At 60.5% G+C, this 51947-nt stretch carries 46 protein-coding genes and 1 pseudogene (1 of these 47 running past the window's edge); 23 read left to right on the top strand and 24 right to left on the bottom strand.

The annotated features are described in order from the left end of the window. Positions 1-132: pseudogene (locus tag D8M21_RS05035) on the top strand (IS481 family transposase); the annotation flags it as partial. Between the two features lie 211 nt (positions 133-343). On the opposite strand, the gene D8M21_RS05030 reads toward D8M21_RS05035, so the two are convergent. The 9 genes from D8M21_RS05030 to D8M21_RS04990 form a co-directional block, all read right to left on the bottom strand. After that, positions 344-556 carry a hypothetical protein gene (locus D8M21_RS05030; protein ID WP_048678770.1) on the bottom strand — a complete coding sequence of 71 codons (213 nt, stop codon included), beginning with the start codon at positions 554-556 and terminating at the stop codon, positions 344-346. Beyond that, positions 553-906: a hypothetical protein gene (locus tag D8M21_RS05025; protein ID WP_048678768.1), complete on the bottom strand. Its 354-nt coding sequence runs from the start codon at positions 904-906 to the stop codon at positions 553-555. Before D8M21_RS05025 ends, D8M21_RS05030 begins: the two co-directional genes overlap by 4 nt. After that, positions 903-1091, bottom strand: coding sequence for a hypothetical protein (locus D8M21_RS05020; protein ID WP_126855683.1), 189 nt, complete (start codon positions 1089-1091; stop codon positions 903-905). Before D8M21_RS05020 ends, D8M21_RS05025 begins: the two co-directional genes overlap by 4 nt. After that, complete coding sequence (locus tag D8M21_RS05015; protein WP_161970370.1) at positions 1088-2485, bottom strand: AAA family ATPase; 1398 nt, start codon at positions 2483-2485, stop codon at positions 1088-1090. The genes D8M21_RS05020 and D8M21_RS05015 overlap by 4 nt, the downstream gene beginning before the upstream one ends. Positions 2486-2598: 113 nt before the next feature. Further along, positions 2599-2988, bottom strand: a complete 390-nt coding sequence (locus D8M21_RS05010) for a hypothetical protein (RefSeq protein WP_048678760.1) — start codon at positions 2986-2988, stop codon at positions 2599-2601. Further along, positions 2985-3494, bottom strand: coding sequence for a hypothetical protein (locus D8M21_RS05005; protein WP_048678758.1), 510 nt, complete (start codon positions 3492-3494; stop codon positions 2985-2987). The genes D8M21_RS05010 and D8M21_RS05005 overlap by 4 nt, the downstream gene beginning before the upstream one ends. Then, positions 3494-3805, bottom strand: coding sequence for a hypothetical protein (locus D8M21_RS05000; RefSeq protein ID WP_048678755.1), 312 nt, complete (start codon positions 3803-3805; stop codon positions 3494-3496). The genes D8M21_RS05005 and D8M21_RS05000 overlap by 1 nt, the downstream gene beginning before the upstream one ends. Before the next feature lie 5 nt (positions 3806-3810). Further along, the gene (locus D8M21_RS04995) at positions 3811-4104 is read right to left on the bottom strand and encodes a hypothetical protein (RefSeq protein WP_048678752.1); all 294 of its coding nucleotides are present in this window, start codon (positions 4102-4104) and stop codon (positions 3811-3813) included. Between the two features lie 87 nt (positions 4105-4191). Further along, the gene (locus D8M21_RS04990) at positions 4192-4398 is read right to left on the bottom strand and encodes a helix-turn-helix transcriptional regulator (RefSeq protein ID WP_048678750.1); all 207 of its coding nucleotides are present in this window, start codon (positions 4396-4398) and stop codon (positions 4192-4194) included. A 166-nt stretch (positions 4399-4564) separates the two neighbouring features. Here D8M21_RS04990 and D8M21_RS04985 point away from each other — a divergent pair, with 166 nt between their 5' ends. Beyond that, complete coding sequence (locus D8M21_RS04985; protein ID WP_126855681.1) at positions 4565-5191, top strand: helix-turn-helix transcriptional regulator; 627 nt, start codon at positions 4565-4567, stop codon at positions 5189-5191. Continuing rightward, positions 5169-6233, top strand: a complete 1065-nt coding sequence (locus tag D8M21_RS04980) for a tyrosine-type recombinase/integrase (protein ID WP_126855680.1) — start codon at positions 5169-5171, stop codon at positions 6231-6233. The genes D8M21_RS04985 and D8M21_RS04980 overlap by 23 nt, the downstream gene beginning before the upstream one ends. Positions 6234-6304: 71 nt before the next feature. Here the strand turns inward: D8M21_RS04980 and glnA are convergent, their stop codons facing one another. Continuing rightward, a complete protein-coding gene (gene glnA, locus D8M21_RS04975; protein WP_048678747.1) occupies positions 6305-7729 on the bottom strand; it encodes a type I glutamate--ammonia ligase in 1425 nt (474 codons plus the stop codon). 231 nt (positions 7730-7960) lie between these two features. On the opposite strand from glnA, the gene D8M21_RS04970 reads away from it, so the two are divergent. Then, positions 7961-8440, top strand: a complete 480-nt coding sequence (locus D8M21_RS04970) for an RDD family protein (protein WP_065424214.1) — start codon at positions 7961-7963, stop codon at positions 8438-8440. An 83-nt stretch (positions 8441-8523) separates the two neighbouring features. Here D8M21_RS04970 and D8M21_RS04965 read toward each other — a convergent pair whose 3' ends face one another. From D8M21_RS04965 to lipB, 3 genes are all read right to left on the bottom strand, one after another. Beyond that, a complete protein-coding gene (locus D8M21_RS04965) occupies positions 8524-9327 on the bottom strand; it encodes a DUF4191 domain-containing protein (RefSeq protein ID WP_082156626.1) in 804 nt (267 codons plus the stop codon). A gap of 95 nt (positions 9328-9422) precedes the next feature. After that, the gene (gene lipA / locus D8M21_RS04960) at positions 9423-10430 is read right to left on the bottom strand and encodes a lipoyl synthase (protein ID WP_048678556.1); all 1008 of its coding nucleotides are present in this window, start codon (positions 10428-10430) and stop codon (positions 9423-9425) included. 47 nt (positions 10431-10477) lie between these two features. Next, a complete protein-coding gene (gene lipB, locus D8M21_RS04955) occupies positions 10478-11158 on the bottom strand; it encodes a lipoyl(octanoyl) transferase LipB (protein ID WP_048678555.1) in 681 nt (226 codons plus the stop codon). 121 nt (positions 11159-11279) lie between these two features. Here lipB and D8M21_RS04950 point away from each other — a divergent pair, with 121 nt between their 5' ends. Further along, positions 11280-12971: a hypothetical protein gene (locus D8M21_RS04950; RefSeq protein WP_126855679.1), complete on the top strand. Its 1692-nt coding sequence runs from the start codon at positions 11280-11282 to the stop codon at positions 12969-12971. A gap of 3 nt (positions 12972-12974) precedes the next feature. Here the strand turns inward: D8M21_RS04950 and D8M21_RS04945 are convergent, their stop codons facing one another. The 4 genes from D8M21_RS04945 to D8M21_RS04930 form a co-directional block, all read right to left on the bottom strand. Next, complete coding sequence (locus D8M21_RS04945; protein WP_048678551.1) at positions 12975-13325, bottom strand: hypothetical protein; 351 nt, start codon at positions 13323-13325, stop codon at positions 12975-12977. A 144-nt stretch (positions 13326-13469) separates the two neighbouring features. After that, entirely contained in the window at positions 13470-15224 is a 1755-nt protein-coding gene (gene sucB / locus D8M21_RS04940; RefSeq protein ID WP_048678549.1) for a 2-oxoglutarate dehydrogenase, E2 component, dihydrolipoamide succinyltransferase, read from the bottom strand. Between the two features lie 69 nt (positions 15225-15293). After that, positions 15294-16667 carry a dihydrolipoyl dehydrogenase gene (gene lpdA / locus D8M21_RS04935; RefSeq protein ID WP_048678548.1) on the bottom strand — a complete coding sequence of 458 codons (1374 nt, stop codon included), beginning with the start codon at positions 16665-16667 and terminating at the stop codon, positions 15294-15296. Between the two features lie 178 nt (positions 16668-16845). Beyond that, positions 16846-18369, bottom strand: a complete 1524-nt coding sequence (locus D8M21_RS04930; protein WP_048678547.1) for a leucyl aminopeptidase — start codon at positions 18367-18369, stop codon at positions 16846-16848. 271 nt (positions 18370-18640) lie between these two features. Here D8M21_RS04930 and D8M21_RS04925 point away from each other — a divergent pair, with 271 nt between their 5' ends. The 3 genes from D8M21_RS04925 to D8M21_RS04915 all read left to right on the top strand — a co-directional run bounded on the left by D8M21_RS04925 (position 18641) and on the right by D8M21_RS04915 (position 22716). Next, a complete protein-coding gene (locus tag D8M21_RS04925; protein ID WP_048678545.1) occupies positions 18641-19567 on the top strand; it encodes a proteasome assembly chaperone family protein in 927 nt (308 codons plus the stop codon). Positions 19568-19704: 137 nt separating this feature from the next. Next, complete coding sequence (locus D8M21_RS04920; RefSeq protein WP_082156625.1) at positions 19705-21075, top strand: DUF4192 family protein; 1371 nt, start codon at positions 19705-19707, stop codon at positions 21073-21075. A 249-nt stretch (positions 21076-21324) separates the two neighbouring features. Next, on the top strand, positions 21325-22716 hold the full coding sequence (locus D8M21_RS04915) for an RNA polymerase sigma factor (protein ID WP_082156624.1): 1392 nt from the start codon (positions 21325-21327) through the stop codon (positions 22714-22716). Positions 22717-22849: 133 nt separating this feature from the next. Here the strand turns inward: D8M21_RS04915 and D8M21_RS04910 are convergent, their stop codons facing one another. Further along, entirely contained in the window at positions 22850-23062 is a 213-nt protein-coding gene (locus D8M21_RS04910) for a DUF7455 domain-containing protein (protein WP_048678542.1), read from the bottom strand. Positions 23063-23314: 252 nt separating this feature from the next. Between D8M21_RS04910 and D8M21_RS04905 the strand changes: the two genes are divergently transcribed. The 4 genes from D8M21_RS04905 (at position 23315) to cydC (ending at position 32169) form a co-directional block, all read left to right on the top strand. Beyond that, positions 23315-25423 carry a DNA gyrase/topoisomerase IV subunit B gene (locus D8M21_RS04905; protein ID WP_048678540.1) on the top strand — a complete coding sequence of 703 codons (2109 nt, stop codon included), beginning with the start codon at positions 23315-23317 and terminating at the stop codon, positions 25421-25423. Positions 25424-25791: 368 nt separating this feature from the next. Beyond that, on the top strand, positions 25792-27366 hold the full coding sequence (locus D8M21_RS04900) for a cytochrome ubiquinol oxidase subunit I (protein WP_048678538.1): 1575 nt from the start codon (positions 25792-25794) through the stop codon (positions 27364-27366). A 12-nt stretch (positions 27367-27378) separates the two neighbouring features. Then, the gene (gene cydB, locus D8M21_RS04895) at positions 27379-28443 is read left to right on the top strand and encodes a cytochrome d ubiquinol oxidase subunit II (RefSeq protein ID WP_126855678.1); all 1065 of its coding nucleotides are present in this window, start codon (positions 27379-27381) and stop codon (positions 28441-28443) included. Between the two features lie 9 nt (positions 28444-28452). Continuing rightward, positions 28453-32169, top strand: coding sequence for a thiol reductant ABC exporter subunit CydC (gene cydC / locus D8M21_RS04890; RefSeq protein WP_048678534.1), 3717 nt, complete (start codon positions 28453-28455; stop codon positions 32167-32169). Positions 32170-32191: 22 nt separating this feature from the next. Here cydC and D8M21_RS04885 read toward each other — a convergent pair whose 3' ends face one another. Further along, positions 32192-34741: a DNA gyrase/topoisomerase IV subunit A gene (locus D8M21_RS04885; RefSeq protein WP_048678532.1), complete on the bottom strand. Its 2550-nt coding sequence runs from the start codon at positions 34739-34741 to the stop codon at positions 32192-32194. 86 nt (positions 34742-34827) lie between these two features. On the opposite strand from D8M21_RS04885, the gene D8M21_RS04880 reads away from it, so the two are divergent. From D8M21_RS04880 to D8M21_RS04870, 3 genes are all read left to right on the top strand, one after another. Then, a complete protein-coding gene (locus D8M21_RS04880) occupies positions 34828-37545 on the top strand; it encodes a bifunctional acetate--CoA ligase family protein/GNAT family N-acetyltransferase (RefSeq protein WP_126855677.1) in 2718 nt (905 codons plus the stop codon). A gap of 118 nt (positions 37546-37663) precedes the next feature. Beyond that, positions 37664-38263, top strand: a complete 600-nt coding sequence (locus D8M21_RS04875; protein ID WP_053089931.1) for a DUF5998 family protein — start codon at positions 37664-37666, stop codon at positions 38261-38263. Positions 38264-38295: 32 nt separating this feature from the next. After that, positions 38296-39519, top strand: coding sequence for an alkaline phosphatase family protein (locus D8M21_RS04870; protein ID WP_238651036.1), 1224 nt, complete (start codon positions 38296-38298; stop codon positions 39517-39519). 47 nt (positions 39520-39566) lie between these two features. Here D8M21_RS04870 and D8M21_RS11345 read toward each other — a convergent pair whose 3' ends face one another. Together D8M21_RS11345 and sepH are read right to left on the bottom strand one after the other, a co-directional pair. Then, on the bottom strand, positions 39567-40835 hold the full coding sequence (locus D8M21_RS11345) for a hypothetical protein (RefSeq protein ID WP_048678527.1): 1269 nt from the start codon (positions 40833-40835) through the stop codon (positions 39567-39569). Positions 40836-40978: 143 nt separating this feature from the next. After that, complete coding sequence (gene sepH / locus D8M21_RS04860; protein ID WP_048678526.1) at positions 40979-42100, bottom strand: septation protein SepH; 1122 nt, start codon at positions 42098-42100, stop codon at positions 40979-40981. Positions 42101-42411: 311 nt separating this feature from the next. Between sepH and D8M21_RS04855 the strand changes: the two genes are divergently transcribed. Continuing rightward, positions 42412-42711 carry a DUF4193 domain-containing protein gene (locus tag D8M21_RS04855; RefSeq protein WP_048678524.1) on the top strand — a complete coding sequence of 100 codons (300 nt, stop codon included), beginning with the start codon at positions 42412-42414 and terminating at the stop codon, positions 42709-42711. Positions 42712-42799: 88 nt separating this feature from the next. On the opposite strand, the gene D8M21_RS04850 is transcribed toward D8M21_RS04855, so the two are convergent. After that, positions 42800-43360: a DUF3093 domain-containing protein gene (locus D8M21_RS04850; RefSeq protein WP_065424203.1), complete on the bottom strand. Its 561-nt coding sequence runs from the start codon at positions 43358-43360 to the stop codon at positions 42800-42802. Positions 43361-43532: 172 nt separating this feature from the next. On the opposite strand from D8M21_RS04850, the gene dut reads away from it, so the two are divergent. The 4 genes from dut to D8M21_RS04830 are packed head-to-tail and all read left to right on the top strand — an operon-like array spanning position 43533 to position 46012. Further along, on the top strand, positions 43533-43979 hold the full coding sequence (dut, locus tag D8M21_RS04845) for a dUTP diphosphatase (protein WP_048678522.1): 447 nt from the start codon (positions 43533-43535) through the stop codon (positions 43977-43979). A 12-nt stretch (positions 43980-43991) separates the two neighbouring features. Further along, positions 43992-44834, top strand: a complete 843-nt coding sequence (locus tag D8M21_RS04840; protein WP_053089930.1) for a DUF3710 domain-containing protein — start codon at positions 43992-43994, stop codon at positions 44832-44834. Then, on the top strand, positions 44827-45264 hold the full coding sequence (locus D8M21_RS04835) for a hypothetical protein (RefSeq protein WP_053089929.1): 438 nt from the start codon (positions 44827-44829) through the stop codon (positions 45262-45264). Before D8M21_RS04840 ends, D8M21_RS04835 begins: the two co-directional genes overlap by 8 nt. Positions 45265-45286: 22 nt before the next feature. Beyond that, positions 45287-46012: a DUF3159 domain-containing protein gene (locus D8M21_RS04830; protein ID WP_048678520.1), complete on the top strand. Its 726-nt coding sequence runs from the start codon at positions 45287-45289 to the stop codon at positions 46010-46012. A gap of 30 nt (positions 46013-46042) precedes the next feature. Here the strand turns inward: D8M21_RS04830 and D8M21_RS04825 are convergent, their stop codons facing one another. Beyond that, the gene (locus tag D8M21_RS04825) at positions 46043-46777 is read right to left on the bottom strand and encodes a potassium channel family protein (RefSeq protein WP_048678519.1); all 735 of its coding nucleotides are present in this window, start codon (positions 46775-46777) and stop codon (positions 46043-46045) included. 1 nt (position 46778) lies between these two features. Then, entirely contained in the window at positions 46779-47579 is an 801-nt protein-coding gene (locus D8M21_RS04820) for a potassium channel family protein (RefSeq protein ID WP_082156634.1), read from the bottom strand. On the opposite strand from D8M21_RS04820, the gene D8M21_RS04815 reads away from it, so the two are divergent. The 3 genes from D8M21_RS04815 to acnA form a co-directional block, all read left to right on the top strand. Continuing rightward, on the top strand, positions 47560-49665 hold the full coding sequence (locus D8M21_RS04815) for an APC family permease (protein ID WP_082156623.1): 2106 nt from the start codon (positions 47560-47562) through the stop codon (positions 49663-49665). The genes D8M21_RS04820 and D8M21_RS04815 overlap by 20 nt on opposite strands. After that, complete coding sequence (locus tag D8M21_RS04810) at positions 49662-51140, top strand: class I SAM-dependent RNA methyltransferase (RefSeq protein WP_126855676.1); 1479 nt, start codon at positions 49662-49664, stop codon at positions 51138-51140. Before D8M21_RS04815 ends, D8M21_RS04810 begins: the two co-directional genes overlap by 4 nt. A gap of 227 nt (positions 51141-51367) precedes the next feature. Beyond that, a protein-coding gene (acnA, locus tag D8M21_RS04805) for an aconitate hydratase AcnA (RefSeq protein ID WP_048678517.1) crosses the window boundary here: on the top strand, positions 51368-51947 show its beginning. The gene runs 2225 nt beyond the window's last position; 580 of the gene's 2805 nt are visible here — the first part of the coding sequence; the start codon lies at positions 51368-51370; its stop codon lies beyond the right edge, outside the window.

The raw sequence follows: 51947 nt of genomic DNA, 5'->3' as shown, positions 1-51947 counted from the left end.
GGATCAGAAGCCGAGCGTCGCATGGCGCTACCAGGCTGGCTGCACTTCTACAATCATCACAGGCACCACTCCGCAATCGGGGCCCCACCCATCAGCAGAATCCAAAACAACCTGCCTGGACAGCACAGCTAGGGCGGCTTCGGTCTCTCGGAGTTTCAGCCGGTATTTCTTAGCCTCAGCGGCCGCCTTGTTGCCGGTCTCTTCCCGTTCGGACTGTTCGTCTTGGACGGTGCCCGCCGGCTCCTGGGGGTTGTCTGTTGGCGGGGTCATCTGCTGGTCTTCGGTTGGTTGTTCGATGGTCTGCTCGGTCGTGTTTTTGCTCATGAGTTTTTCTCCTGTGGGGTTATTCGGTAATGGTGGGGTCGTCGAGTTCAGCTTGGGTCCAGCCCAATGCTTCGGGGGTAGTGAGGAACACGGCTTCCTGTGTTGCGCCGGGAAGGATTGTGTAGACCTGTCCGTCGCTGCTGTGGATCGGTACGTCACGTTCTTTCGCTGTGACCGGCTGGTCGGCGAGGGAGAGTATTTTCAGGGCAGTTTCTTTATTGGGCCGGTTCATTTGGTGCCTTCCGTAGTGGGGGTGTCCATGTGGGCTAGGAGAGCGTTGCGCTCTTTGGTCAGTGAGGTGACTTCGGTGAGTAGTTGCCGGATGATGCGGCCACAATCGGAGCCGGGTACGTGCCCGTCATCGACGCAAGCACATCGTGTAGGTGAAGTATTGGTGACGGGGTTTTGTGGTGTGCGGTTTTCGTTGCGTTCGCCTTGGTCGACGATTTCATCTGCCACGCTAAATACCTTTCGTTGGGGTATAAATGCTTTGAATTGTGAATTATTGAATATTCCGACTCCGGTCTGGACGGAGCCGTCTTTATTCCGCCATTTGTAGGGGCGGACTCTGATTTGACTCATGCCGAGTTCCTTTCGTGAGTTTCGAGTAGGTCGATCATTTTGTCGGCGACGGTGGTGATTTTCTCGTAGGGAATGAATGATTTGATTTGTTTGCCGCGTGTGATGACGACACCGGGGATTGGGTGGTCACTGGTCCTGTCCCAGACGTAGGGGCGGACTCTGAGTTGAAAGTCGATCTGGCTCACGCCGCATCTCCGTTCTGGTCTTGGTCCCATTGCTGTTTCATGGTGGCGTAGCGTTGGGAGATTTTTTCGTGGTGGGCGCACTGGTCCGAACCGTCCGTGACGGGGGCTTCACACTCGATCCGGCGGCAGATTTTTGTTTCATAGGTCCCGGCCTTATCCCATAGGTCCCCATAGGTCCCTGCCTCTGGGCGCGCGGGATCTATGACCGTCTGGCCGGGATGTATGGAATTATCCGGGGATTTCTCATAGGTCCCGCCATAGGTCCCTGTGCTCGTAGGGCCGGGATCTATGGGATCTATGGTGTTTTCGTCGGGATCTATGGAGGTTTCCTCTTCGATCTGCCAAAACGGGATCGAACCTTTTCCGAATCCGTTACGCCCTGAGGTCACCCTCGGTTTACGGATCTTCGAGCGGCGATTCTGTAAGGTCTTGAACTCATACCCTGCCGAGGCCGCCGAACTTTTGATTTCCTTGACTGACATAGACCCGCCAGCCTCGGTCAAGACCTCGATCAGCCACCGGTCCAGTTCGTTCCGGTCCTCCGCATCGTCCTCGCCGTATTCCCGGTTGATCAGTTCCCCGACCGTCAGTTCCGAGGCACCGAGGAAACGAACCTTCCCGACGTTCGTCAACCCGTCCTCGGTAGGCACATCAACCGACTCAAGGGCGAACTTCCACGAACCGCGCCCGGTGCCGTAATTGTTCTTGTCCTGAGTCAGAATCCGCTCGCCGGTCTCCGGGTCGGAAGCGAACGCAAGGTAGGAGCGGGTGAGGTCTCGCCACGCATGAGAACCGGACAGTTTCGCCCCCACGTTGCCCGCGCCCTTGCCGAAGTGGTTGATCAGAATAATCGCCAGATCATGCTCTTGAGCCAAGGCCATCAGCGGGCCGTAGGACCGGCGGACGTCTTGGACCTTGTTCATATCCCCGTCCATGAGGTTCGGGGCCGGGTCGATAATGATCATCCGCGCCCCGGTCTCGATCACGGCTTGACGTAACAGGGCGATGTCCAACGGAAACTGCAATTCCCGCTCATTGGTGAACGTCTCAGTGATCGTCGCGGCCTGGACTTGAGCGACCCTCTCGAGGTCGGCACCGGCGGCGGTGAGTCTGGGAACCATGACTGTAGGCCAGTCATCCTCAGGCCCGAAGATGATCACGGTCTCTTTGTGGCCATGCAGGTCGCCGGATAGTTCACCTTGGGTCAGTTGCGCGGCGAGGTCCAGGGCGAAGGTGGATTTACCTTCCCCGCCGATACCGGCCATGATCGTTCCCGTGCCCAAGGGGATTACACCTTGGCCTTCGTGTGCCCAGAGCCAGCGTTGCCGGTGCGGAGCGATCATGTGGGCGTAGGTGACCCGCAATTCGGTGCGGGCTTGGATGTCTTCTGCCATAGTGGCCTGTCCTTTCCAGCGGTGGTTGCTGGGATCGAAGAAAAAGGGTGTGTGGTGCCAGACCGACGACGGTTTAGAGGTGTCGCCGGTCTGGCATCTAATAGAGGTGTGGCCTAGGCGGCCTGCGCGATAATCTCCGGGACCCGGTAATACGTACCCGGTATCAAGGTCGGCCACGGCCCGGAGGTGTCCCACTCGGGATTGGCTTTCGGTGCCCATGTCCCGGTGAGAGTGGCCGGTCGAGGGCCGGCCAGTTTCCGCCGGTCCCACAACGGCTCTTCCCACGGGTAGGTGGGGGCCGCTCCGAGGTCTGTGGCGAAGGATTCCGCCCGGTGTCTCGCATCGGCCTCGAGGGCCTCGTGTAAGGCTTGTTTGCCTTCGGCTTGCCCTATGACGGTCCCGGTCAGATATGCACTGTTGATCTCCGTGACGGGGCTTGTAGCGCACGTGTTCGCGTGAACCAACACGGCCTCCGGGATGCTGGCGAGGTAGTTCGCGCTCATTGGTTCACCTGCTCCACATCGGCCCGGTGACTGGATGCGTCAGCGAAGAACTCGTTGATCTTGACCACGAACTCGGAGAGTTCCTCAAAGGTCATGGGATTGTTCTTCTGGTTCGTCTCGATGACGTAGCGCAACTCGTCGTAGTCGTGCGGGTCGTACATGGCCTCGCAGAACAACTCCGGTGTGCTCACCCGGTGGGCGTACCAGTAGCCCTCGTCCCCGTCGATCCCATCGCGCTGGTAGTAGCTGGGCAATACGGAGGGCCGGACCAGGTGCGCCGGGTGCTGGGCCTTGAATTCCTGGACTTTCGCGACAACCTGGTCGAATTCGTCGCTAGTCATGTCGTGGTAGCCCTCGATCTCGTAGACCACGTGCTCGGGGCCGGGTCGTTGATCGGGGTGCTCGGTGACAGCATCCATGCACACGTATTGGTTGCGGGGACCATGCCACACGCACGAGGGCGTGCCGTCGATGTCGGTGTCTTGGATCAGTTCGATGATGCGCATTACGCGGCCACCTCCGAGATATCGCCGTTGGACCCGAAGATGACATCTGCGCTCCAACGATCAGCAAAGACGGCGAGTTCGTCGGCGATTTCGATCATGTCGTGATGGTTCAGGTCGGGAAAAACAACGTCGGTGCTGTATTCGACTCGTAGTGGTAGTCCTTGGCCGGGGTCGAAGATGTGCACGGTGGCGATACCGTTGGGGCTTGACGGGCCGGTGTAAATATCGGTGGGCTTGCCCGTGGAGGGGTCCATCTGCCGGGTGAAAATCGCCGGGATGGCCGGGTTGCGGGGACTGGTACTGTTGTTCATATGAATTACTCCTTGCTGAGTGATTGAACTAGCGCCTTTTGCATCGACGATCTTGGCGGGTCTTGCGATGCGGAAGGCGCTTTTTTCATGCCCGGATCGGTCCGAGCCTTGGTAAGGGCTTGTTGGTAGAGAACTCGGTCGGTGGCCTCGTCTGCTACCGGGTCCGAGTGGAGGGGCTTTCCCTCCGCCTGGTGGAACTTGAACCATTTCGATAACTCCTTCGCTTGAGTTCTGGTCAGTGGATATCCGGCCTCGGCGGTGTCGATCATGATCTGGTCGATTAGCTCGGCGAGGCCCATTCGTCTGGTGATGTGCGTTGCGCTCTCCGTTCAATATGCGGTTATCAAACAACGTGCCGCCGCACGGCGGACTTAGGTTCGGAAGCTCTACGCGGCGGTCCCGTTCTGTTCCTCGAACTGCTTGTCGATCCACGCAAGGACATCTGCGCGACGAAAGACACGGCGGCCCATGATGAGCGCGGACGGCGGGGCGGTTCCGTTGTGGATCGCCCACCGGAACGCTCCGGGGGTCTTACCTGTCATGGCAGCGGCTTCCTCAACGTCGATGAGGATGCTGGGGCTGGTCTGGGTCATCGTTCCTCCTGGAATCTAGTAGTGGCGACCTGTGCAAAACCATACTAGCACATCCAGTTGTCGACAAATAGATTAGAGCACGTCTGGGTTTCGAGTTGAGCGGAAATCGGTTGCGCTACGTAGCCTCTTCGAGCTATTGCCCACTAGTTGCCGCTAGGCTGTAGGCATGGAAGAAGTGGACTCGACACAAATCGGCAAGAATCTCAAGATCATGCGCGGCGAGATGACGCAGGCGGACCTTGCGAAGGCGATGAGGAAGCGAGGCTACAAGTGGACGCAGGCCACTGTATGGACTGCGGAACAGGGGGACCGGAAGCTAAAACTGGACGAGGCGAAGTCCCTGGCGGACATCTTGGGCGGCAGTTTGACCGACTTCTTCCAAAGTTCAATCGTTTCAGAGAAGGCCCGATTTCTATCTGCGGCTATCCGTGCCTTAATACAGACGTGGTCCGAGACTGCGCAGAGCGTTGAAGCTCTTGAAGGCGTACGTTCAATTCTGAGTGCGAATGTGACGGACATTCGAGAGTCTGACCATGAGGTCGCTACTGCTCTTGAAGATGACCTCGCTCAAGCTGACCGAGCTTTGAAGCTTTACACCATCGACTCCTCCATATCTCGCGCCGAGCGTCAGAAAAAACGGCGACAAGAGCGAGCTGAGGCAGGGCTGACCGAATCTGACCTGAATCACGCGTGGGAGAAGATTGCCTCCCGTAATAAAGAGTTCCAGGAGGCAGAAATTGACGCACAGATGATTCTGGAAGATCGAGAAAATGCCGACTCCTCGGAGGGATAAGAACGGTCTCTATCGTGTCCGCTGGACCGACGCCCACGGGAAGCGACGGGAGACCACGGCCAAGACCTACCAAGGCGCGCTAGAGAAATACCAAGAGAAGATCGCCGCGAAAGTATCCGGCAAAGAAATAGAACCGCTCAAAGGGCGCGTGACGGTCGAAAAGTGGTGCGAACGATGGTTGGCATCATATGCGCTTAATTCTCCGGGCACCCGCAAAATGGGTATCACTCACGTCAAAGTTATCGTGAATACACTCGGGAGGAAGCCACTATCTAAAGTGGACCCCGATACGGTCAGACAATGGGTGGCCGAATTGCACCGCCAAGGATATTCGCACTCATATATTTACGCACTGCATAACCGTCTATCCCAGATACTCGGCGAAGCGGTCCATGATGGTTATCTGTCCCGTAACCCGTGCTCACGTCGCACTTCTCCGGGCGGTGCTAAAACCGTGCCGTATGTGATTACCACTGAGCAGGTTTGGGCGCTCTACGATGCGATGCCCGAACAGTGCCGTTCAGCGGTCCTCCTGGGCGCTTTCGCGGGCTTGAGGATAGCTGAGGCGGCCGGATTACGGCGGCAAGACGTAGACCTCGAGAGCGGCGTTATACGGCCTACGGTCCAATATGGGGGAGTGCCGTTGAAGACGGCGGACTCGAAGGCGTCTATTCCGATACCGCTAGAGCTTGCAGATTTACTCCGGAGGAATTTGGGGCCGGTGCCGGGGTGGACGATGGTTGTGCCTGGCCAGCTTGGGCGAGGTATTTCACCGGCAAGCATTGAGGTTCATTTCAGGCGGGCACGGGCGACCGTGGAGGGGCTGCCGACTGACAAGCTCAGGTTCCACGATCTACGCCACTACTATGCGTCCTTGTTGATCCAGCAGGGACTGGACGTGAAGCGGGTGCAACAGCGTCTTCGTCATTCGAGCGCGAAAATCACGCTGGATACGTATGGTCATCTATTCGAGGATGACGGGGAGGCGACCCGCTCGGCTATCGGTTCCGCGATGCGGCGACCTGCCCCTCACCGGGGGTAAATGGGTAGAAATCGGGGGTAGAACAAAACGCCCTACCCCCGAAATATCAGGCATATAAGCCTATTTTGTGGCTATACCCCGTAATAGAGCTGGAATTCCAAAGGATGCGGTACGAGAGCCAGAGGAGTCAGCTCATTCTCGCGCTTGTACGAAATCCAGGTTTCGATGAGGTCTTCGGTGAAGACGTCTCCGGCCAGCAAGAATTCATGGTCTTCTTCCAGGGCATCGAGGGCTTCACTCAAGGAGCCTGGAGCAGTCTTGATGTCCTTGGCCTCTTCCGGGGGAAGCTCGTACAGATCCTTATCGATCGGCTCCGGCGGTTCAATCCGATTGCGGATTCCGTCGAGGCCTGCCATGAGCTGCGCGGCGAAGGCCAGATAGGGGTTGCAGGAGGGATCCGGCGCACGGAATTCCAGGCGCTTGGCCTTCGGGTTGGAGCCCGTAATGGGGATGCGGATGCCGGCCGAGCGGTTGCCCTGCGAGTACACCATGTTGACCGGGGCCTCGAAGCCTTTGACCAGGCGCCGGTACGAGTTCACGGTCGGGTTGGTGAAGGCAAGAACCGCGGAGGAGTGCTGCAGGAGGCCGCCGATGTACCAGCGGGCAAGGTCAGACAGGTTGGCGTACCCGCGCTCGTCGAAGAACAGCGGTTCGCTGCCCTTCCACAGTGACTGGTGGCAATGCATGCCCGAGCCATTGTCACCGAAGACGGGCTTCGGCATGAAGGTCGCCGACTTGCCGAAGGCATCTGCAACGTTCTTGACGACGTACTTGAACTTCAGGAGGTCGTCGGCCGCCAAAGTCATGGTGTTGTACTTGTAGTTGATTTCGGCCTGTCCGGCGGCCCCCACCTCATGGTGTGAGCGTTCAACTTCCAAGCCGACCTTGTCCAGCGTGACGGAGATGGTGTCGCGCAGGTCAGCCTGCTTGTCTTGAGGGGATACCGGGAAATATCCGCCCTTCGTCAGGGTCTTATTGCCTTGGTTGCCGCCTTCTTCTTCACGGCCGGAATTCCACGGGGCTTCGTCGGAATCGACACGGTAAAAAGTGTGCTCGGGGGAGACCTGGTAGCGAACGTCCTCGAAAATGAAGAATTCAGCTTCGGACGCAAAATTGGCGACGTCGGCGATTCCCGTTGAGTTCAGGTAGGCCTCGGCGCGTTCGGCAACGCCACGCGGATCGCGGTGGTAAGGCTCGCCCGTGCGGGGGTTCACGATCGAGCAGGTCAAAACAAGGGTCTTTTCATCACGGAAAGGATCGACGAAGGCCGACTTGGGATCAGGGATCAGCTGCATGTCAGATTCGGCGATTCCCTGGAATCCACGAATGGAGGACCCATCGAAGAGCTGTCCGTTCACGAAGAAGTCATCATCCACGGACTTCGCCGGAAGGTTGAAGTGCTGCTGCACACCAGGCAGGTCGGTGAAGCGGATGTCGACGAAGACGACATCTTCATTCTGGATGTAATCCAGCACTTCTTGGGCATTTTCGAACATGGTCGGAGTTCTCCTTAGATTGCTCAACGCGATCACACCCGACAACCCTTCGAACGAGGCTGTCTGCGTGTTTTCTGTTGCTCAGGTTAAGCCTGGAACGTTGCCCTGCTGTATCTGCTATGTTTCCGGCACGTAACAGCGTGGCTCAATCCCAACGGCGCTCCGGCAACGGTGCGACCACCTGTCCCACCATAACCCGAGTCACTATGCCGTTTCGTTATCCTGGACTTTATGGCATCCACTCGAAATTCGGCCGACGGCGCTGGGTCACCCGATACCTCCCACCGCGCGACGTCCTCGGCGCGGCCCGACAGCGATTACCCTGGCAGTAGATTCGGCCGTCCGGAGACGGGGCGTGGCTCCCTCGCCAGAGTGCCACGAAGAATCGTGGCGTTGTTCATCGACTGGTTTCTCTGCCTCGGCATCACCCACCTCGTGGTGGGCGGAGGAGACTCATGGGCGCATTCGCTGATGGTATCTGGCGTCTTCTGGGTGTATCAGGGGCTTCTGGTTGGCGTCATGGGCCATTCCGTGGGGCATCTCATCTGCGGGATGCAGGTGCAAACCCTGGACGGGGAACCGGCTGGATTCGGTCGAGCCTTCATACGTGGCCTCTTGGTGACGCTCTTCATCCCGGTCTTGATCGTTGACGGCGACGGGCGTGGCCTTCACGACCGCGTTGTCGGAACGGTCCTGGTTCGCATTCGTTAGCCGGCCCAACGTCTTTCGTACACACAAAAGTGGCGGGGACCGATCGTCGTGATCGGTCCCCGCCACTTATTCAAGACACGGAATTAACGTCCGCGAAGTCCCTTACGGTCAGGGCGGGCCTTCATTGGATCCACTCCCTTTGGCATCGGCATGCCCTTATTGAGCGAAGCCAGGCGGTTATTGACCGCGTGCACTTCTTGCTGAGTCAGGTTCTTCGGGTACTTCTTCATCGTCTTGGTAATTTTCTTCAAGGGAACCTGGCCCTCACCGTTACCGGACTTGATGACGTGCACGGGAACGTTGGGGGCAACGCGGTTGAGCTTCTTCTTTTCCTGCGCCACCAATGAATTAACCCGACTTGCTGGGCCTTCCGTGACGAGCACGACGCCGGGCCGGCCCAAAGCGCGGAATGCGAGATCCTGGGTGCGCGGATTCACCGCGACGGGCTGTTCCTCAACAATCCAACCGCGGCGCAAGGTCGACAAGGCGGCACCGGCAGCTCCTGGCTGGCCCTCAATTTGCCCGAAGGCCGCTCGTTCGGCTCGCCTCGACAAAATGATGACGCAGGCTAGGGCAGCGACCGGAACACCGATGATGAGCCAGGTGATCCAGTTATTCAATAAGACGCCGACAAGCAGGAAGACCAGCAGAATCACGAGCGCGACGGTCAGGAGGATCCAACCAATGTTGGGATCCGACTTCCTGGTCATCGTGAAGAGCTGCTTCATCTGAGCAAAATATCCAGGCTTATCGCCCTTCTTCTTTCGCTTTTCGGCACGCTTTTCTTCACGCGTGAGCTTGCCGTTCTTGGCACTCTGTGACGACACGTTGATTTCCTCGTTGATTTTGGGTGTGGTGGCACGGGTTGCCCCGGGATTCGGGACCATTCTACGGGAGGAGAATTCCCGCGGGGAACACTACCCGGCCATGGCACGACGCCGTCGGCGGGGTTGCCGACGGCGTCGTGAAGAAAACAGGAGGCTTACAGGCCGGCTGCGACGAGAGACGACGCTTCCTGGCGGGCCGAACCGGTGTCTTCGATGTGGGCGAGATGCTCCGGAATGGGGCGGCCCATCTTCTCCATCGCTCGGGCCCAGAGGCGACCCGCACGGTAGGACGAACGAACCATTGGCCCGGCCATGACGCCCAGGAATCCGATTTCCTCGGCGGCCTTGGACAAAGCCACGAATTCTTCCGGTTTAACCCATCGATCAATGGGGTGGAAGAGCGGTGACGGCCGGAGGTATTGCGTCAGCGTAATGATGTCGGTTCCGGCGTCGTGAAGATCGCACAGAGCCTCATATACTTCCTCGTTGGTTTCGCCCATGCCGAGGATCAAATTGGACTTGGTGATCATCCCGCGATCTTTGCCATGTGAGATGGTGTCCAGGGAACGCTCGTAGGTGAAAGCCGGGCGGATCTTTTTGAAAATCCGAGGAACGGTTTCCACGTTATGGGCGTACACCTCGGGTTTTGCATCGACGATCATGTCCAAACGATCTGGCTTGCCTTGGAAATCGGGGATCAGGATTTCCACGCCAGTGTTGGGGTTCATCTCGTGGATCGCTTCGATGGTTTTCGCATAGTGCAACGCGGAACCATCGTCGAGATCGTCACGGGCGACCCCGGTCACCGTGGCGTAGCGGAGATCCATCTTCTGGATCGAGCGGGCGACCTTCACGGGCTCCAAGGGGTCCAGAGGAGCGGGGCGACCTGTGGCGATATCGCAAAAATCGCATCGACGCGTGCACGTGTCACCCGCGATGAGGAACGTTGCCTCGCGATCTTCCCAACATTCGTAGATATTGGGACAGCCTGCTTCTTCGCACACCGTGTGTAGACCTTCGCTTCGAGCCATGCTCTTGAGCTCTTGATACTCGGGACCCATCTTTGCGGTGTTTTTCAGCCACGATGGCTTTTTCTCGATGGGGACCTGAGCATTGCGCGATTCCACGCGCAGTAGGCGGCGTCCTTCAGGGGCGATAGTCATGGATTCTCCTTCATGGTCGTGAAACCGCAACGAGGGATCGGTGCGGATCAGACCTTTGACGGTCCGACACGAGGCGTAAACGACGCAGCAAGTCGGTCTGCATTGGCCAGAAGCTCTGTCTCGACTTGGTCAACAACATCGGACGGCGAAATGTTCCGCCCCAGTTGTTCGCTGATCGTCGTGACGGAGGCATCCGTGATGCCGCACGGAATGAAGTTTGCAAAAGAACTGAGATCATTGTTGCAGTTCAGTGCGAAGCCGTGCATGGTCGTTTTCTTGGCGACGCGGATACCGATGGCGGCAATCTTCCGATCTGGTTCGATCCCTTCACCACGGACCCAAACTCCCGATCGTCCCTCAACGCGTTCACCCTTGACGCCCAAGTCGCACACGACCTTCATGAGGATCTCTTCCAAGATCCGGACGTAGCGGACCACATCGAAGGGCTCGGGAAGCTTGACGATGGGGTAACCGATCAGCATGCCGGGGCCGTGCCACGTGAGCTTCCCACCGCGATCGATGGGAACGACGTCGGTGCCGTCCTGTGGATATTCGTGCTTTTCAGTTCTTTTGCCGGCCGTATAGACCGGGGGATGTTCCAACAGAAGAACGGTGTTATCCCGTTCCTCGTTGCTGACGCTGCTGTGGATCTCTTCCTGCAGTGCGAGGGCTTCACGATAGTCCACGTACTCGGGCGCGAGACCAACCCGATTCATGACCAAAGACATGGGTTAACCCTACCGCCGGGACATGAGGCAGCTAAATCTCCAGACACGAATGTCCCGCGAAATGGTTGAAACCTGTGGATAACGTGATGAGACTCATGCCAACGGGTGTACACCTATGCGCATGACTATTGCGACAACAGGACATCCAGCCCCGTTCGGACCAGCCCTGTCTGGTTTGGAACGGTATCGGTTGATACAAAAATTGGAGCAGGAGGAAGGTCGATCCTCGTGGTACGCGAAGTTACGGGACGCGGACCCCGAGGTGCAGGGCGGTGATGCCAATGATGCCGGCGGGCTCGGGGCCAGAGTCCGGCGTCGGGCCGAGAGCGAGCGGCTCCTTTGTGTTTACGCACCGCCTCGCGGTGATATTGAGGCGCTTTCCGAGGCTGCGGCCCGATGGGGAGCCACAGTGGCCTCCGAATCGGTAGGCATGCGTCATCCGCATATCTTGTACACCCACGATGCTTCCGCCAGCGATCCATTGTGTCCGCTGATCGCCTTAGAGTTTCCCGACGGCGGAACCTTGGCCAGGTTTTTGGACGCCCGCGGAAAGGTAGAACCTGGTGAGTGCGCGCAGATTGTCAATGGAGTCGGGCGGGCCTTGAGCTGGTTGCATGGGCGCGGAATCGTGCACGGAAATATTCGGCCAACCGAAGTGCACTTTTCGGTCTCGGGCGTCCCCCTCATCAAGCCGCCGTGGTCGGATCCGTGGCGGGAACGACCAGAGTCGGGTCCTGGGGCCGTGGCCTTAGAGGTTTTTGATTTCGCGGCGATGATCTGGCGAATGCTGACGGGCCGTGCTCCGGGTCCGAGTGTGTCCCGATTTCCGCTTCCTATGGTCTGCCCGTCAACGCCCCGTCCGGTCGTTGATGTCTTAGAGTCGGCCCTGAATGATTCCCCCGAGTCGAGGCCGGACGTGAGGGAGGTGGTTCTCGCCGTAACGGGGGCTTGGGAGTCGATGCCGCTACCGCTCAGGCAGGCAGCGTATCCGGAATTCGTGCGACGCCTGCCGGTGGAAAATGTTTCGGGTTCCGTTCACTCCAAAACGCAGCACACGCCACTCTGGGGTGGAATCGAACGGGTGCGTGCGGCTTCCCGCGGACGTGGAGGGGCCCGGATTTCTGATCGATCGAAACCAACAGGCGAAGAAAAAACTCGTACGGTCTCGGATGGTCAATCGTTCGTCAAGGCCAGGGTTGCTCGGAGCCTGCCCCATGGCCGGTTCCCCGCCTCGAAGCGTTCACTCATCCTGGCAGGTGCCGTTGCGATGGCTGCCGGCGGGGCAATGCTCGGCAGCCGATGGTGGGTTGAGGAGCCTCAGGCGACGGACTCCCTGGGCCACAGTCAGCCTTCAGCAGAAGCCTCCGACGGGCTCATACCCAGGCCGTCAGGCATGGAACCGGCGAAAAGTGAAAATGGCGACGAGGGGCAACTGACATCGGAGATTACCTCACTGTTTGAGGCTCGAGATAGAGCCTTGAGGGACGCCGACGCGGAAAAGATCCCCCTCTACGCGGAACGGGGTGGAGCCGTGGAGCAACAAGACCTCAAGCTCATCCAAGAACTCCACACGACAAAGACTCGGTGGCCGGACCTTCATAGCGCTGTGTCTGACATCCAGGTTGAGAAGGTCGCCGATGAACGGGCCGAAGTGGTGGTCACCCTGACGGTGACAGGCTGGAACGGCCCCACAGCCCAGGAACCGAAGCCTCAACACAACGAAGCCGGCGCCTCGTCCCAGAGAATCCGCATCGGACTGGGACGAGCCACCGGCTCGTGGAAGTTCTCGGACGTTACTCCGATGGGAACGTGAAAATTAGTTCCAGAGAGTGGCCACGGCAATGTTGATGAGAGCGAGGCCGCCGACAGAGTGAGCGATTCCGGTAGGAACTGCTTCCCCTGCCTTGTACTTGCGTTGCCCAATGAACGCGGTGACCGCGATGGCCAAGCCAATCACAAGTTTGACTCCGAGCTTGGCGTGGTTCACGACGCCGTCGCCCATTTCGAGCATTCCCCACATGAGGATGCCCGTGACGAGTTGAAGTAACGCGGCGTAGAACTGCACGGGGACCACGCGCGGCGGCTTGAAATTTGCGACCCAGAGACCGAAGACGAGGGCGGCCCCCAGGATGTGGAGGAACAGGAAGATGGACATCAGAACAGACATACATCAATTCTAGAACGTTTCTAGCTTTTTGGCGTCATAGTGTCAGTAAAAACTGGTGGGGTTTGACACGTGGTGCGAGGTTAACGCATATGAGGCGGCTACCCCTTCGGGGCGGCCGCCTCATATGCGTCGTCGGTCGGAGCCTTACAGGCCAACCTCAGACTCGAACTTGCCTTCCTCAAGGCGCTTCTTCAACGTCGAGAGGAAACGACCGGCGTCGGCGCCGTCGACCAATCGGTGATCGTAGGTCAGCGACAGGTAGCACATCTGACGGATCGAGATCGTGTCGTTGCCTTCCTCGTCGGTGACGACGACGGGGCGCTTGACGATCGATCCGGTCCCCAAAATGGCAACCTGCGGCTGGTTGATGATCGGGGTGTCGAAGAGAGCCCCGAAGGAACCGATGTTCGTGATGGTGAACGTTCCACCGGAGAGCTCATCGGGTCCGATCTTGCCGGATTTGGTGCGCTCGCCGACGTCGGCGATCTTCTTGGCAAGGCCTGCCAAGTTGAGATCTCCGGCGTTGGAAACAACCGGGACCAACAGCCCACGCTCGGTATCCACGGCGATGGCGATGTCCTCGGAGTCGTGGTACGTGATCTCCTTGGCATCAGCATCGTACGAGGCATTCAGCTTGGGGTGCTGCTGCAATGCTTCCGCAACGGCCTTCGCGAAGAAGGGGAGGAAGGTCAGCTTGGCGCCCTCACGAGCCTGGAAGGAGTTCTTGGCGCGTCCACGAAGCTTGGCAACGCGGGTCATGTCGACCTCGGTGACCTGAGTCAGCTGCGCAGACACATCGAGGGATTCCTTCATCCGCTTGGCGATGGTCTGACGGATCCGGGGGGCCTTCTCCGTCTTGCCGCGCTTCTCGGTGTCTACGGCCGGGGCCTTCGGGGCGGGAGCCTCAGACGAAGGTGCCGCGGACTGCTGAGGAGCTGCACTTTCGGAAGACTTCTTTGCATCCACGGCCGCCTGAACGTCCTGTTTCCGGATCCGGCCACCAACGCCTGAACCCTTGATGGTGTTCAGGTCGATGCCCTCCTGCTTAGCGAGCTTACGCACCAGCGGGGTGACGTAAACTTCACCGCTCTGCGAGGAAGACTCCTGCTTGGGTTCGGACTTCGGAGCCTCCTGCTTGGGGGCTTCCTGCTTCGGAGCTTCGTCCTTGGGGGCTTCCTGCTTCGGAGCCTCCTGCTTCGGTGCTTCTTCCTTCGGAGCCTCTTCCTGAGCGGCGGAGTCATTCTTCGAAGAATCAGATGCAGGCGCGGAAGATCCTTCAGCACCGACGATTGCGAGAACCTGACCGACCTCGGCCTCTTCGTCTTCGTCAACCTTGATTTCCAGCAACGTGCCGGCAACAGGGGAGGGAATCTCGGTGTCGACCTTGTCCGTGGACACCTCGACGAGAGGTTCGTCAACCTCCACGGAATCACCGATGGACTTGAGCCAACGGGTCACGGTCCCTTCGGTGACGGACTCACCAAGAGCCGGCAAAGTGACTTCCTGTCCTTCGCCCCCGGCGGACCCGGAAGAATCGGACTTCTGCTCAGATGCGGCAGGAGCCTCTTCCTTCGGGGCTTCTTCCTGGGCAGGCTCTTCGGCCGGTGCCTCTTGAGCAGAGGATTCGTCCGAAGAAGAATCATCTGAAGATCCGGCTCCTGAACCGTCGCCAATTCGTACGAGGGGCGCGCCGACCTCGACTTCTTCGTCCTCGTCGACCAGGATTTCCTCGATCGTTCCGGCAACGGGGGAAGGCACCTCGGTGTCCACCTTGTCCGTCGAGATTTCGACTAAGGGCTCGTCAACCTCGACGGTGTCGCCGACGGACTTGAGCCAGCGGGTCACGGTTCCTTCGGTGACAGATTCGCCCAGTGCGGGCAGTTCTACGGTTTCAGACATCGTCTCTTCCCGTTCTCCTTATGAATATTGCCTGTGTGATGAGTGTTTATCTCGGTAGGATCGCGGCGATCAACCGTGCAACGGGTGACCGGCCAGGGCCATAGCGGCCTCGCCGAGTGCCTCGTTCTGCGTCGGGTGTGCGTGGATGAGCTTGGCGACGTCCTCTGGGTAGGCTTCCCAGTTGACGATGAGCTGAGCCTCGCCGATCTGTTCACCGATGCGCTTGCCGATGGCGTGAACACCAATGATGGGGCCATCTTTTTCGCGCACGAACTTGATGATGCCGTTGGCGCCGAGGATCGAGCTCTTGCCATTGCCGGCCAGGTTGTATTCGGAGACCTCGATGTTGTCGTCGCCGAACTTCTCCTTGGCCTTGGGCTCGGTGTAACCCACGGAAGCGATCTCGGGGTCAGAGAACGTGACCTTGGGGATGTTGATGTCTTCCACAATGACCGGGTTGAGGCCGGCGATTTCCTCGGCAAGGAAGATGCCCTGCTGGAAACCACGGTGAGCCAGCTGCAAACCGGGGACGATGTCGCCCGCGGCGTAGATATTTCCGACGCCGGTGTGAAGGCGTTCGTCGGTGATGACAAAGCCACGGTCCATCGTGACACCGGCTTCTTCGAAGCCCAGTCCTTCGGTGTTGGGGCCACGGCCGACCGCCACGAGGACGATATCGGCTTCGAATTCCTTGCCGTCGGTCAGAGTGACCTTGGCGCCGTTGTCGTCCTGCTCGACCTTTTCAAAGAAGGTGCCGAGGTTGGACTTGATCCCGCGCTTCTTGAAATTGCGTTCGAGGACCTTGATGATCGAGGGATCCTCATTCGGTACGAGGTGGGGCAAACCCTCGATGATGGTGACGTCTACGCCCATCGAGCGCCACATCGAAGCAAATTCGGAGCCGATGACGCCGCCGCCGAGGATGATCGCCGACTTCGGCAAGTAATCCATCTCTAGCGCTTGGGTAGAGGTGAGAACCCGACCGCCAATTTCGAGACCGAAAGTCTTTGAAATCGAACCGGAGGCGAGAATGATGTGCTCACCGGTGTATTCGGTGCCATCGACGTCGATGGTGTTCTTACCGGTCAGCTTTCCCTTGCCGTTAATGACGGTGACGCCGCGCATCTTAAGAAGCCCCTGAAGTCCCTTGAACTTTCCGGAGATGATGCTGTCTTTGTAGTCACGGATCTTGGACATGTCGATGCCCTCAAAGCTGACCTTGACACCGTATTTCTCGGATTCGCGGGCTTCTTCCGCGACCTCCGCGGAGTGGAGATACGCCTTCGTAGGGATGCAACCCCAGTGCAAGCAGGTACCTCCGACCTTTTCCTTTTCGATGAGCCCGACGGAGTAGCCGAGCTGAACCGAGCGAAGAGCGGCGGCGTAGCCTGCGCTACCGCCGCCTAGAATGAGAATGTCGAAAGCATTTGCCGAATCGGCCACGTGGACGCTCCCTCGCGTTGGGTACAGGCCCGAAGGCCTGTCGCTGATGTTGAATCATTGTCTAGCTTATATCCCTGGTCGGCCAGGTCTCTACTTAACGCCACGGAAGACAAAACGCCCCTTCGAGAGGATCATCACACCTCGAAGGGGCTTTTTGCCATAGTGAACGGGCCTTAGGTCAGGCTTCGGAGAGGTCCTCCAAGAGGCTCACCAACGTGGCGACCGAAGCGCCCGTGCCGTTCTTGGGGACGAATCCACGAGCCGATCCTTCGTTGTACGCGGGGCCGGCAATGTCCAGATGGGCCCAGGGAATCTTCTTTCCCTCACGTTCGCCGACGAACTCCTGGAGGAACAAGCCCGCGATGAGCATTCCGCCGTCGCGACCGGAACCGATGTTCTTAAGATCGGCGGCCTCGGTTTTCAATTCAGCGCGCATGTAGCTCGGCAACGGCATCGGCCAAAACGGCTCACCGGCTCGTTCGGACGCTTCGAGGACTTGTCCGCGGAGCTGCTCATCGCCCATGACAGCGGCGTAGCGCGTCCCCAAGGCGACCATCTGGGCGCCCGTGAGGGTGGCGACGTCGAGCAGGTAGTCGGGCTCCGCCTCGGAGGCGTAGGCCAAGCCGTCCGCCATGACCAGTCGGCCTTCGGCATCCGTGTTAAGCACCTCGACGGTGGTGCCGCCGCGCATGCTCAGCACGTCATTCGGTTTCGTCGCCGAGCCGGAAGGCATATTTTCGGCGATGCAGAGGTAGCCCGTGATGCGAATCGGGAGCTCAAGCTCGGCTGCCGCTGCGACGGCGTTGAGAACCGCAGCGGCCCCGCCCATGTCGCACTTCATCGTCATCATGGCCGAGCCAGGCTTGATGGAAAGACCACCCGAATCAAAGGTGATGCCCTTGCCGACCAACGCGACGCTCTTGACGGGATTCTCAGGTTCGTAGGTGACCTCAACCAGTCGCGGTGGGCGTTCGGAGCCCTTTCCAACACCCAAGATGCCGCCAAACCCGCCCTCTTCGAGGGCCTTTTCGTCCAGGACGGTGCACGAGACCCGGTCAATTCCGGAGACTCGCTCGACGGCACGGTCGGCAAAGACCTGGGGATAGAGGTCATTGGGGGCTTCATTGACGAGCCTGCGGGCCGAATCGACCGCTTCGCCCAGAATGAGGGCCCGCTGGAAGATCTCCATGGTGCCTTCGGAATCAACGTCGCTGACGACCACGACGTCGGATACGGGCTCTTTCTCCAGGACGTCCTGGGCCGTACGGCGTCCGGCATCAAAGAATGCGCCAAATGCGGCGCCTTCTGCGAGGGCGGAGACCTCAGACAGGGTCGAGGCCGGAAGATTCAGGGCGACCGATTCGAAATCGATCAGCTGGCGGACCGCACTGCCGGCGGCTGAGCGAAGGGCATCGAGACGTTCGGGGCCTGTTTCGGCTAGAGATCCCAGACCGATGAGGGCCAACAGGAATGGCCCATCTTCGCCGTAGCTAGGAAGCCTTAAGAGCTGGTCGGCCGTGCCTTGATGGCCCAGGTCTTCGAGGCTCGATTCGAGGGACTCGACGCTGGCTTCATCGAGGGCGGATGGGGTGAGCTGGGGGCCTTCAGGGCCTTGTACGACGCCGATCACCAAGACCTGAGCGTCAATATTTTCCAGTTCCGGCTCGACCAATGAAAATGCGAGTTCTGTGGACTCCGTCAAACCATGCTCCTTGTATTAGCTGGATGGGTGTTACCTGAATGAGGTATTCCGGTGAAGGCGACGTGCAACGATGCGCGGCGTATCACAAGCGTCGGAGGAAATACTCAGGACGTCCCGGGGGTTATACCTATACGACCCTTAGTGCTTCCCCCTGACCCCAAGCCTAGGCCCTGAAACTGGTCACCGAGGGGGAATATGGGGATAATTTGTGAAATCCGCAGTAGGGACTACTTGTGGTACCGCTGTCGTCGACGAGGTAGAGGGATGGCTGATGCAAGATCCACAGAAGCTGTATTTGGGGCATCCAGGTCTGCTCAACGACCCCCGGCTGAAGGGGCTTGACCTGGTGGTGGCCCTGACTGGCTTCGCTGAAGCAGGATTCACGGCTCAGCAAGTCTCTGAGGCGATCTTGGCGGAGTTGCAGACTGAGGAAATCGTGGAGTTCGACGTCGATCAGCTCTACGACTATCGATCCCGTCGGCCGGTCGTGAAATTCCTCGAGGATCATTTCGAGGACCTCTCCTTGCCGGAGCTGAAGCTTTACGCTGTAACGGATGGGCTGGGGCAGCCGTTTCTCCTGCTTGCGGGGCCTGAGCCCGACCTGCAATGGCAACGGTTTAGTAAGGCAGTCACGGACCTGGCGGAGAAGATGGAAGTCCGACTTGTGGCCTCCATCGCCTCGATGCCGATGCCTGTTCCGCACACGCGGCCATTGCCCGTCACGGCTCATGGAAACCGAAACGACCTCATCCAAGGGATCTCACCGTGGAAGCCGCTCGCCGAATTGGGCGCATCGGCAGGTCACCTGTTGGAGGTGGACTTCTCCCAACGTGGTTTCGACACGGTCGGGTACACGGTGAATGTTCCTCAGTATCTGTCCGAGGCGGAGCTTCCCCAAGCGGCTGTGACGGCTTTAGAACATCTCAGCGCCGCGACGAAGCTCAACCTCCCGACGGACCGGCTCAGGGAGGCCGGGCGAGAGGTCGAGCAACAAATTAATGACCAAGTCAACGGGTCCATCGAAGTGCAGAGCATCGTCAACCACTTGGAAAAGCGGTATGACGAGACCATGACGGACGCATCGAAGAGGTCTTTGCTTGCGCGCGACGAATCAGAGATTCCGGATGCCGACGAATTGGGCGAAACCATCGAGCGGTTCCTGGCCGAGCACGAAGACGACGAACACAACGATCACTGAGTTGAACGCCCTCTTCGCGAGAATCGTCATCCACAAGATGGCGATTCTCGGCGTTTAACGGTCCCTTCATCACAGGGAACTGCCCGAACGGGATTCACGGTGAATCGGCGTCGCCCGATCTGGTCATTCTGTGCGGCATGACATCAACACATGATTCACGCATGACCACGCGACAGTTGAACACGGTGGCGCGAACGCCGGAAGACATCTTGGCCTACATGGTGCATGCCTTGGGGTACTGGCCGAGAAATTCCCTTGTTGTTCTAGGAGCCTCGGACGGGCGTCTAGGCCCTTGCCTTCGCGTCAACCTGCCGACCCATGACTCCAGCTTTGAGTCGTGGTGCCAAACCATGCGAGGCATGATTCAGCCGATCGAAGACGCCGAGTCCACAGCGGTGGTATTCGCGGCAGCATTTGCGGAGACCAGAAGTTGCTCCGCAGTCGAAGAAGGTGGAGGAACCGCCGGCTCCAATCCTGAGGAGGCTATTCCAAACTCGTTCTTGTGCGAAACATCGACGGTTTTGTCTCTCCTCGCGACCCGAGCCACGATCATTCGCGCTGGTCTTCACGCTCCGGGCGCTTGGGTGGTCGATGTGGACGCTGGGCGGTGGGGCTCGGTCATTGTTGAGGAAGCGAATCCGGGAGAGGCCGACGGGGAACGGCGTGAGATGGTCTCGGTGTTACGCGTGGGTTCGCATCTGAAAGGTCTCAGGTCCCGTCGGCACGAGTGGCTGGTAGAGCCACAGGGAAATCTCGAATCGATTCTGACCAGCCCAGTTGGCGTGGCACTTGCAGTGGAAGGTTACTCCTTGCGCGAGGCAGAGCATGCTGTTGCCGACCACTGCATCTTCCCAGGGGCGTTGGATGTGCGGTCCGCGGTGGGGCCAAATGAAGAAGGACGACTCTGCGCCGCCTCACGGGCGGAACTACGAGCCGTCCGGGGGAGTGACGTGTCTCTGTATCGGCTCGACGCCGAGTTGACTCGTTTGGCGGAATCGTTCCGGGGCCAGCCCAGGCCACGAAACGCAATGCTCGACGCCGTTCCGACGGTGGACGAGGCGGCGCTGACGTCTCTGGCGACAACAATCGGCGACGTTGCTGGACTGCATAGTGTCCTAGTGCTGACGGCATGCAATCGCCGAGCCGCTGAACTATTTTCTCGAGGTATGCGGGGCGATCTCCGACAGGTCGTCGACGGGACGAGCATCGGGGCACGCATCGTGACCGGACGGCACCGCATCCCACCAAACAGAGACCGTATGTTGGCCGCAAGAGTGCTCCTGAGCATCGTGGAGTACTTCGCGGAGCCGGAATCTCAAGATTTTGCTCGAGTGGCCAATGCGTATTTGAGCTGGTTCTTCGGGCTGAGTAGTCAGGCGCATCGTTACTTGGAAGAAGTCCAAACTCTGGCCGGGATGGAACACGCGCTCTTGTGTCGACGACTCATGTCGCTCACTCCGATCCCGGCGTGGTTAGGCGGGTCTGGTCACACGTCGGTTAACGAATAGGTCCATGGGAAAAACTCTGACAGAATGTGTCTCCGAAGACCCCGTCTTGTCCGTGACGCAATGCGTCCACGCGGAATCGCAGACTTGGTAAATGTGCCCGGGAATAAACGCGGAAGTGACCTCGTTATTTCTCAGGTACGGCCTTGCGAGTTGCGCGCGGCTGACCCTCTATAGGGTCGGCGCAGACTTGACAGGGTCATAGGTGTTTTACGCGCCTGTGCATACACGACAGGGAAGAAAGGTTTTTGAGTGTCACCTGCTGCACGCAAAAAGTCAGAGTCCGGCGATACCAAGGTCAAAGGCAAGGCCTCGGCAACAGCCGACGCTGGGACGACCGCCGGCGCCGTGACGTCGTCAAAAACCGCGAAGTCCTCAAAGGCCACCGCGCAGACCAAGAGTAAGGCCAAGCCGGCTACCAAGAAGTCTCCGGCTAAGACGGCGTCGCGCCAGAAAGCCACCTCCGAGACGGTGGGTGTGGCTAAGACGGAGGCTGCCGAATCGAGCGCCGCGAATTCAGAACCAACGTCGCGGGACGTTGAAGAGCTTGCCCCCACCTCGACGACCTCGGAAGAGCCTGAGGGTGCCGAGGAAATCGACCGCGACGAGACCCCCGTCGCCGACGACGCCGACAAGGAAGAGAAGAAAACCGTCGCCGCAAAGGGCAACGGATTCGTCATCTCCACCACCGACGACGACGATGAGCCGGCTCAGAGGGTTATTGCTCCAGGCGCTACTGCTGACCCCGTCAAGGATTATCTCAAGCAGATCGGCAAGGTCTCCTTGCTCAATGCAGAGCAAGAAGTTGACTTGGCCATGCGCATTGAGGCTGGTCTTTATGCTGAGCACAAGCTCAAGGACCGCGCGGATGAACTCAGCTCGCAAGAGCGCAAAGAGCTGCGCTGGGTCATTCACGACGGAAAGCGGGCGAAAAACCACCTCCTGGAGGCCAACCTGCGCTTGGTCGTGTCGTTGGCCAAGCGGTACACGGGACGAGGCATGCTCTTCTTGGACCTGATCCAGGAAGGAAACCTTGGCCTGATCCGCGCGGTCGAAAAATTCGACTATTCCAAGGGCTTCAAATTTTCCACGTACGCAACGTGGTGGATTCGTCAGGCGATCACGCGTGCCATGGCCGATCAGGCACGCACGATCCGTATTCCGGTCCACATGGTCGAGGTCATCAACAAATTGGCCCGTGTGCAACGCCAGATGCTTCAAGACTTGGGGCGTGAACCAACTCCGGAGGAGCTGGCCAAGGAACTCGACATGACACCGGAGAAGGTCGTCGAGGTACAGAAGTACGGCCGCGAGCCGATTTCGCTGCATACACCCCTCGGTGAGGACGGCGATTCAGAGTTTGGCGACCTCATCGAAGATTCCGAAGCCGTAGTCCCGGCGGACGCCGTCTCCTTCACCTTGCTGCAGGAACAGCTCCATTCGGTCTTGGACACCTTGTCCGAACGGGAAGCCGGCGTCGTCGCCATGCGATTCGGTATGACGGACGGGCAACCGAAGACTCTCGATGAAATCGGGAAGGTCTACGGTGTGACCCGCGAGCGTATAAGGCAGATAGAGTCCAAGACCATGTCGAAACTTCGGCATCCCTCGCGCTCGCAGGTCTTGCGGGACTACTTGGACTAATCGTCTGAACGGGATGAGGCCGGAAAGCGCTCCGGCCTCATCCCTCACAGGGGCGAATGACAAAGGCCCCGGTCCCGCCAACTGGCGGGGCCGGGGCCTTTGCTATATCCGATGCATGGCATCGGCACATTAATTATGCGGAGGCTGTAGCGCCGAGACGATCGCGCTCGTCCTGCCACAGACTTGCCAATGGACGAAGCTTGTCCTCATTGGTGGTCGCGTGGTGGGCGCAGAACAATAGTTCGCCGCCAGTGTTCTCAAGCACAACGCGCACGTAAGCCTGAGCCCCGCAGGAATCGCAACGGTCGGTTGCGTTGAGTTCCCGAGCTTCCAATGTCGCCGTCATGACTACCTCCTGACGTCTCGATCCGGTCGTTGCTACCGGTGTCGAAAGGCTTGTGAAAGCCGGTCACGACATCCAATAGATACCTTCCGGATATGAATGTTCATCTATGCAAACACGCTCCAAGGCCGATTTCATCCCCCCCACGGCTAGTTCGCTGTGGGCGTTGCGTCATGTGGCGTTCATGAACCATTAGACTCGAGGTCGCGCCGGTTGCGGCGTCGTCGTCGTCAGATTGTCAGGAGTCCCAGCTCAGTGTCGCCGAAGAATTCCGAGTACACCGCCCGTCAGCTTTCCGTCCTGGAAGGACTGGAGGCGGTCCGCAAGCGCCCTGGTATGTACATCGGTTCGACCGACTCTCGGGGACTCATGCACTGCCTGTGGGAAATTATCGACAACTCGGTGGACGAGGCTCTCAGCGGGTATGGCCAGTCCATTGACATCGTCTTGAACCGCGATGGATCTGTGGAGGTCAAGGACGAAGGCCGTGGCCTCCCCATTGATATCGAGCCTCGAACCGGGCTCTCCGGCGTCGAGGTGGTCTTCACTAAATTGCACGCGGGCGGCAAATTCGGCGGCGGAACCTACAACGCCGTGGGCGGGCTCCACGGAGTGGGAGCGTCGGTGGTCAACGCGTTGTCTTCGCGCCTCGACGTCCAGGTAGACCGTGGCTCGAAGACGTATCAGATGTCATTCCAGCGCGGAATACCCGGCATTTTTGACGACGGGGGATCGCCAAAACCCGATGCCCCCTTTACCCCTGCGGAGGGCAAGGCCGCGCTCGACGTCGTCGGCAAGGCTCGTCGAGGCGTGACCGGCACGCGAGTCCGGTACTGGGCGGATCGCCAAATCTTCACACCGGACGCCAGATTCGACTACGAGCGCCTCGTCGAGCGCGCCCGACAGACCAGCTTTCTCGTTCCCGGCCTCCGCCTCCGGATTCGCGATGAACGACGTCTGCCTGGAACACCGGGTGAAGACGGGCCTCACGAGGAAGTCTTTCAGCACGACGGCGGCATCGCCGAGTACGTCGAGTTTTTGGCGGCAGGTCCCGCTCTGACCGATGTGTGGCGTTTTCAAGGCTCGGACAGCTTTCACGAAACCGTGCCGGTACTCGATAGCAATGGACACTCCAAGCTGGAAGACGTCGAGCGCGAGTGTGAGGTCGATATCGCTCTTCGGTGGGGGACGGGTTACGACACTGCAGTTAAGTCCTATGTAAATATCATTGCCACGCCCAAGGGCGGTTCCCATGTCACCGGCTTCGAACAGGGCCTGGTGCGGACTCTTCGTAAAGAAATTACGGCGAACGCGCGCAAGCTCAAGGTCGGGACCGACAAGATTGAAAAGGACGACATCCTCGCTGGACTGACGGCCGTCGTGAATGTTCGGCTGGTGGAGCCGCAGTTTGAGGGGCAAACCAAAGAAGTTTTGGGTACGCCGGCAGTCCGTGCCATTGTCAGCAAGATTCTTTCCCGAGAACTGGATCGAGTCCTGACGTCGAAGAACCGTTCAGAGAAGCAACAGTCTGCGGCACTTCTGGAAAAGGTTGTGGCCGAGATGAAGTCACGGATCTCGGCGCGTGTTCATAAGGAGACGCAGCGGCGAAAGAATGCTCTCGAAACCTCGACGATGCCGTCCAAGCTGGTGGACTGCCGTTCCAACGATGTGGAACACAGTGAGTTGTTCATCGTGGAGGGCGACTCGGCTCTGGGAACCGCGCGTTTGGCGCGTTCGTCCCAGTACCAAGCGCTGTTGCCTATCCGCGGCAAGATTCTCAACGTTCAAAAGGCTTCGATCACTGACATGTTGGCCAATGCCGAATGTGCCGCACTGATCCAGGTCATTGGTGCGGGTTCAGGCCGAAGCTTCGACCTCGATGTGGCCCGCTATGGCAAGGTCGTCATGATGACAGACGCGGACGTGGACGGCGCACATATCCGGACGCTCTTGCTGACGTTGTTCTATCGCTACATGAAGCCGCTGGTGGAAGCGGGCAGAGTTTACGCTGCCGTTCCGCCGTTGCACCGGGTGGAAGTTATCAACGGAGGCGGCAAGGCCAACGAGATGGTCTACACCTATTCGGAGAAAGAACTTCAGGAAATCCTGAACGACCTCGAGGCGAAGGGTAAGAAGTACAAAGAACCGATCCAGCGGTACAAGGGTCTCGGCGAGATGGACGCTGACCAATTGGCCGAAACCACCATGGACCCGCGGCATCGATTGTTGCGGCGTGTGCGCATTGAAGACGCCGAAGCCGCCGAACGTTCCTTCTCGTTGTTGATGGGATCGGAAGTGGCACCTCGTAAGGAATTCTTGATCAGCCACGCGGATCAACTGGACCTCGAACAGATTGACGCCTGATCAGAACGTGGCCGAAAGTCCAGCTGTCCTGCTCCGGTGAGCGGAGCCTGACGGCAGTGAATGTGTAATTAATCACTCGGTGAATCTTCTGGGTCGGATCCGCATCGTCGCGGATCCGACCATTTCCATACCTTTGCCCAAGCATCGGTGGGCCCTCATCGATGAGGTCCAAAAGACCTTATGCTTGATCGTCACGAATAACGTCAAGACATCGTCCAGTCCCGGGAACAAAGGGTAAAAACTACCCTTTCCCGCGTGTCAAGAGGCCGCTGACGGGTCGTCATCAAGTGTTCAGACCACGTTGCTATCTTGAACTTAACCGGTCCGCTGGGGTCCGGTTGTGTGCGTTCAGATGCGCGAGGAGAACCGTGGATACTGTAGAAATTGCCCGTTGGCAGTTCGGGACCACCACTGTCTATCACTTCATGATGGTTCCTCTGACGCTGGGCTTGGGGATGGTTGTGTTGATCTTCAACCTTCTCTGGGTGAAGACCGGCAAAGAGGAATACCTCAGGATGACGAAGTTCTGGGGAAAACTATTCTTGATCAACTTCATCATGGGCGTGGCCACAGGCCTCGTTCAGGAGTTCCAATTCGGTATGGCTTGGAGCGAGTACTCCAGATTCGTCGGCGACGTCTTTGGCGCTCCGCTGGCGATGGAAGGTTTGTTGGCCTTCTTCGTGGAATCTACATTCCTTGGCCTGTGGATTTTCGGCTGGAAGAAGTTGAAGCCGACTATTCACGCATTCTGCCTCGCCGCAGCGGTGCTGGCATCCTGGCTGTCGGCCACGTTCATCATCATCGCGAATTCGTGGATGCAACACCCCGTGGGATACGAGGTGGTCAACGGACGGCCAATTCTCAATGACGTTTGGGCGGTGCTGACGAATAGCACGGCATTGGTAGCGATCACACACACCATCTTTGGTGCCTTGGCCGTCGCGGGATCCTTCCTCCTCGGTATCGCTTGGTACAAGCTGTGGAAGCGGCGTACCAGCGGTGTCGACTCCGTGGATGAAAAGGGCTACGTCATCGTAGGCGACGCCGGACGAGGCGCGCAGGACAAACGCGACTACAAGGTGTGGTTCCGTTCTCTGCGATTCGGCATTCTGATCGGGCTCATCGGATTTTTGGGCACGGCATTTAGCGGTCACATTCAGGGACAACTCATGTTCCAACAACAGCCGCTCAAAATGGCCGCCGCGGAAGCCGCGTGTCACGACGGGACGGCATTCTCTGTCATGACGGTGTCGGATCTGGGTTCGCAGAACTGTGATGACGTGAAAAACCTCATCGAATTGCCCGGGTTGCTCTCGTTCTTGGCTCACGATGACTTCCACACGAATATTCCGGGCATTACGACGCTGATGCCCGAGTACCAGAAGATGTATGGCACGAACCTCGCAGATAATTCGCTGTATGGGGATCGTGCTGGCCAAGAAATCAGCTATCTTCCGCTGATGGAGGTGACCTACTGGGGATTCCGCATCATGATTACCTTCGGCGGTATGGCTGCCGTCGCGTGCATCTTCGCCTGGTGGATTACCCGGAAGGGCACTGTTCCACAGTCAAAGTGGCTCACGAGACTCGCGATCTTCGGAATCCTCGCGCCCTTCGGCGCCAACATCGCGGGCTGGATTTTCACCGAGATGGGGCGCCAACCATTCGTGGTAGCGCCTAACCCTGATTTGCCACTGGATCAGCGGGTTTACATGTTCACAGAGGCGGCGGTTTCGCCCCACGTGACGGCGGGGGAGATGCTGTTCTCCCTGGCGGTCCTCGTCTTGATCTACGCGGTACTCATGGTCGTGGAGGTCTTCTTGATCTCGAGATACGTCAAGACGGGCGTCGTCGCCGCGATGCCAGAGCTTGTCTCCTCGGATGATCACGACGACGAGGATCATCCCACCAAAAATGACGATGTCTTGGCCTTCGCCTACTAGGAGCACTTCACCATGTTCGAAGAATTTGTAGGACAACCTGGATTACCGACCCTGTGGTTCTTAGTAGTCGGTGTACTGCTGATCGGATACATCGTCCTGGATGGATTTGATCTCGGAGTCGGCATGCTCATGGGCCGAATTTTCTCGAAAAACGAGAAAGAGCGGCGCCTGCTGCTGAACACTATTGGCCCCGTGTGGGACGGGAACGAAGTGTGGCTCATCACGGGTGGCGCGGCAATTTTCGCGGCCTTCCCCATGTGGTATGCCTCGCTCTTTTCGTCCCTCTACATACCGTTGACCTTGATCCTCCTGGCCCTCATCTTGCGAGCCGTGTCGATCGAATATCGTGGCAAGCTCACCGGGCCTCGGTGGGAAGCACGGTGGAACGCGATCATGTCGGTGTCTTCCTTCTTCATCGCTTTTCTCATCGGCGCCGCGTTGGCGATCACGACGACGGGCCTGCCACTCAATGATCACGCGGACCGGGTTGGTGGACCATTTGCCTGGCTGACAGTTCCCGCTGTGCTCGGCGGCCTTGGAATGGTCGGGTTCTCTCTGGTCCACGGTTTGGCCTTCCTCGCCCTGAAGACGGACGGAGAGGTTCGCCATCGCGCCCGGGCCTACATGGTCAGAACGCTTCCGATCGCATTGTTGCCGATGGTCGGGTGGGCCGTGTGGCTTCAGGTACTGGGCGCGACGGCCCTGTCGCTCACATTCCTCGTCCTGGCCGCTGTCGCCGCAGTGATCGCCTGGGTCATGGCTTCCAAGGGGCGTGAGGGCATAGCGTTTTCGGGGATTGCAGGGTTCGCCGTGTTTGGTGCCTTGGCCATTTTCATGGCGGCCTACCCCAACGTCCTTCCCACCACGTTGGAGGGAGGAACGACCTTGACGATTCAGAATGCCTCTTCCTCGCCCTACACGTTGAAGGTGATGACGATCGTGGCGTGTATCGGGCTACCGGTACTGTTCCTCTACCAGGGATGGACTTACTGGGTCTTCCGTAAACGCCTGTCGGCAGAGCACATCCCAGCGGCTCACGACGTCACCAGCTTGGCGAATCAACCCAACGCCCGGTAAGCGAGAGTCATGACCCAGCAGCAAGCCCCCACGACCCAACCTCGGACCTCGGCGCGTCCGCCGTTGGGTCCGGGGGCTCGCCGCATCATGGCCTGGCTCTCGGTCATCAGTGGATTGAGGGCGGCGGGCCTCGTCCTTTTCGCGGCGTCCGTCGCGACACTATTGACCGTGCTGGCTCGCGAGGCATTCCGCGTCGTTTCCTCGGGCAATGGCCCCGAAGCATCGAGCGATTGGGCAGATTTCGTCGGTTCGCATTCGGCGGGTGCCGATGGTCTATTTCCCTCCTGGCTGACTGGGATAGATCCCGGGCACTGGGCCTGGCAGATCGCTGCATGGGGTGTGGCTGGTCTTGCCATTCGGGCACTCGCGGACTGGGCTCTTTCTGTGGCGTCACAGCGAGCGGCTTCCTCCACGAAGTCTGACCTGCGTCGTCGGCTTCTTGAGGCTGTACTCCATCGCTCGTCGACATCCGCCGGAGCCCGCATCGAAACGGGCGGGGACAGCGAATCATCGTCCGATGGCGGCATCGCCGTTCTGGCCTCGCGGGGGCTCGACGCCGTCGATGACTACTACGTCAAATCGTTGACGGCCATGTGCTCCTCTGCGGTGATTCCGGTGGTGCTTCTGCTCGTCGTCCTGTGGCTCGACCCGATCAGCGCGCTGGTCCTCGTTTTGACGTTGCCGTTGGTTCCGCTCTTTATGATCCTGATCGGGAAGACCACCCAGCAGGACACCCGCGAGGCGCAGACTCAATTATTGCGGCTGTCCAGCCACATTGTGGAACTCTCTCGGGGGCTACCGGTACTCTTCGGGCTCCGACGGAACCGGGCCCAAGCCCAGGCCCTCGACGATTTGGGTGAAAACTATCGACGTCGGACCCTGACGACGCTTCGTTCGGCGTTCCAATCGTCCTTGGCGCTCGAACTTATCACCACCATCTCCGTCGCTCTTGTCGCGGTCTTCATTGGGCTTCGGCTCGTGACGGGGTCGATAGGGCTAGATACGGCGTTGGCGGTCTTGCTCATCGCTCCGGAGTGCTTTCAACCATTGCGGGACCTGGGTTCTGCTTTTCACCAGTCCCAAGATGGCATTGATGCGTTGCGTCGGGCAGAAGCGGTCGTTGAACGGGGCCGCGCACCCCATACACGTCAGAAGAACCAGGATGGGGGTGTACGCGTACGACAAGTCTCCGTGGCGTACCCGGGACGAGGCCCTGTCTTGACTGACGTGAACCTGGACATATCGGCAGGGAGCACCACGGTGGTCGTCGGGCCTTCCGGCGGGGGCAAATCCACGTTGTTGAAGGTGCTCGGCGGCATGATCGACGCGATGCCGGCGGAACACCAGACGCCGACGGTTCTCGCGCCCTCGGAGACCGCGTGGATCAGTCAAACCCCCTCATTTCTCGCCGCAACCGTCTACGACGAAATGGGTCTGTATACGGCCCCCGAATTCGCCGAAACCTGGCTCGCCGAAGTCGATGACAACGGGTCGGTCCAGAGTAAAAGCCTCGAACCTCCTGCATCCGATGGCCCACAGTCTTCAGCCGTGGACTCCCTTATTGGCGGGGCTCTGACTGATCTGGGACTACAGGACCTGAAGGATGTGGCGCCGTCCGCCCTCTCCGCCGGACAGGCCCGGCGTCTGGCCGTGGCGAGGGTGTTGGCGAGAGTACGAGGCATGGTCCTCGACGCGGGCGGCAGTCGGCAGATTTCTTTGCTCGTTCTCGTTGACGAACCCACGGCCCACCTGGATGATCGCGCCGCCGCGTCCGTGGCGGGGGCCTTACGCGAGATCGCGAGCTACGGTTCGACCGTCATCTGGGTGACTCACGATCCGGCGACGGTGCCTCACGCGGAGTACTTCCTGGAGGTGCCTGGAGATGGGCAAGTCGTGGTCACCTACTCGAGGACTCAAGCCCTCGACGGTTCGCGACTGACGAAGGACGCCGCCTACGGTGACCGTCACACGGTAGATATTCCTCAAGCCGAAGGGCAGGGAACCGACGCCCCAAGAGAGGGCTACCTGGCGGGATCTGAGGGGAACGTTGCTTCTCGTAGTGTCGTGCAGACCTTGGGATCCTTGAAGCGGATCACTGGGGCCAGGTTGACCACGGCGCTTGGCCCATTATCGGTGAACTTTTTGACGGTAGCTTTTGGGGCATCGTTGACGGCGTTGTCTGGCTGGCTGATCGTTCGGGCCTCTCAACAGCCGGGCATGATGTATCTGATGGTGGCGATCGTCGGGGTCCGATTCTTCGGCCTCGGAAGAGCCTCCTTCCGATACGCGGAGCGATTATTGACCCACGACGTCGTGTTGAGGGCGGCTAACCGGTTGCGCATGACAGCGTGGCGGACCGTCGGGGAATCCGCTCTGAGCCTACGTACCTTGCTCCGGGGAGGAGCGTTCTTAGACCGTCTCGTCGGCGACGTGGATGAACTGCGCGACGCGATGCCGCGAGTCCTCCTGCCCATCGCCACGAACATCCCCGTGATGGTGGGTGCGGTTGTTGTGACCTCGTTGACGGTCCCCTCAGCAACGTGGCTCGTGGGGGTGGCTGCCTGCATGAGCACCTTCTGCCTTCCTTGGGCCGTGACGTGGGCAGATCGTCGGGCCGAATCCATACGACGAACGGCCACATCCCGGACCCTCCGTGGCGTCGTCGGCATGACGGAGGCCGCCGAGGACCTCCGAGGGAATTCTCTGGGACCCCACGTGTTGCGGGTCTTCCGGCATTGGGACGCAGATTCCTTGAACGCCGCTCGGAGGTCGGCCTTTGCCGCAGGTCTGGGCAATGCCACAACCCTCGGACTGTGGTGGTTGACCGCGCTCTTGATTGGGCTTGTGGCGTGGGAGCCCGTGAGTTCAGGACAGATCTCCGCTCCCGTGGCTGCGATTCCCGTATTGCTGTGCACGGCGTTGGTTGAGCCGGCCGCCCAAGCCACCGATGCGCTCCGGGCTTGGCCCGCTTTTGCGCGTCTCGTTGCCAAAATTGATCGGGGTGTTCCTGAAGAACTGCCGAGTTCACGCACGGATCACGACTCCGAGACGACGCGACACAACGCGCAGACGTTGCGGATCCAGAATGTGTCGGCCCGCTGGCCGGGGATGGAGAGACCTGCGGTCCGTGGGGTTAGCGGAGGAGTCGAGCGGGGGCAGGCTCTGGGACTCACCGGGCCGTCCGGATCAGGTAAATCGACCTCCTTGGCCGTTCTCCTAGGATTTCTCCGTCCCGAACAAGGCGAGGTCATCGTGGACGGCGTCAAATCGGACCCGGTAACGCTCCGGGGAGTCTCGGCATGGTGCCCTCAGGACGCCTATATCTTCGATTCAACGGTTCGAGGAAACCTCGCCCTCGCCAAGCCCCGGGGGCAGGCACCGGGGGATGACGAGTTGTACTCGGTGCTGGACAGGGTAGGGCTCGGTGACGTCGTGCGTGGGTTCCAGGACGGCCTGGATACCCGAGTGGGTGCCGGGGGCTCGAATCTCTCCGGCGGACAACGCCAGAGGCTAGCCGTGGCACGTGCCCTGCTGACCGAGGCCTCGTTCCTGCTGCTCGACGAACCCACGGCTCACCTGGATCACGAGTCAGCTCAAGAGCTCATGGAGGAAATCGACCGGGCCACCCGACTCGACGCCCACGGCGTGAGCGGACCCGGAACGATCATCATTTCCCATCGGCCCGCAGACCTCGTCTACTGTGCTGACGTGATTGCCCTCAAGTAGCGGCTACCGCCTACGCATCGGCTTAAGCCGAGTCCGCCTCGTCGTCGCGGACCGAGCCGTCCTCGGCCCCGCTGCCGAGAGCCGGCCCGACGGCGTCAATCGGTTGCTGCAGTTGCACACCGGAACCATCGCGTGTCCCAAATTCCGTGGGCAACGATCGCGAAACTCCGGCCGAAGAGACGGCCTTAGCCGGTCCGCGTCCCGCCCACGCGAGTTGTAGAGCCGACTCGCCTTTCAGGAAGCGATGCGCGCGAACGCCGCCCGTGGCTCGACCCTTGGAGGGATACTCGGAGAATTCGGTAATCTTCACCGAGCCGCCAGACATCCCCGGAAGGCTGTCGCCAGGTTCAGCAACAGTCACGACGACGCCGGGCTCCGTGGGGGAGACGGCACCAAAGAACATCACACGATCCCCGTCCGCGAGCTTAATACCGGCCACACCGCCTCCCGTGCGGCCTTGTGGGCGAACCTTCGCGGCATCGAAGGTCAAAAGCTTGGCGTCGCGCGTGATGAACACCAGGTGATCGTCGTTGGTCGCGTGTGCGACGCCCACGAGCTCGTCGCCCTCCTTGAGGAAAATGATGGGCCAGTCGTCCCGGTTCAGGGGATAGTCAGGATTAACCCGTTTGACCACGCCCTGAGCCGTGCCCATAGCGAGCACCTGATGTAGCGGAGCAAGGGCGATGAGGGATTCACCGCGTTCGAGCGTCAAGAAATCCTTGACCGCAACGCCGGTCCCCAAATTCGGTGCTGTCCCGGATAGTTCGAGCTGCGGGATATCCATGACATTGACTCGAACCATACGGCCAGCCGACGTCACCGCCCCGATCTCGCCCCGCGCCGTGGTCGGGATCAAGGACCGTAGGGCATCATGTTTGATGCGCTTGCCGGGATCCGCAAAGGATTCACGGCCGCCGGGACCACCCGGCGTCCGGCCCACCATGCCCGAGGTTGACAGGGCCACCCAGCAGGGGTCATCCGCGATCTCTAGAGCCAGGCCAAGTCCCTTCTTGGACGACGCTCCGGATGCTGTGACGGCGGAGGCGAGTTGAGCCAAGTCATCGGATTCGAGCAGTTCGGTGCGCCGATCGGTACCGTAGCGTTCGGCGACGTCACCCAACTCATCCGAGACCACGCCACGTAGCTTGTGGTCCGACGCCAAGATGGACTCGAGCTCGTCAATGGTGGAGCGCAAATCGTCGCGCTCCGATTCGAGTTCGATGCGTGAGAATTTGGTCAGTTGCCGCAACCGCAATTCCAGGATGTAGCTGGCCTGTGCTTCGCTCAGGTCGAAAACCACCATGAGTCGTTCCCTGGCCTGAGCGGTCTGATCCGAGGTCCGAATGATCTCGATGACCTCGTCAATGTCGAGCATTGCGATCAGCAGGCCCTCGACGAGGTGGAGGCGGTCCTGGGACTTCTTGAGGCGGAACGCGGTCCGACGTCGAACGACGTCGATTCGGTGCGATACATACACCGTGAGAAGTTCCAGAAGACCCAATGTTTGTGGTTGCCCATCAACAAGGGCCACGTTATTGATGCCGAAGGAGTCTTCGAGCGGCGTGTACTTGTACAGGGACTGGAGCACGGCGTGGGGATTGAAACCGTTCTTGAGCTCGACCACGAGCCGTGTTCCGTTCTTGCGGTCCGTGAGGTCCACGACGTCGGAAATGCCGGACAGCTTTTTCGACTGCACGCCATCCTTGATTTTGTCGATGACCTTCTCCGCCCCCACGAGGTACGGCAATTCGGTGATGACCAACCCCTGTTTGCGGGGAGTAACCTGCTCGATCGACACTTTGGCCCGAGTCTTGAAGGAACCACGGCCCGTCGCATAGGCATCCCGGATGCCGTTGAGACCGACGATGCGACCGCCCGTGGGAAGGTCGGGCCCCGGAATGAACTTCATGATGTCGTCGAGGCTCGCGTCGGGATGGTCGATGAGGTGCTGTGCCCCAGCGATGACCTCCCGCAAGTTGTGAGGCGCCATGTTGGTCGCCATGCCCACCGCGATTCCCGACGAACCGTTGACCAAAAGATTCGGGAAGGCCGCGGGAAGGACCCCGGGCTGGGTGAACTGGTTATCGTAATTCGGCACGAAATCGACGACGTCTTCGTCCAAGTCACCCGTGAGCGCCAGCGCGGCAGGGGCCATACGGGCCTCGGTATAGCGGGCTGCAGCCGGGCCGTCGTCGACTGAGCCGAAGTTGCCGTGTCCGTCTACGAGCGGGATGCGCATGGCAAAGGACTGCGCCAGGCGCACCATCGCGTCGTAGATCGCGCTGTCGCCGTGAGGGTGGAGCTTGCCCATGACCTCGCCGACGACTCGTGCGGACTTGACGTGTCCGCGGTCGGGACGGAGTCCCATCTGCATCATCATGAACAAAATGCGCCGCTGCACGGGCTTGAGTCCGTCGCGCGCGTCCGGGAGCGCGCGGGAATAGATGACGGAGTAGGAGTACTCCAGGAAGCTCGTTTCCATCTCGGAAGACACGTCGATGTCGACGATATTCTCGACCACGTCGAGCGGGAAGTCCTCGGGGGTATGCGACGACTTACGGCGGGGTGCCATCTACGGATCCTCACGGTTGAGCGAAAACGGGCGACCCCAGTCTAGAACAATAGGCGCCTGTGACTTGCGCTACTAGACTGTGGTTCATGGTCGATGAAAATTCCTACCCGTCCCACTGGGAAGCGGACGTGGTGTTGCGTGACGGTGCTACGGCTCACTTGCGTCCGGTGCAACCATCCGATCGTGACGCGCTCGCGGAGATGTATGCCCGGCAATCGGAACGCACGATCTACCTGCGGTTTTTCACCTATAAGTCTGCCTTGAGCGCTAAAGAGCTCACGCGCTTCACGACGGTGGACCACCACGATCGGGTCGCCTTCGTGATCATGCTGGGCGAGGAAATGATCGGCATCGGTCGTTACGATCGCACGAATCAGCCGAATGAGGCCGAGGTCGCCTTCTTCATTTCGGATCATCACCATGGACGAGGCATCGGTTCGATTCTCCTGGAACACCTCGCTGCGGCGGGGCTGGAATGTGGGATCACCAAGTTTTCCGCAGAGGTCTTGCCTGAAAACCGCAAGATGCTCAATGTGTTTTCCGAGGCCGGGTTCGAGGTGGCCCGTGTCTTCGACGACGGCGTCGTGATGGTGAGCTTCGACATCGACCCAACCGAAAAATCTCGGGAAGTCATGGCTTCCCGGGAGCATCGCGCCGAGGCGAAGTCGGTTGCCTCTCTGGTGGCGCCACGCTCGATTGCCGTGGTGGGTGCCTCGCGGGACTGGACGCAGGTGGGCCACGAAATTCTCGTGAACATCGTCGACGGTGGCTTCACCGGACCCGTGTATGGGGTGAATCCCGAGGCCTTCGAATTGGCCGGTATGAAAGCCTTCGCGCGGCTCGAGGATCTTCCCGAGGTTGTGGATTTAGCGGTGGTGTCGGTTCCGATTCCCGCGGTCTCTGATGTCGTGGACCAGTGTGGACGTTTGGGTGTGCGCGGGGTGTGCATCGTGACGGGCGGTTACGCCGACGACGGCGCCCGGGGGCGCGCCCGCCAGCAGGCCCTCGTACGAAAGGCCCGTGGCTACGGGATGCGTGTCATCGGCCCGGCTTCGCTCGGCCTGATCAATACCGACCCGGACGTCAGCCTGAATGCCTCGCTCGGAACCGTCTCACCCTTGCGCGGCCACTTGGGGCTTTTCAGCCAGTCGGCGGCGATGGGGGTCTTACTGGGAACCTCGGCGTACCGGCGCGGGGTTGGGGTCTCTACGGCGTTCTCGGCGGGCAATAAGACGGACGTTTCGGGTAACGACCTCATGCAGTACTGGGAAGATGACCCAGGAACCACGACCTGCTGCATGTACCTCGAATCAATCGGTAATCCCCGAAAATTCTCCCGAATCGCTCGGCGACTGGCCAGATCTAAACCGGTCGTGGTCGCCAAATCCGATGTGACCGGCGTGCGGTTGCCTCCCGGGCATTCCGGGAGGACCACCCAAGCCCCGGTCGAGGCCCTGGATGCGATGTTCCGCCAGTCCGGCGTGATCCGCGCCCACACCTCGGATCACCTCATGGACATTGCGCAACTTTTGGTGTCCCAGCCCCTCCCGACGGGACGTCGCGTGGCGATCTTCTCTAACGCGTTCGCTCTGGGGCAGGTACTGGCCGATGCGTGCGTGAGCCACGGCGTCGAGGGGCACCACACGGACCATGTGTTGGACACCTCGAGTGCGGACATCGACTGCTTGCAGATGATTCGAGACGCGGTGTTGGGCGCCTTGAACTCCGAGTCGAACGACGCCGTCGTCGCCTCATTCCTCCCGTCGCCTTTTGTCACGCCGGAAGAGATCGCCGAGGTCCTCATGGAGTGCGCGGCGGCGACGGGTAAGCCCGTGCTCGCCGCGTTTACTGGGGTCACGGAGCCGTCGAGCTACCGACGGGGAATCCACCCGGTGGAGCGCGAGATCCAGCCCGCCGGATGCGACGAAGCGCGGACCTTTCCGGGCGTTCCATGTTACGAAAGCCCTGGATCCGCCATCGCGGCATTGGCAGCAGCCATGGACTACGCGGCCTGGCGCAAACAGGAAGAGGTCTGTGTCCCGGAGGTCGAGGACGCGGATATCCCCGCCGCGAAGGATCTGGTCCAGGGCCTGATGAGCGGCGTCTCCGGTGACGGACTCGCCGAATTGGGCCAGACAGATACACGAAACCTCTTGGCGACCTTCGGGATCAAGGTCCTGGAATCCGTCCCCTTTGACACGCCAGACCAAGCCGCAGAGGCAGCGAATCGGTTGGGCTACCCGGTCGCCCTTAAAGCGATGGATGCGACTATGCGTCACCGTCTCGATCTCGGAGGCGTCCGCCTGGGTATCGAGAACGAGGACGCGTTGCGGCGCGACATCGATCTCATGCATCGTACCCTGCGCCCTTACGGCGTCTTTGACTTGGAAGTTCAAGCCATGGCTCCTACTGGGCAGAACTGCGTCGTCAGGGCGACGGAGGACCCCTTGTTGGGTCCCGTCTTGTCCTTCGGCATGTCCGGCGATTCCGTGGATCTTCTCGAGGACTGGGCCCACCGGGTGCCGCCGCTGACTCAGGGGGATGTCGTCAAGATGGTGCGAGCACCCAAAGCGGCCCGGAAACTTTTCGGGTACGGCGGGCTGCCCTCCGTGAAGGTCGACATGCTGGAGGACCTCCTGCGAAGGGTTGCCCAGTTGAAGGACAGCCTTCCCGAGGTTGCCCTGCTGGAACTTAAACCCGTGATGATTTCGGCCGATACTTTGACGGTCCTGGGGGCGTCCATGAAGCTCGGTAATCCGCAGCAGAGAACAGACAGCGCGCGACGCACAATGTCTGGATCGTGACACGGACCGACGCGGGTGTGCCCGAAGGACCGTAGAATGACGGAGACGCGTCGAGAACTGATGCGCGAACTGGGTGATGCCGGCGTGACGACGTCGGCGAATCGTCGAAAGCGAGTGAATGGCTGAGTCAGGACATGAAGGGCAAAATCTGGACCGCGACATCGTCAACGCCGGTTTCTACCCGCAATTGGTCAACGACGTGGTGTGGGACGCTCTCGATGGCCAAATTCCCACCTCCCACCTCGTCCATTTGGAAACGCATTTCGATCAAAACGAGGTGCACCGCCACGTTACGGTCGTGGCTTTAGCCGGGGATATTGTTCAAGTCACCCATGTAGACGATCAAGCGTTGGACGAAGACGCCCAACAGATTGTGGCCCACGTGTCCACGGAGACGGTGCCGATCCGAAACCTGACCTCGGTGACGCTTTCCTACGCGTACCGGCAACCGCAGAACTACACGTCGGAAACCCCGGCTTCGGAAGTGACACTCATGATGTCGTGGACGGGTAGTCAGAGGTTGGACCTCCAACCTGCCGGTTGTGCCGACCCACAATGCGAGGCCGATCACGGGTACACCGGAGTGGCAGCGCGCGAAGACGTCGTCTTGAGGATTTCCGCCGAGGCCGATGGACAAAAGGCCGTTGAGGACGCCAAGGAATTCGCCCGAGCCCTTCGGCGAGCCAACACCGAGCTATCCGGAACGTCGCACGCCTGATGGTGGAGGACAAAACCACCAAGTCCGCCGCAGTGACGGATCTTCAGGGCACCCCGCTGCCGGGCCCCCCACGATACGACGGCGCCTCGATTGCCAATGTGCTCAGCTCGGCCGCTTCCGTTTTTCGCCCGGTCGCGGAGTCGGAACGGGCTCCGGAATTTCCGGACCAATTGGGCCTTGGCGATGCGTTGCGGGAGGCCGGGCGTCCCGCCGGCCCTTTTCGGAACGTGTGCGTGGTGTTGGTCGACGGTTTGGGCGAAGAACTCGTCAACCGCCATCGAGGGCATGCCCCGACGTTTCGTCGCTCCGTGAATTTGGGTCCGCTCGACGCCGCGCTCCCGTCCACGACGGCTGCCTCACTCGCGGTGCTCGGTACGGGCCAGCCGACGGGACAAACGGGAATGGTGGGCTACGACGTCGTCGATCCTGAGCGCGACGTCGTCGTGAACCAACTCTCGGGCTGGGACCCGGCGGTCGATCCAGTGGCTTGGCAACCCGTGCCGACCGTGTTCGAACGGCTTGCGGGTATTACCCGTTCCGTGACGGTGTCGATGCCGACCTATGAGCATTCCGCGCTGACGGATGCGGCTCTCCGGGGAACCGAATTCGTGGGGGCAGGTTCGACGACGGCCAGAGTCAGCAAGGCGGCTGAGTTGCTTGCGACGCGAACGCCGACGTTCATGTATCTGTACTGGGGAGAACTGGATCAATCGGGTCATCAACACGGCTGCACCTCGGAGCGCTGGCTCGAAGCTCTTGAAGAGCTCGACCTGGGCCTGAAGCGACTGGCCGCGAGGGTTGGCCCCGAAACGCTCATCCTCGTCACCGCGGACCACGGAATGGTGGATATCCCCGAGGCCGACCGCGTGGATTATTCCGCCTACCCTGAATTGGTGGACGGGGTGAAACTCACCGCGGGGGAGCCTCGCATGGTTCAGTTGCACCTGCAGGATCCCGCGGACCACGAGGCAAAAGAGCGGCTCGTCGCCGCGTGGACCCGTCAATTCGGTGACCGTGCCTGGGTCTTGGACCGGGACGAGCTGATGGAATCCGGATATTTTGGAGCCGAGGTGCGCCCCGGCGTCAGGAAACGGATCGGCGATCTCATCATCGCCGCACGTGGCTCCTTGGCGTTGTACGACCTGCGACGAACCCGCTCCACCGCGTTATCCATGGTTGGGCAACACGGCTCGTGGACCGACGAGGAACGCTACGTTCCCCTCCGGGTTATTCCCCCGACGGGGCAGGGCCGCTAAGGAGCAGGGCCTCGTCGGTCACGGTCCTACTCGCCCCGAAGGGTCGGTTAACCGCGCCCTTGGCCACCACCGTGACTTGCATTTTGTGACGGAATGTCTTGCGCCGGCGCTTCCGTCGCTGCGGTCTTGCCAGAGGGGCGGTTCGGAGTTGCGGGCGCGGCCGGTGTCGTCGGCGCTGGCGTTGGGGCCTGCGTGGGTTCTTGGGTCGGCGCCGGAGTCGTAGGCTCGGGCGTCGTCGGTTCGGGGGTTGTGGGTTCGGGAGTCGTCGGTTCCGGCGTGGTCGGTTCGGGGGTTGGCGTCGGCGCGGGAGCCTGTGTCGTCGGAGCGACGGTGGGGGCTTGGGAGACGCTTCCTTCCGGTGCCGTCGGAACGGGCTGTTGCTCGATGACACTCGGTACGGGTGCCGGTGGCGGGGTTTCCCACGTGGGCGCTGGTGAGCTGCTGGTGGGCGTGCTTGAGGTGGTCGTTGCCGACGAGCTGGCAACCGGGGGAGCATCGTTCTGTTGGTGGTTGAGGAAGAGGACCGTTCCTCCACTGATGGCGAGGACGGCCAAGACTCCCGCGCCCGTCCATATCCACGGTGTGGCCTTCGATCCTCGCGCGGTGTCTTCTACAGGACTCTCAACCGATGCGGCATTGCGGTTCGTGTCATCACTGCCTGGAGCAGCGATGCCTGCGGGCTCTGGACCAGGGCCGCTTTCGGATGAACCAGCTCCTTCCGGAGCATGCTCGATGGGATTTCCGTCGGCATCTGCTGCCGACGTCGCGCTGATTGATTCAGGCGAGGAGGCGGCGTTGGCGGCCATAGCGCCCGCCGCGATCCCCGAAGCCGTTGCGCCTCGGGAGCTCGTGGAACCGCCGCTACGGGCGCGTTGCTGGGAACGGCGACGTGCCTCGATGGCTTCGCGGCGTCGTTGTTGTTCCCTCCGCTCACGCTTGGTCGTAGGAATCTCGGCATCGGAGAAAAGCTCGTCATTGAGGCTCATCATCGGCTCGGTGGCCGGCGATACCGTCCTGGAGGATTCTGTTTGACCAACGTATTCGTAGCCTGGGGCTAGGTCGTCGCGGTTCGCGGAGCCAGGTTCCTCGGACTCCAACGGCTCGGTGGGTGACGCCTTGTCTTCGTCCACAGGTTCGGAGTGGTCCATGGAGGAACCGTCGGCGGAGGACGACGCGTCCGACGGACGTGACGTTGTGTTACCGGACGTCGAGGGTTCTTCCTCCGAGGTGGAGGACGTCTCAGACGTGGTGTTTTCCTTCGGGCCGATCGGCGATGTGCCGCTCCCTGGACGCTTTTTGCGGCGGTTCTTCCCCATGCAGACCTTTGCGCGTTGTGTGCGAAACAGGCAGTTGACTACCTCATACATAAAAGTACCGTGATATCGCGGCTACTGACGAGTTTATAGCTACCGAATGTTTCTAAGGATAAGCAAGGTCACGGTTTGGGGTGGTGTTGGTCTTAGTCTTTGGGACGTTGCTGCCCGAAGACGATGTCATCCCAACTGGGAATTGAAGGCCGGCCGCTCCGTGAACGCGATGAACCCTGCTTGGCAGAACTGGCCTGGGAACGGGCTTCGTCCATCCCCTCGATGTCGAGGGTGGGTTCGCTGTCCTCGGCTTCGGCTTCATCCGTCGTGGAGTCTTCCATCGGAAGGTCTTCGCTCATCTGAGCGAGGCGTCGATCGCTGTCCGGGTCAGCGCCTGCACGCGTCCCGCGACGGGTCTCCAGCTCGTCCAAGAGGGCTTCCGTCGATGTCTGCTCATCGCTCACGGCGTGAAGGTGGCTTCGTGAAGTGCTGGGAACGGACTCTTCGGCGTCCTCTGGTGCGACGGTCGACGACTCCGTGGAATCGTCTACGACGTCGTGAGAGGGTTCGTTCCCGCCGTCGGGGTCGGCGTCCAATCCTGCGGCGTGCGGCGGGGTCGCCTCATCCGCCGGAGCCTCCACGGGCTGAGGGCCGTCGTCGGCGTCGGACAAGCTCTTGCCCAAGAGGAACTCGGCGACGGCGTTGCCCGCCGTCACGGTTTGATTTGCGGGGTTATAGACAAATCGGGCGGGAAAATCCGCGCCGGGGGAAATCTGGGCGAGAGCGGACTGCGAATAATCCACGGAGACCGTGACATTCCACTGACCGTCCTCGCGTTGCCAGGAATTCCACTGGGCATCGCCCTCGGCGAAATTCCAATCCTCGCGAACCGCCACGACCTGGTCGTGCAGAGTCCGGCGTCCGGGGGAGTGATGGCCGAGTTGGCGGACGGTTACCTGACGAGCGGCCGCCACGATATGGGCGCGCTCTGCCAAAATGGGCCATTCGTATCGGCGCACGCGCTCGGGCTTCCAGCCGGATTCGGCAACGATCTCGTCCACGCTGGCACCTTGCCGAAAGCGAGTCTGAATATCTCGAGGGCCGTATTCACCGCGACCGCTCAAGCCCCGAGGTGCTTGGGCGCGTCGGGCCTTGACTACGGCATTGCGTAAGCCGTTGTCGATGCGAACCTGATACCGGTGCCCGTCGTTCGCGGATTCGAGGACGAGGTGTTCGCCGTCGTCCTGGACACCCACGAATGTCAGCCGATCCATCAGTTCTCCTTTGAAAATACTCGTCCGGCGCGTCCGTGACCTGGACGATCGCGCCCGCTTCTCCAGACAGAATACCGCCTGTGTTCTTTTTCAAGGGACTTCCGTATCGACGCGAATCAGCTGTCAGGAAATTCGGCTGGACAGTTACGGGGGAGATAGTGAACAATCATCGCGACACCGGCACACGTGACTCCGATGAATTTACCGAGATGGCGTCGGCAAGTGTGTATGCCGGCTGGGAGAACCACTTGACGATCGATTTGGCCCTGTGGGCCGATTGACACAAAAACCAACGAAAGCGTGACAAACACATGGCTACCGATTACGACGCCCCGCGCAAGCAAGACGAAGAGAGCAGCTCCGACTCCATCGAGGAGCTGAAGTCTCACCGAAGCGATCAGCAGTCCAACGTCGTCGATGAGGACGAGAACGCTGCCGCCGAGAGCTTCGAGTTGCCGGGCGCCGACCTGTCCCACGAGGAACTCTCCGTGGTGGTACTCCCGGCCCAGCAGGACGAATTCACCTGCGCTTCATGCTTCTTGGTGCGTCATCGCTCTCAGATTGCACGCGAAGAAGACGGCCTGTACTACTGCGTGGAGTGCGAGGCGTAAAACTCGCCGTGACCCGTTAACGCATAAGGGGAGGGACCGAAATGGCCCCTCCCCTTTATGTGTCGGCAACGTGGTGACCTCTGAGCGTTCAGGGCGCTTCTTCCTCGTCCGTCTCGGCGACGGGCTGATCGATGAGGGGTGTACGAACCGTCTGTTCCGCAGGGTCCGAACCCAGTGCCAGCGCGAATTCTTCGGGACGGCGGGAATTTGTGAGCCAATACGGCGTCGGATCCGCGGGGTCGGTGATGTGAATTCGTGCGACCGGGGAAACCCACGGGCGGAAATTCATGAATGCTCGGCCATCGGCGGCGGGGCCGCACGCGATGCGAGCGTTTTCGCCCCGGAAAACCTCAACCTCCCCGACGAATTCGCGTTCGATGTGAGCGCGACCGACTTGGAGCGAATCTTCTGTGACTTCCAGCACGGGAGATGAGGAATAGAGAATTAAACCCAACGTTGCCGCAACAATAATTCCGGCCACGATCGCGATCGGGATGTTGATGGGGGCACCCACGGCAAAGCTGGCGACGCCGGTGAGGGCCACGAAAATCCACATGCCCGCGCCGGGGACGAGCTTTTCGTGGAATATGACGCGGCCGGGATCGCCGAAGGGCGCGTCGTCGGGGGTTGGGGAGGCAGGCTCAGACATGCCTCCCAGAATACGCGTCGGCGCCCTCGGGGAGTTAACCCGTGAGCCCGGCCACGGCGGTGAAGCCGCTACAGTGGCCTAAGGCGTGTCGGGATAGCACCCCGCGCGTCGACCTGAGGACGCGCTCATAGCCGGCGCGGGATCCCATCGGCGACAAAGGAGTAATGGGTACATGCACCCCACCGTGGACGTACCGGTGCAATTATTGGACGCGGGCATCGAGGCCCCAAGCTACGCGAAGGACGGCGACGCCGGCGCGGACTTGCGGGCCCGGCACGACGTCACCTTGGCCCCCGGCCAGCGCGCCCTGATTCCCACGGGTGTGGCGATCGCCTTGCCTCAGGGCTACGTCGGCCTGGTCCACCCACGTTCCGGACTCGCGGCCAAACACGGCATCACCGTCGTCAATGCCCCGGGAACCGTGGACTCCGGCTATCGTGGCGAATTGATAGTCACGCTGCTGAATACAGACCAGAATGAAACTTATGAGATTCATCGCGGGGAGCGCATCGCTCAACTCGTGATCCAGAAATACGAGCACGCCACATTTGGCATCGTCGACGAACTGCCCGTTTCCGAACGCGGTGCGGCCGGTTTCGGCTCGACGGGAACCCTGTAGGAAGGACCGAAAGTGCTGGGATTCGGAAAGAAAAAGAAGCAGGACGCCGAAGCAACGGACGAGACATCGAAGGACGTGGAGTCTGCCAAGCAAACTCCGTCCTCAGAGGCTTCAGGCGCGACCTCGGTTGAGGACACCGATGCCGAACGCGATCTGGTGAATGCGGACGATGACGAAGATATCGAGGGCGCCGAACAGGCCGCGGCCGCCGCGGACCAGGACCTTGAAGATGAACCGGACCGTTCCGTGACCGGCCCTTTCGACGTCTCCGAGATCGAGACCGACGACTCGTACATTGATCTTGGTGGGCTTCGAATCAAACCGGATGAGAACGTCAATATGCGCATCGATGTTGATCAGCGCAGCCAGTCGGTCGTGTCCGTGACCTTCCAGAAGGACGGCGCGGTCCTGCAAGTTCAACCATTCGCCGCGCCGAAGAGCCGGGGCTTGTGGGCCGAGGTGCGGGCCGAGCTGGCCGCGTCGGTGCGCGAGCAGAACGGCGTCGTCGATATCTTGGAAGGCACTCTGGGCCGACAGGTCATCGCGAAATTGCCGGCATCCTTGCCGAATGGCGACAGGGGTTACCGCGTGGCACGATTCGTCGGGATCGACGGCCCCCGCTGGTTCTTGCGCGGTGTGTTCTCCGGAGACGCCGCGGTCAAGCGGAGTTCTGCCCGTGAAATGGAGCGCATCTTCCGTAGTCTCGTGGTCGTTCGCGGACGCGAACCCATGGCTCCTCGGGATCTCCTGCCCCTGAACATCCCGGATAACGCCGTGCGCCGTGACCCCACGGAAGAAGAGGCTCAAAGCTTGCCGGTTCCGGAACGCGGCCCGGAAATCACCAAGATTGGCTGATTCCGAACCCACCACGGATATGCCCGTGCGGTCAGGTGCCCCGCAACAACGCATTCGAGTGCTCGTCGAGGGGCGAGTGACGGAAGTGCATCTGCAACCCATCATGGCGCGTCCGAGGTACGAGGCTGAAGTGGACATTACCGCGAGCTATCGAACCGTGTCCTCTGAGACCCGGGGCAAGACCCCGAAAGGCTCCTTTGCGGCCCCGACATCGGCAATCGCGATGGATATGCCGCACTTCGACACGGACGATGAGGCGCCCCTTGGGCCGGGGACTCACGTTCGATTGGTCTGGCACGGGCAACGAACCGTGCCCGGCATTGGCGCCGGCACGAGACTGCGGTGTTCGGGGATGCTCGCCGACCTGAACGGCGTGCCGGTCATCTACAACCCGCGCTACGAAATCGTCTCGCGACACCAAGAGATTTGATGGAGAAAAGGAAAGCGACCGCATGAGTGAGCACCATGACCACCCGGGAGAGGCCGCCGAGGGGCCCGAGGAGCGGCGACTCACCTTTGGCCAGCAGATGGCCCAGGCGTATGGAAACTCCGGAGCATTCCGCCGGGATGAACGCGGCCAGATCGACGTGATGCACGCGATCGGGGGAGTTCGAGGACTCCTTGAGGCCGTTTTGCCGTCTATCGCCTATCTGACGGCCTTTCTGATCACCTCGTCGTTGGGCATTTCCCTGTCGATCGCGATCGGTTTGGCAGTGGTGGCTTCAGTCCTCCGATTCATCACCGGAGGCCAAAAGATTCAGGCGTTCTCCGGAGCGGTCGGCGTGTTGATCTGTGCATTTTTCGCTCACGCCGGGGGCAAGCCGATCGACTACTACGTGGTGGGCTTCTGGACCAACGGCGCATACGCGGCGGGCCTGCTTCTGTCGATGGCGGTGCGGTGGCCCCTCCTCGGATTGATCTACGGCATGCTTCGGGGCGAAGACACCGCGTGGCGTGGGGAGCCGGCACGACGACGCGTGTATCAGCTCGCCACCGGCGTCCTCGCTGCGATGTTCCTCGTCCGGCTCGCGGTTCAACTCCCGCTATTCTTCGCGGAGAACCTACCGGCGTTGGGCATCAGCCGTCTGGTGATGGGAATACCGCTGTACGCTTTCTGCCTCTGGATCACGTGGATGATGACGCGCCCCGCCGTCGTCGTGGAGGCCGCAGAGAACTGATCTCGGCGGCTCCTCAACGGCGGAGACACGCTACATCTCTTGCCCTTGGCTGAGCTCGTCCGTACCGGGCTCATCGACGCGCTCAAAACTCGACTCGGAACTGTCTACCTCGGCGTTGAAGAGGCTCCGCAATTCGCGTTCTCCGGTCGGGGTGGTGATCAGGAAGAGCTCATCATCGCCTTCGACGACGTCGTCATTGCTGGGCGTAATCGGGACGCCATCTCGCAAGATGGCGACCAACGTGGTTTCGGCCGGCCAATCGATGGTTTCCACCGTCCAGCCAACGTACGGGTGATCCGTGGGGACCGTGTATTCGATCAACGTTGCCCCGCCGGTTTGCAGGTCGAGGAGACGCACGACGTCGCCAACCTCCACCGCCTCTTCCACGAGCGCCGTCATCAGGCGCGGCGTCGACACCGCGACATCGACACCCCAGGATTCGTCGAAGAGCCACTCGTTCTTCGGATTGTTGACCCGGCCCACGGTTCGGGGAACCCCGAATTCCGAACGGGCCAGGAGAGAGACCACCAAATTGGACTTATCATCGCCGGTCGCCGCCACAATGACGTCGGCGTTTTGAGGTTCGGCCTGGCGGAGGACGGATAATTCGCAGGCGTCACCAATGAGCCAGTGGGCCCCGCGCAAATCAGACCGGCCGATGGACTCGGGTTTTTCGTCGAGAATCGTGACCCGGTGGCCATGGCCCAACAACTCGTGCGCAATCGAGGACCCCACGGATCCTGCGCCGACAATCAGTACCTGCACGTTATTCCTTTCCCATGCCTCGGCCAAGGCCGGAATCGCTGGAATCCTTGCCGTTGACGTCGTTGAGCCTCTCGACCGTCGAGGCGGGTTTTCCCCAGGACCGCTGTTGGAGTTTCGGTTCGAGGGGCTCGTCGTCCAACCCTGCCGGGGGAGCCGAGAGAATCCTCGCGACCGCGTTCATCTCCTGGGTGCGCATCATCGCGTGCACGACGTCGCCTTGCTGATAGCTCGTCTCGGCGCTCGGCAACATGCCTTCGCCAAACCGGGTGATGTAGGCAATCCGCAATTCGGCGGCGTCTTCGATGTCGCTCAACGGGTGGCCCGTCCAGTCCTCATGCAGCTGTAGCTCGGCCAGGACGAGACGGCCCGACGCTTCGCGGTAATCGCCGGTCATCGACTGCTCCGGGAGGATGCGACGCAGCACCTGGTCTGTACTCCAACGAACCGCGGCCACCGTGGGGACGCCTAAACGTTGGAAGAACTCGGCCCGGTTGGGGTCGTTGATGCGCGCCACCACGTGCGCCACCTTGAACGTTTCGCGTGCCACGCGGGACGCCAAAATATTGGAATTGTCGCCGCTCGACACCGCCGCAAACGCGTAGGCACTTTCGATGTCGGCGCGCTTCAAGGTTTCGCGGTCAAATCCCACGCCCTTGACCTTCTTGCCGTCGAAATCCTTGCGAAGCCGGCGGAAAGCGCGTTCGTCCTGGTCGATGATCGCCACGGTGTGACCGGCGGCCTCGAGAGAATGCGCGAGCATCACGCCGACGCGGCCGGCGCCCATGATCACGAAGTGGGGCACGGTGGATGGTCTCCTGACATTGTCGTGGGCCGCGGTCGAACGATGGATTCGGACGCGGCGGTGGGCTCAGGACCAGCGTAATGCACCCACGGAAACGACATCCGGTGGTGCGGTAGCGTATGGCATTGTGCAAACACTTCCCACTCGCTTGCGGCGCGCTCTTTTTGGCGCACCGAAAGAGACCGAGCAGATTCGGAGTTTGGTCCTGTCCAAACGCTCCGCGCTCGCGGTCTTTGGTGCGGATGGATTCTCGGCGATTGCCTATGCACCGGATGAAATCATCATGGTTCTGGCCCTGGCGGGCACTGCGGGCTTGGCACTGTCCCCGTGGGTTGGCCTCGGGGTAGCGATCGTCTTGCTGCTGGTTATCGGCACCTACCGATACAACATCCGGGACGTGGCCGTATCCGGCGGGGACTATCACGTGGTGACGGAACTCCTCGGGCCCAAGACGGGAGCGGCCGCTGGTGTCAGCCTGCTGTTTGACTTCGTCCTCACCGTTTCCGTTTCCGTTTCCTCAGCGGCAACGTATCTCATGGATCTCATCCCCGCTGTGGCGGGCCACCGACAATTGGTCGCCGTGTGCCTGGTCATCATTCTGACGCTCGTCTTTATCCGCGGCCTTCGATTCATGGGCCGGGTGGCCTTCATTCCCGCCGCCCTCTTCGTCGTGTGCCTCACCGTAACGCTGGGAGTGGGCTTGGTGGAGGCGTGGAGCGGCTCGTTGGGGCAGGCCCCCAGCCACGACTTCTATGTCAGACCGGAAACCGCAGAATCCAACGCCCTCACGGGTATGGGATTGTTCCTCTTAGTGGCCCGTTCGTTTTCCTCAGGCGCGGTGACCTTGACGGGTGTGGAGTCCGTCAGCAACTCGGTGCGCTTCTTTAGGCCACCCAAAGCTCAGAATGCGGCACGAAGCTTGACCATCACTGGGGTGGCTACCGCGGTCGTCCTGGTCGTCGTGCTCTACCTGGCGCGTGCCAGTGGTGCCGTGGTCACTATGGATTCCACTCAACTCGTCCTGAACGGCCAGGGCCGCTCCGAAGACTTTCAGCAGATGCCGATCTTGGCGCAGGTAGGAGAGGCAGTCGGCGGCCACGGGGTCATGTTTTACGCCTTGGTGATCAGCACGGTGCTGTTCTTGCTGATGGCACCGGCCGCCGCATACGCGGGATTCCCGATCTTGGCATCAACAATGGCCGAAAAGGGCTACCTGCCGGTGCACTTCCGTGCGCGGAGCAACCGGTCGCTCTACGCCAACGGCGTGCTCGTGTTGGGGGGCTCGGCGGCGGTCGTAACCCTCGCCTTTGGAGCGGATGTCAACGCGCTGATTCAGCTGTATGTGGTGGGGGTCCTCTTCTCGATGTCCCTCACGCAGACCGCCGTGTTCTTGCGGCGTCGTCGCGAGATCCGTGTGGTCCTGGATGCTCAGCCTCGACGCCGCCTCCTGCGCGACCAAATCATCACCGCGATCGGCTTGATCGCCACGGTCCTGGCGACCGTCGTGGTCTTGCTGACCAAACTCACGCAGGGTGCGTGGGTCACGGTCCTCGTCGTCGGCGTCGTGACGATGACCGCGTGGATCATCAAAAAGCACTATTCCGCGATCGAACGGGAGCTCGCCGTGACACAAAGGAATCCGCTCAAGGCTCTACCTTCACGGGTCCACGCGATCGTCGTGGTACCGCGGTTGCGAAAGCCCGCGCTACGGGCCCTGGCTTACGCTCGGGCGACCCGACCCTCGACCATCGAGGCCTTGGTGCTCAACGTAGATGAAGCCGGGACTCGGAAAACCCGTCAGCTCTGGGATCGCTACGAAGTACCGGTGCCGCTGACGATCCTTGCATCGCCATATCGCGACCCCGTTCTGCCGGTGGTCGAACACGTCCGTGGAGTGCGACAGGCCTCGCCCCGCGACGTCGTGATCGTGTACGTTCCCGAATACGTTCTGGAGCACTGGTGGGATAAATTCCTGCACCATAGATCGGGACACAAAATTGCCAAGGCACTACGCCGCGAACCTGGAGTGGTAACGGCCGTGGTGCCGTGGCGGCTCGGACACGAAGACGAGGAGATGCTGGCGTGATCGAAGAAGGCAGCGAGATCGAAGTAGATCTGGACCGAATGGCGCACGGGGGTGCCGCCGTCGGTCGACACGAATCCCTCGTGTGCTTCGTCCGAGATGGACTTCCCGGTGAGCGCGTCCGGGCCCGTGTCGAGTCACTGGGCAAAGGCGGCCGTTTCGCCAATGCTCGGGCCGTCGAGATCCTGAATCCCTCACCGGATCGGCGATCTTACGACTGGGCCCCCGCCGATCCAGAGCGAACCGAAACGCCCGTCGGAGGCGTCGACTACGCACACATCCGCCCTGAGGCGCAGCGCCAATACAAGGCAGGAGTGATCCGAGAGCAGCTGGAACGATTGGGCGGAATGGATCCGGCCGACGGCCTCTTGACCGACCTTACGGTTCAGCCCTTGGACGCGCCCTCCGACGAGGGATGGCGCACGAGGGTTCATTGGGCCGTCGATGATTCGGGCCGCTTAGGTATGCATCCATATCACGGCTCGGACATCATCCCGGTCGAGGACTTGCCCTTCGCGATCGCCGGAATCAATGCCTTGCGCCTCTACGAGGGGGAATGGCGGAGCATCCAGCGCATCGATGTGGCGGCTCCCGCATGCGGCAACCCACCCTTGGTGGTCCTTACGGCCGTGGACGGCGTCGTGCCGGAGGAGATCGCCGACGACATCGACGTGGAACTCGGAATGTGCCTGCCCACCGACGAGGCGGTCGGGGCCGTGATTCTCCCGGCCCCACGCTCCGGACGTTCCCGGGGCGAAAAGCCCGCTCCGGTCGTGGTTCGGGGGAGCGGGGACGTCGTCGAGGAACTCAGCCTCCCCGACGGCTCGTCATTGCGTTTCAGAGTGGGAGCCGGCGGATTTTGGCAGAATCACCGCGCAGCGCCCGAACGACTTTACGACCTCGTGGGACAAGCTACCGGACTCGCCGAAGGAGAAACGGCTTGGGATCTGTACGCCGGGGCCGGGCTCTTGACGGCGGCGCTCGCGGACCGCGTGGGAGGACCTGGGACAGTGTGGGCCGTGGAGGGCTCGCCAGTGACTGCCGCCGACGCTGAATTCAATTTTGGTCCCGAGGGTCGAGCTCGGACCCCGCGCGCGGCTCAAACTCAGATCGTGACCACCCGGGCCGGCGTCGAACAGGCACTGGCTCGATGGGGCACGCCGAGTCGTGAGGCTCACGGAGGGGCCGATCCCGTGCGCCGAAACCGGCCTGCATCGAGGTACTCGCCCGAGCCGTCATCCATTCCCGACGTCGTGGTCCTCGACCCGCCACGCCAGGGCGCCGGGCGAAAAGTCTTGGAGCGTCTGACGCAGATTGGTCCGCGGCGCATCGTGTACGTGTCTTGCGACCCGGCGGCATTGGGTCGAGACACCGGCTATCTCGCCGCCTTCGGATGGAAGCTTGCGGAGGTGACGGGGCTGGATATGTACCCCGATACACACCATGTGGAGACGCTGGCCGTTTTTGAACGAGCCTAAATTTCCAGGTGGGACGGTGGTTCGTCCTCGGCACAAAGTGTCGTCACATGAGGGTCCGCCCGCGCACTTACGGGTACACTTCAAGGCGAAGGCTTAGTGTCACTGTGTCTCCAAAGGTTTGCATCACACCTATCACCGACGCTCTGCAAGGGCGTATTTGCGCTAGGACTCACCTGGGGACACGGAACTACGCCCCGTAATGACAGTGGCGAGAGGAGTCCCAAGCAATGAGCACTGTGGACAGCTTCGGATCCAAAGGCGCGTTGAACGTCAATGGAACCGACTACGAAATTTTCCGACTCAGCAAGGTCGAGGGCGCGGAGAAGCTGCCGTTTAGCCTGAAGGTGTTGCTCGAAAACCTGCTTCGCACCGAAGATGGCGCGAATATCACCGACGAGCACATTCGAGCCCTGGCGAACTGGGATCCCACGTCCGAACCGGACACCGAGATTCAGTTCACGCCGGCTCGCGTGATCATGCAGGACTTCACCGGCGTTCCCTGCGTGGTCGACCTGGCCACCATGCGCGAGGCCGTGAAGGACCTGGGCGGCGACCCTGGCAAGATCAACCCGCTCGCTCCCGCCGAGCTCGTGATCGACCACTCGGTGCAGATCGATTCCTTTGGAAATAAGGACGCGATCGAGCGCAACATGGACATCGAATACGAGCGCAACGGCGAGCGCTACCAGTTCCTCCGGTGGGGACAGACCGCCTTTGAGGACTTCAAGGTCGTCCCCCCGGGAATGGGCATCGTTCACCAGGTCAACATCGAGTATCTGGCCCGGACCGTCATGTCTCGTGAGGTGA

The sequence above is a fragment of the Kocuria sp. HSID16901 genome, from assembly GCF_003989425.1.
GTDB classification, from domain to species: Bacteria; Actinomycetota; Actinomycetes; order Actinomycetales; family Micrococcaceae; genus Rothia; species Rothia massiliensis.
Note: the sequence above shows the minus strand (reverse complement) of the source record. Positions and strands in the feature narration are given on the sequence as shown.

What these genes read in the sequence shown, in the direction of transcription:
- sucB (WP_048678549.1), bottom strand. Translation starts at nt 15,224, where the DNA reads ATGTCTGAAACCGTAGAACTGCCCGCACTGGGCGAATCTGTCACCGAA.
- sepH (WP_048678526.1), bottom strand. Translation starts at nt 42,100, where the DNA reads ATGGATCGGCTGACATTCGTGGGTGTCCAGGACGACGGCGAACACCTC.
- D8M21_RS11345 (WP_048678527.1), bottom strand. Translation starts at nt 40,835, where the DNA reads ATGGGGAAGAACCGCCGCAAAAAGCGTCCAGGGAGCGGCACATCGCCG.
- D8M21_RS04950 (WP_126855679.1), top strand. Translation starts at nt 11,280, where the DNA reads ATGACTATTGCGACAACAGGACATCCAGCCCCGTTCGGACCAGCCCTG.
- D8M21_RS04990 (WP_048678750.1), bottom strand. Translation starts at nt 4,398, where the DNA reads ATGACCCAGACCAGCCCCAGCATCCTCATCGACGTTGAGGAAGCCGCT.
- D8M21_RS04880 (WP_126855677.1), top strand. Translation starts at nt 34,828, where the DNA reads ATGGTCGATGAAAATTCCTACCCGTCCCACTGGGAAGCGGACGTGGTG.
- D8M21_RS04920 (WP_082156625.1), top strand. Translation starts at nt 19,705, where the DNA reads ATGACATCAACACATGATTCACGCATGACCACGCGACAGTTGAACACG.
- D8M21_RS05015 (WP_161970370.1), bottom strand. Translation starts at nt 2,485, where the DNA reads ATGGCAGAAGACATCCAAGCCCGCACCGAATTGCGGGTCACCTACGCC.
- D8M21_RS04985 (WP_126855681.1), top strand. Translation starts at nt 4,565, where the DNA reads ATGGAAGAAGTGGACTCGACACAAATCGGCAAGAATCTCAAGATCATG.
- D8M21_RS04815 (WP_082156623.1), top strand. Translation starts at nt 47,560, where the DNA reads ATGATCACGAAGTGGGGCACGGTGGATGGTCTCCTGACATTGTCGTGG.
- D8M21_RS04875 (WP_053089931.1), top strand. Translation starts at nt 37,664, where the DNA reads ATGGCTGAGTCAGGACATGAAGGGCAAAATCTGGACCGCGACATCGTC.
- glnA (WP_048678747.1), bottom strand. Translation starts at nt 7,729, where the DNA reads ATGTTCGAAAATGCCCAAGAAGTGCTGGATTACATCCAGAATGAAGAT.
- lipB (WP_048678555.1), bottom strand. Translation starts at nt 11,158, where the DNA reads ATGTCTTTGGTCATGAATCGGGTTGGTCTCGCGCCCGAGTACGTGGAC.
- D8M21_RS04945 (WP_048678551.1), bottom strand. Translation starts at nt 13,325, where the DNA reads ATGTCTGTTCTGATGTCCATCTTCCTGTTCCTCCACATCCTGGGGGCC.
- D8M21_RS04970 (WP_065424214.1), top strand. Translation starts at nt 7,961, where the DNA reads ATGGCATCCACTCGAAATTCGGCCGACGGCGCTGGGTCACCCGATACC.
- D8M21_RS05030 (WP_048678770.1), bottom strand. Translation starts at nt 556, where the DNA reads ATGAACCGGCCCAATAAAGAAACTGCCCTGAAAATACTCTCCCTCGCC.
- D8M21_RS05005 (WP_048678758.1), bottom strand. Translation starts at nt 3,494, where the DNA reads ATGCGCATCATCGAACTGATCCAAGACACCGACATCGACGGCACGCCC.
- D8M21_RS04980 (WP_126855680.1), top strand. Translation starts at nt 5,169, where the DNA reads ATGCCGACTCCTCGGAGGGATAAGAACGGTCTCTATCGTGTCCGCTGG.
- D8M21_RS04885 (WP_048678532.1), bottom strand. Translation starts at nt 34,741, where the DNA reads ATGGCACCCCGCCGTAAGTCGTCGCATACCCCCGAGGACTTCCCGCTC.
- D8M21_RS04925 (WP_048678545.1), top strand. Translation starts at nt 18,641, where the DNA reads ATGCAAGATCCACAGAAGCTGTATTTGGGGCATCCAGGTCTGCTCAAC.
- D8M21_RS05025 (WP_048678768.1), bottom strand. Translation starts at nt 906, where the DNA reads ATGAGTCAAATCAGAGTCCGCCCCTACAAATGGCGGAATAAAGACGGC.
- cydC (WP_048678534.1), top strand. Translation starts at nt 28,453, where the DNA reads ATGACCCAGCAGCAAGCCCCCACGACCCAACCTCGGACCTCGGCGCGT.
- lipA (WP_048678556.1), bottom strand. Translation starts at nt 10,430, where the DNA reads ATGACTATCGCCCCTGAAGGACGCCGCCTACTGCGCGTGGAATCGCGC.
- D8M21_RS04965 (WP_082156626.1), bottom strand. Translation starts at nt 9,327, where the DNA reads ATGGTCCCGAATCCCGGGGCAACCCGTGCCACCACACCCAAAATCAAC.
- cydB (WP_126855678.1), top strand. Translation starts at nt 27,379, where the DNA reads ATGTTCGAAGAATTTGTAGGACAACCTGGATTACCGACCCTGTGGTTC.
- D8M21_RS04910 (WP_048678542.1), bottom strand. Translation starts at nt 23,062, where the DNA reads ATGACGGCGACATTGGAAGCTCGGGAACTCAACGCAACCGACCGTTGC.
- dut (WP_048678522.1), top strand. Translation starts at nt 43,533, where the DNA reads ATGCACCCCACCGTGGACGTACCGGTGCAATTATTGGACGCGGGCATC.
- D8M21_RS04850 (WP_065424203.1), bottom strand. Translation starts at nt 43,360, where the DNA reads ATGTCTGAGCCTGCCTCCCCAACCCCCGACGACGCGCCCTTCGGCGAT.
- D8M21_RS04830 (WP_048678520.1), top strand. Translation starts at nt 45,287, where the DNA reads ATGAGTGAGCACCATGACCACCCGGGAGAGGCCGCCGAGGGGCCCGAG.
- D8M21_RS04995 (WP_048678752.1), bottom strand. Translation starts at nt 4,104, where the DNA reads ATGGGCCTCGCCGAGCTAATCGACCAGATCATGATCGACACCGCCGAG.
- D8M21_RS05000 (WP_048678755.1), bottom strand. Translation starts at nt 3,805, where the DNA reads ATGAACAACAGTACCAGTCCCCGCAACCCGGCCATCCCGGCGATTTTC.
- D8M21_RS05010 (WP_048678760.1), bottom strand. Translation starts at nt 2,988, where the DNA reads ATGAGCGCGAACTACCTCGCCAGCATCCCGGAGGCCGTGTTGGTTCAC.
- D8M21_RS04855 (WP_048678524.1), top strand. Translation starts at nt 42,412, where the DNA reads ATGGCTACCGATTACGACGCCCCGCGCAAGCAAGACGAAGAGAGCAGC.